At 53.2% G+C, this 42,742-nt stretch carries 38 protein-coding genes and 2 pseudogenes; 33 read left to right on the top strand and 7 right to left on the bottom strand.

Annotated elements, in window-relative coordinates; all coding sequences use genetic code 11:
• Nucleotides 1–1,123: pseudogene (locus tag FD23_RS01440) on the bottom strand (IS110 family RNA-guided transposase); the annotation flags it as partial.
• Nucleotides 1,124–1,436: 313 nt separating this feature from the next.
• Between FD23_RS01440 and FD23_RS01435 the strand changes: the two are divergent.
• Complete coding sequence (locus tag FD23_RS01435) at nucleotides 1,437–2,297, top strand: competence protein CoiA (RefSeq protein ID WP_052933582.1); 861 nt, start codon at nucleotides 1,437–1,439, stop codon at nucleotides 2,295–2,297.
• 12 nt (nucleotides 2,298–2,309) lie between these two features.
• Here the strand turns inward: FD23_RS01435 and FD23_RS01430 are convergent, their stop codons facing one another.
• Nucleotides 2,310–2,960, bottom strand: coding sequence for a DsbA family protein (locus FD23_RS01430; RefSeq protein ID WP_025895194.1), 651 nt, complete (start codon nucleotides 2,958–2,960; stop codon nucleotides 2,310–2,312).
• Nucleotides 2,961–3,040: 80 nt separating this feature from the next.
• A complete protein-coding gene (locus FD23_RS01425) occupies nucleotides 3,041–3,643 on the bottom strand; it encodes a CYTH domain-containing protein (RefSeq protein WP_003614090.1) in 603 nt (200 codons plus the stop codon).
• Between the two features lie 103 nt (nucleotides 3,644–3,746).
• Between FD23_RS01425 and yjbM the strand changes: the two genes are divergently transcribed.
• The 3 genes from yjbM to FD23_RS01410 are packed head-to-tail and all read left to right on the top strand — an operon-like array spanning nucleotide 3,747 to nucleotide 6,081.
• Nucleotides 3,747–4,379 carry a GTP diphosphokinase gene (gene yjbM, locus FD23_RS01420; protein WP_002877053.1) on the top strand — a complete coding sequence of 211 codons (633 nt, stop codon included), beginning with the start codon at nucleotides 3,747–3,749 and terminating at the stop codon, nucleotides 4,377–4,379.
• The gene (locus tag FD23_RS01415) at nucleotides 4,376–5,173 is read left to right on the top strand and encodes an NAD kinase (protein ID WP_025895198.1); all 798 of its coding nucleotides are present in this window, start codon (nucleotides 4,376–4,378) and stop codon (nucleotides 5,171–5,173) included. The genes yjbM and FD23_RS01415 overlap by 4 nt, the downstream gene beginning before the upstream one ends.
• Before the next feature lie 14 nt (nucleotides 5,174–5,187).
• Complete coding sequence (locus tag FD23_RS01410; protein WP_044880473.1) at nucleotides 5,188–6,081, top strand: RluA family pseudouridine synthase; 894 nt, start codon at nucleotides 5,188–5,190, stop codon at nucleotides 6,079–6,081.
• 85 nt (nucleotides 6,082–6,166) lie between these two features.
• Here the strand turns inward: FD23_RS01410 and FD23_RS01405 are convergent, their stop codons facing one another.
• The 3 genes from FD23_RS01405 to FD23_RS01395 form a co-directional block, all read right to left on the bottom strand.
• Nucleotides 6,167–6,355, bottom strand: a complete 189-nt coding sequence (locus FD23_RS01405; protein WP_052933583.1) for a hypothetical protein — start codon at nucleotides 6,353–6,355, stop codon at nucleotides 6,167–6,169.
• Between the two features lie 71 nt (nucleotides 6,356–6,426).
• On the bottom strand, nucleotides 6,427–7,254 hold the full coding sequence (locus FD23_RS01400) for an undecaprenyl-diphosphate phosphatase (protein ID WP_002877045.1): 828 nt from the start codon (nucleotides 7,252–7,254) through the stop codon (nucleotides 6,427–6,429).
• A 23-nt stretch (nucleotides 7,255–7,277) separates the two neighbouring features.
• Nucleotides 7,278–8,288 carry a lactonase family protein gene (locus tag FD23_RS01395; RefSeq protein WP_025895205.1) on the bottom strand — a complete coding sequence of 337 codons (1,011 nt, stop codon included), beginning with the start codon at nucleotides 8,286–8,288 and terminating at the stop codon, nucleotides 7,278–7,280.
• A 164-nt stretch (nucleotides 8,289–8,452) separates the two neighbouring features.
• On the opposite strand from FD23_RS01395, the gene FD23_RS01390 reads away from it, so the two are divergent.
• From FD23_RS01390 to FD23_RS01330, 13 genes and pseudogenes are all read left to right on the top strand, one after another.
• Entirely contained in the window at nucleotides 8,453–8,833 is a 381-nt protein-coding gene (locus tag FD23_RS01390; protein ID WP_025895207.1) for a PTS glucitol/sorbitol transporter subunit IIA, read from the top strand.
• Between the two features lie 9 nt (nucleotides 8,834–8,842).
• Nucleotides 8,843–10,024 (top strand): AI-2E family transporter, encoded by a 1,182-nt coding sequence (locus FD23_RS01385; protein ID WP_052933584.1) that lies wholly within the window; start codon nucleotides 8,843–8,845, stop codon nucleotides 10,022–10,024.
• On the top strand, nucleotides 10,025–10,582 hold the full coding sequence (locus FD23_RS01380) for a tRNA (cytidine(34)-2'-O)-methyltransferase (RefSeq protein ID WP_025895209.1): 558 nt from the start codon (nucleotides 10,025–10,027) through the stop codon (nucleotides 10,580–10,582).
• 30 nt (nucleotides 10,583–10,612) lie between these two features.
• Complete coding sequence (locus FD23_RS01375) at nucleotides 10,613–11,008, top strand: DUF1149 family protein (protein ID WP_002877037.1); 396 nt, start codon at nucleotides 10,613–10,615, stop codon at nucleotides 11,006–11,008.
• Between the two features lie 19 nt (nucleotides 11,009–11,027).
• Nucleotides 11,028–13,394, top strand: coding sequence for an FtsK/SpoIIIE family DNA translocase (locus FD23_RS01370; RefSeq protein ID WP_052933585.1), 2,367 nt, complete (start codon nucleotides 11,028–11,030; stop codon nucleotides 13,392–13,394).
• A 5-nt stretch (nucleotides 13,395–13,399) separates the two neighbouring features.
• A pseudogene (locus tag FD23_RS10940) lies at nucleotides 13,400–14,623 on the top strand (M16 family metallopeptidase).
• A complete protein-coding gene (locus FD23_RS01360) occupies nucleotides 14,620–15,873 on the top strand; it encodes a M16 family metallopeptidase (protein WP_052933586.1) in 1,254 nt (417 codons plus the stop codon). Before FD23_RS10940 ends, FD23_RS01360 begins: the two are co-directional and overlap by 4 nt.
• Nucleotides 15,870–16,598, top strand: coding sequence for an elongation factor P 5-aminopentanone reductase (ymfI, locus tag FD23_RS01355; protein ID WP_003617244.1), 729 nt, complete (start codon nucleotides 15,870–15,872; stop codon nucleotides 16,596–16,598). Before FD23_RS01360 ends, ymfI begins: the two co-directional genes overlap by 4 nt.
• A gap of 82 nt (nucleotides 16,599–16,680) precedes the next feature.
• Nucleotides 16,681–17,838: a helix-turn-helix domain-containing protein gene (locus FD23_RS01350; protein WP_025895215.1), complete on the top strand. Its 1,158-nt coding sequence runs from the start codon at nucleotides 16,681–16,683 to the stop codon at nucleotides 17,836–17,838.
• Between the two features lie 44 nt (nucleotides 17,839–17,882).
• Nucleotides 17,883–18,446 (top strand): CDP-diacylglycerol--glycerol-3-phosphate 3-phosphatidyltransferase, encoded by a 564-nt coding sequence (gene pgsA / locus FD23_RS01345; protein ID WP_025895217.1) that lies wholly within the window; start codon nucleotides 17,883–17,885, stop codon nucleotides 18,444–18,446.
• 208 nt (nucleotides 18,447–18,654) lie between these two features.
• Entirely contained in the window at nucleotides 18,655–19,764 is a 1,110-nt protein-coding gene (gene recA, locus FD23_RS01340; RefSeq protein ID WP_025895219.1) for a recombinase RecA, read from the top strand.
• A gap of 148 nt (nucleotides 19,765–19,912) precedes the next feature.
• Nucleotides 19,913–21,556 carry a ribonuclease Y gene (gene rny, locus FD23_RS01335; RefSeq protein ID WP_052933587.1) on the top strand — a complete coding sequence of 548 codons (1,644 nt, stop codon included), beginning with the start codon at nucleotides 19,913–19,915 and terminating at the stop codon, nucleotides 21,554–21,556.
• A gap of 103 nt (nucleotides 21,557–21,659) precedes the next feature.
• Nucleotides 21,660–22,859 carry a glycosyltransferase family 4 protein gene (locus FD23_RS01330; RefSeq protein ID WP_052933588.1) on the top strand — a complete coding sequence of 400 codons (1,200 nt, stop codon included), beginning with the start codon at nucleotides 21,660–21,662 and terminating at the stop codon, nucleotides 22,857–22,859.
• Nucleotides 22,860–22,911: 52 nt separating this feature from the next.
• On the opposite strand, the gene FD23_RS01325 is transcribed toward FD23_RS01330, so the two are convergent.
• Nucleotides 22,912–23,571 (bottom strand): YigZ family protein, encoded by a 660-nt coding sequence (locus tag FD23_RS01325; RefSeq protein WP_025895221.1) that lies wholly within the window; start codon nucleotides 23,569–23,571, stop codon nucleotides 22,912–22,914.
• A 44-nt stretch (nucleotides 23,572–23,615) separates the two neighbouring features.
• Between FD23_RS01325 and FD23_RS01320 the strand changes: the two genes are divergently transcribed.
• From FD23_RS01320 to rapZ, 16 genes are all read left to right on the top strand, one after another.
• Entirely contained in the window at nucleotides 23,616–24,893 is a 1,278-nt protein-coding gene (locus tag FD23_RS01320; protein WP_025895223.1) for a DEAD/DEAH box helicase, read from the top strand.
• On the top strand, nucleotides 24,890–25,576 hold the full coding sequence (locus FD23_RS01315) for a ComFC family protein (protein ID WP_003617260.1): 687 nt from the start codon (nucleotides 24,890–24,892) through the stop codon (nucleotides 25,574–25,576). The genes FD23_RS01320 and FD23_RS01315 overlap by 4 nt, the downstream gene beginning before the upstream one ends.
• Nucleotides 25,577–25,655: 79 nt before the next feature.
• Entirely contained in the window at nucleotides 25,656–26,213 is a 558-nt protein-coding gene (gene hpf, locus FD23_RS01310) for a ribosome hibernation-promoting factor, HPF/YfiA family (RefSeq protein ID WP_002879957.1), read from the top strand.
• Between the two features lie 159 nt (nucleotides 26,214–26,372).
• Nucleotides 26,373–28,775, top strand: coding sequence for a preprotein translocase subunit SecA (gene secA, locus FD23_RS01305; protein WP_025895231.1), 2,403 nt, complete (start codon nucleotides 26,373–26,375; stop codon nucleotides 28,773–28,775).
• A gap of 87 nt (nucleotides 28,776–28,862) precedes the next feature.
• Nucleotides 28,863–29,979 (top strand): peptide chain release factor 2 gene (gene prfB / locus FD23_RS01300; protein WP_120490266.1). Its coding sequence is split into 2 segments (ribosomal slippage): nucleotides 28,863–28,934 and nucleotides 28,936–29,979, totalling 1,116 coding nucleotides; the frame shifts between segments, so codons are not numbered across the junction.
• A 10-nt stretch (nucleotides 29,980–29,989) separates the two neighbouring features.
• Nucleotides 29,990–30,292 (top strand): hypothetical protein, encoded by a 303-nt coding sequence (locus FD23_RS01295; protein ID WP_025895233.1) that lies wholly within the window; start codon nucleotides 29,990–29,992, stop codon nucleotides 30,290–30,292.
• Entirely contained in the window at nucleotides 30,267–31,226 is a 960-nt protein-coding gene (hprK, locus tag FD23_RS01290) for an HPr(Ser) kinase/phosphatase (protein WP_025895236.1), read from the top strand. Before FD23_RS01295 ends, hprK begins: the two co-directional genes overlap by 26 nt.
• A complete protein-coding gene (gene lgt, locus FD23_RS01285) occupies nucleotides 31,226–32,059 on the top strand; it encodes a prolipoprotein diacylglyceryl transferase (protein WP_003617271.1) in 834 nt (277 codons plus the stop codon). Before hprK ends, lgt begins: the two co-directional genes overlap by 1 nt.
• Before the next feature lie 5 nt (nucleotides 32,060–32,064).
• Nucleotides 32,065–33,081: an NAD(P)H-dependent glycerol-3-phosphate dehydrogenase gene (locus FD23_RS01280; RefSeq protein WP_002879963.1), complete on the top strand. Its 1,017-nt coding sequence runs from the start codon at nucleotides 32,065–32,067 to the stop codon at nucleotides 33,079–33,081.
• 71 nt (nucleotides 33,082–33,152) lie between these two features.
• A complete protein-coding gene (gene trxB, locus FD23_RS01275; protein ID WP_025895239.1) occupies nucleotides 33,153–34,085 on the top strand; it encodes a thioredoxin-disulfide reductase in 933 nt (310 codons plus the stop codon).
• Nucleotides 34,086–34,206: 121 nt separating this feature from the next.
• Nucleotides 34,207–36,249 (top strand): excinuclease ABC subunit UvrB, encoded by a 2,043-nt coding sequence (gene uvrB / locus FD23_RS01270; protein WP_052933589.1) that lies wholly within the window; start codon nucleotides 34,207–34,209, stop codon nucleotides 36,247–36,249.
• Nucleotides 36,239–39,097: an excinuclease ABC subunit UvrA gene (uvrA, locus tag FD23_RS01265; RefSeq protein WP_025895241.1), complete on the top strand. Its 2,859-nt coding sequence runs from the start codon at nucleotides 36,239–36,241 to the stop codon at nucleotides 39,095–39,097. The genes uvrB and uvrA overlap by 11 nt, the downstream gene beginning before the upstream one ends.
• A gap of 96 nt (nucleotides 39,098–39,193) precedes the next feature.
• Entirely contained in the window at nucleotides 39,194–39,736 is a 543-nt protein-coding gene (locus FD23_RS01260) for an HdeD family acid-resistance protein (protein ID WP_025895243.1), read from the top strand.
• 214 nt (nucleotides 39,737–39,950) lie between these two features.
• Nucleotides 39,951–40,646, top strand: coding sequence for a M55 family metallopeptidase (locus tag FD23_RS01255; protein WP_230844800.1), 696 nt, complete (start codon nucleotides 39,951–39,953; stop codon nucleotides 40,644–40,646).
• Nucleotides 40,647–40,654: 8 nt separating this feature from the next.
• Nucleotides 40,655–41,692 (top strand): DmpA family aminopeptidase, encoded by a 1,038-nt coding sequence (locus FD23_RS01250; RefSeq protein WP_052933590.1) that lies wholly within the window; start codon nucleotides 40,655–40,657, stop codon nucleotides 41,690–41,692.
• A 101-nt stretch (nucleotides 41,693–41,793) separates the two neighbouring features.
• Nucleotides 41,794–42,672 carry an RNase adapter RapZ gene (gene rapZ, locus FD23_RS01245; RefSeq protein WP_002879973.1) on the top strand — a complete coding sequence of 293 codons (879 nt, stop codon included), beginning with the start codon at nucleotides 41,794–41,796 and terminating at the stop codon, nucleotides 42,670–42,672.
• The last annotated feature ends 70 nt before the right edge of the window (nucleotides 42,673–42,742 follow it).

Raw genomic sequence — 42,742 nt, 5'->3', positions numbered from 1 at the left:
ATAGCGGCCTTCTTGTGACTTGCAGTCTCAGAAGACCGTTTTCGTTTCTCGTAATAATCCGCAATATGACAAGGGTTTCCCACTTTCTTAGCAGACTGAATTTGGCTTATGGCCAAGTACAGCACCTTTCTGCCAATAGCCGTCCCACGCTTTGAAATTGACAGGTGGGCCGTGAGATTGCCAGATTCATAAACTTGAGGATCAACACCAACGAAGGCATTTAATTGGCTAGGGTTGTTAAAACGTCTGATATCCCCGAGCTCACTAATAATTCTCAAGGCAGTATTTTCGGCGATGCCAGGAATGCTTTTAAGGATCTCTAGATCCGGCTTGGGAGCGAGCTTGGTCATCTCCTGTAAAGCTGTCTGGCACGCCTCTTCAGCGCTCAGAATATTGTTAATGGGCCATTTCAAGGCCACGAATATGAGCACTGCTCTTTTTGAAAGCTGGGCATGCGAGCTTGGCCAGCCGGATAAGCCTCTGCGCCAGATCATTGGCACGTTTTTCACCAATACCAGATAAGCTCTTTAAGAAGTCGATGATATCGGCTTCTTTTGTTTCTAGTACGATATCAGGGTGCGGGAATCTGAGAACAATACTCCAGTAGTTTTTTCCTCTCGGATTAGCCATTAGGTGCTCAATCTCTGGGAAAGTGAGCTGAATGGCTTTGTGCAGTCTATTCCTGTTGGTTATCAGATCGTGCGAAGCCTGCTCATAGATACGGTTGTTGGCCATCAATTCTTGATATTTCTTCGCTTTGAACATAGGCTAGCCGTTGCGGGTGCTCAGACTGCAGCTTGGCAAGGTACATTGCATCAAGCTTATCGGTCTTGTTCTGGTGCAGGTCATCCTTTGTCTTTCTTTTGGCTTCTAGCGGATTCATCATGACATAGCGCAATTCGTGCATGTCCAAGAATGCCTGGAGTCTTCTGGAATAGACGCCAGTTGCTTCAAAGATAATCTGTGGGTTAGTAACCTGCTTAAGGTCACCTAGCAGCTGATTGAAGCCTACCATATCGTTGGAGATGGCATAGTCATTAACTTTTTGGCCATTGACCATAATGCATACGTTAGACTTTCGGCTGCTAACATCAATACCGAAAACAGTTTTCAATAAATCCATAAGAATAAACCTCCGCTTTACTTGGAGATGAGCTACCTCCACCTAATCCAATCAGATCTAATTTTCTCAACAGGACTTTAACAGCCAACATACTTAGACGAGATTCACAATTGAATGGTGAAGCTGCCCGTTTTACTTACGACATCGTGTGTCCAAAGAGCTCACGGCATTGGCTTCATCTCCACTTTACATAGTAAAAGAAAAAGTGTTGAACGACTACTCCGTCGAGTAATCATCCAACACTAGGTTAGTATGTTTTGCCTATTTTAAAAAAATCTCCCCTTTTTGGCGTACTAGTTAATGGGGGATTATTTTGTACGCAGCTTTGTTAAATAAAGAACTGGTCCTGGCCGTCAGTGAGGCCGGCAAGGTCCGGGAGAACCCGGCCTATCTCAACCAGGAAGTCTACCGCTGCCCGCGCTGCCGGAAACCGGTCATCCTGGTTTTATCGCAGAAGGCAGAGCCTTTTTTCAAGCACTACCAGGCTTACCGGGGGCTAGGAGAACAAGAGGAGCACCGGCAGGGGAAAATGCTCCTCAAAGCCGCTTTGACCGCGGCGGGGCTAAATGCGAAAGCTGAAGTGCCGCTGGCTGACGGTGCCTTGCGGGCTGACATTTTGGCCACACCGCTCTTGGCCTTTGAAGTCCAGTGCGCGCCCTTAAGCAAGGGGGAGTTTGCCCACCGGCATGCCCTTTACCAGGCGATTGGGATTAAGGATGTCTGGTTGGTCGGCCGCCGGCATTTTTTAGGGGAAAAGCTAAAGCAGACCCAGCTGATCTTTTTCCGGGAAAACCGGTGCTGGGGAAGCTATTATCTGGAAATCCACCAAGAGGCAGGCTTGATTAGATTGAAGTACCAAATAAGGCAGGCCCCTGTCAGCCAGACCTTGCTGTACCGGCAGGTGGACTTCGCCTTGGACGCAGAAGGAATTGCCGCTTTATGGCACTTTAGGCCCCTTTTGCCCCCGCCTTTGGCCGATGACTGGGTCAAGGAGCGGGACTATCTGGACCAGCAGCTGAAGGAAAAGAGCAAGCTGGGTCAGAAGCTGGGGGAATTGATGTACCTGGCCGGCTACACTGTCTTTACTTTGCCCAAGGAAGCTTTTTCCACTTGGCGCAGGCCGGGGGAGAAAAGCTGGCTCTTGAAATTTTTGCAGCAAAAAAACAGCCCCTAAAGGAGAGGCTGGCTATAAGAGATGAAGGTGGCTGACCGGATAATGATAATAAAGTGGAGCATTCTCCGTTAGCTGCATCAAGGGTTCAAGGCAGCTGTCCGCGCTGTTTTGGAAAATTTGCAGGAGGTCGTCGTCGCTTAATTCACCATCAAGCAAGAGACCGCTGTCATCGATCTGGTCGTCAAAAATCACGGTTGAAGGCAGGGCCGTGATTTGGAATTTCCTGGCCAGCTGCTGGTCCTGGGCAATGACGTCTTTAAGGCAGGCATCTTTCAAAGTAGATGAAATTTTCTTTGGCTTGATATTGAGGCTTTCCATCAATTCTTCAGCCAAGGCCGGGGAATAAGACCGCTGGCCGTCACTCAAACTTTCCTGCAACTTGAACAAAAAGCTCCTGGCCTTCTTCTTGCCATAAGCGATTTGCACGGCATAGTAAAAGCTCTGGGCGCTGACTGAGGCATTGTGATAATTGGCTAAATTGATGGAAGTGTTGAAGTTCCAGTTCCGCTTGACCATGTCGGCTTTCATGGCTTCCATGGTTACCAGGGGAATGTAATTGACGGAAATTTCAAGTTGCAGTTCTTCCGCCAATAGCCGGATGCGTTTTTCAAGCTGGTAGCAGGATAAACCTAAGGGATTGATAAACAGAAAAAGTTCGAACATGGTCGACCTCCAATTTTTGCTTCATCTGCTACTTTAACAAAGCTTTTACTTGAAAACAAAAGAAAAGCTTTCGCCTATTCTTACTTGGCATGCTGGCTGGCCCGGGCAATCTTGCTCTGGTTGTTGGCTGACTTGACCGGCAGGGCAAAGCGGGTCTTAATTTCTGCCAGGGCTTCCTTGATAGCAGCCGGGGAGTCATTTTCAATTTCCATTTCCCAGTCCTGGTAGCCGTCCGGGTAGCTAGTCTGGTCTAAAGTCAGCTCGCAGCCCTTTGGCCCGTCTAAAAGGATCCGCCGGGTCTTGCTCCAGGAAAAAAGGGTCAGCTGGCTGGCTTTGTCCGGGTAATGCTCTAAAAGGTACTGGCCAACATTGCCAGTCAGACTTGGCCGGCCCTTTTTTAAAAAGTCCTCGGCTTCAGGCAGGGTTAAATCATCATTGATTTCCAGGCTTTCATGGTAGGTCTCCTGCAGCTTCTTGACCGGAACCTTGATGGTTTCCTCGGCCCGGTCTTGGAAGCAGCGGATTCTGAGGGCACTGTGGTCTTCTTTTAGCTGCTTGTCCGGGGTGTCAAAATAGTGGTTGCTCTGTTTGAAGTCGCTCTTGACCGGGTAGGCAGCGACGATAGCCTCATAGCTGGCCTGGTCCAGGGCGACTTTGGCTTCAATTTCGCGGTTTTTGCTCATTTTTTAAGACTCCTTTGCTAGATAAAAATTAAAAAGGTTGCGTTGGTGCTTTCGCTAACATCTATGTTAAAATGAATTTGTTTAAGATGGAAGGAAAATGTCTGTGATTACTGATTGGGATACTTTTTTATGGCCATACAATGAAGCCGTAAATGAACTAAAAGCTAAATTCAGAGCTCTCCGGCAGAGTTTCTTGACCAAGGGAGAGCATTCGCCAATAGAATTCGTGGTTGGCCGGGTGAAAACGGTCGACTCCATTAAGGAGAAAATGCAGCGGCGGGTCATCAGCCCGGACGTGATCGAAACCGACATGCAGGACATTGCCGGTATCCGGATCATGTGCCAGTTTGTCGATGACATCTACCGGGTCGTTGACCTGCTCCATGCCCGCGATGACCTGGAAGTCGTCGAAGAGCGCGACTATATCCAAAATGCCAAGCCGTCCGGCTACCGGTCCTACCACATGGTGGTGGCCTACACGGTTTATCTGCCCGAGGGGGCCAAGCGCCTTTTGGCGGAAATCCAGATCCGTACTCTGGCCATGAACTTCTGGGCCACGGTTGAGCATACCTTGAACTACAAGTACCAGGGGGCCTACCCGGAAGATATTTCTGAGCGGCTCAAGCGGACGGCGGAAGCTGCCTACCAGCTGGATGAAGAGATGTCCTCTATCAGAAATGAGGTCAAGGAAGCGCAGAAGATCTTCACCAAGAACAAGGGCAAGGAAAAGTCATGAAAGTAGCTATCGTTCACAATGACCGCGTGACCACCCAGGTGGCGGTCCGGCACCTGCAGGTGCTGCTCGCTGAAAAAGGCATTTTGCAGGACCAGCAGCATCCCGACCTGGTAATTTCTGTCGGCGGTGACGGTACCTTGATCTCTGCCTTTCACAAGTATAAGCAGCAGCTGGACAAGATCTGCTTTGCCGGTATCCACACCGGCCACCTGGGCTTTTACACCGACTGGCGGAACTACGACATGGAGAAGCTGGTTGACGCCCTGGCCAGCCATCCCGTTGAAGAAAACGAGGTGGGCTACCCGCTTTTGGAGATGAAGGTAACCACCAGCTGCGGGGAGAAGCGCTTTTTGGCCTTAAATGAAGCCTCAATCAAGCGGATTTCCAAGACCATGGAAGCTGAGGTCTGGCTCGGGGGCGAGCGCTTTGAGAATTTCCGGGGCGACGGGCTCTGCGTGTCAACCCCGACCGGGTCAACGGCCTACAGCAAGTCCCTGGGCGGAGCGGTAATCCACCCCCGCCTCAAGACCCTGCAGCTGACCGAAATTGCCTCGATCAACAACCTGGTCTTCCGGACGGTGGGCTCGCCCATCGTTATTGCCCCGGATGAGTGGATCACCATCGTGCCGAAGATTTCCGACCGGGCGGTTGTGATCGTCGACGGGAAAAGGATCAGCTTGACCGACGTACAGAAAGTAGATTATAAAATTGCGGCGGAAGAGATTCGCTTTTACCAGTATGGCCACCACCATTTTTGGGAGCGGGTCAACGACGCCTTCATTGGTGACAGATAGTGCAAGTATACAAAATGATTGTTGCGAAAAATGACCCAGGCCAGCTGAGTCATTTTTTGCTGAAAAAAGGTTTTTCCCGGCGGGCAGTCAACAACTGCAAGAACCACGGCGGGATGATGCTGGTCAACCACCACCGCCGGAATGGCAGCTACCGGTTAAAAGAAGGGGACGTGGTCCACTTTTTGATGGGCCAAGAGCCGGTCAACCCCTGGCTCAAGGTCTCCCGCCTGCCCTTGGACATTATTGAAGAAACGGCTGACTATTTGGTGATCAACAAGCCGGCCGGCCTTTTGTCGATTCCTTCCGGCTTTCATGCGGAAGACGCGGTAATCAACCGGGTGCTGGCTTACTTTGAAAAGCAGGGGGTCAACCCGGCTTACGTCAAGCCCCACATCGTGACCCGGCTGGACCAGGACACTTCCGGCCTGGTTCTCTTGGGCAAGAACGCCATCGCCCATGACCGCTTCAGCAAGCTGGGCAAGGATGCTTTTATCAAAAAGTACCACGCTATCGTGCATGGTAACTTCGCCGAAGGAGATTTAAGCGGCCTGATCGACAAGCCCCTGGCCCGGGTGGGGGACACGGTCAAGCGGGAGGTCAATCCAAAGGGGCAAAGGGCCTTGACTGAATACCGGGTCCTTGACCAGGTCCCGGGGGCCAGTTTAGTTGAACTCCGCCTGTTGACCGGTCGGACCCACCAGATCCGGATCCACATGGCTTCTATCGGCCATGTCCTTTACGGAGACGACCTATACGGGGCCAGGGATGCTTTTGCCCGCCAGGCCTTGAACTGCTTCTACCTGTCCTTCACCAACCCCTTCAGCGGGGAAGAGCGGGAGATTGAGATTCCCGACCCAGGCGACATGCAGGGCTTGTGGCGGCAGCTGAAGCAAGAAGCAGGGAAATAAATTAGCAGAAAAATAACAAAACAATAAAGTCAAAAAAGGAGACAGGCCGGCCTGTCTCCTTTTCTTATTCATCTGTTATCTATTTTTACGTGTTTGAGATTACTGCCCAAGCCAGGCCCCCGAGGGCACAGATGGCTAGCAGCGGCAAAACTACTGAGCTGATCAAGGCAAAGGCCAGGCCGACCCCGATCAAAAAGATCAGAACCCGCCAGAGGGCCACGCCCATCTTCCAGCAGAGCCATAAAATAAAAAGTAAGCAAAGCAAACTTAACATGTTTATTCACCGTCCTCTAGCTTGCTATCCTTAAGCGATAATCATAGCATATTTTCGCGTGAATACGAGGATTACGCAAATACCAGACCGCAGATGATGACGATGATCCCCAAAACAATCCGGTACCAGCCGAATGGCTTGAAGTCGTGGGTCTGCACGTACTTTAGCAGGAACTTGATTGACAGGTAGGCCACGATGAAGGAAACGACCATACCAACCAAGAGGATAGCCAGCTGGTTGCCGACAAAGACGTGGCCGGCCTTGAAGAACTTGAACAGCTTCAAAAGCGACGCCCCGAACATGGTCGGGATAGCCAGGAAGAAGGAGAACTCAGTTGCCACGTAGCGGCTTGACCCGATCAGCATGGCCCCCAGAATAGTTGCCCCAGACCGGGAAGTCCCCGGGATCATGGACAAAACCTGGAAGCAGCCGATCAAAAGGGCGGTCTTATAGCTCATCTTGTTTAAATCAGTCAAGCTCGGCTGCCGCTTGGCGTAGTAGTTTTCCAAGACGATGAAGAGGATACCATAGATGATCAAGGTGGCGGAAATTACCTGCCAGGAGGTCATGTTTTCTTCCAGCCAGTCATTCAGCGGCAGGCCGATGATGATTGACGGCAGGACAGCCGCGATGACCTTGAACCAGATCTGCCAGGTCTGACCTTTTTCCCGCTTGCTCTTTGACGGGGCAAAAGGATTCAGCTTGTTAAAGTAGATCACGATGACGCTCAATATGGCCCCCAGCTGGATGACAACCATGAACATGTTGATGAAGCTGGTTGGCTGGTCTAACTTGATGATGTAGTCGGCCAGGTAGAGGTGGCCAGTTGAGGAGATCGGCAGAAATTCCGTAACCCCTTCGATGATGCCGAGAATGATGGCTTTGAAAATGTCTAGCATGTTACTAAAAAAATACTCCTAATTTAATCAGTGAATAAAACTCTGGTGCCTTCTGGAACCGCGATGTCCTTTTCCAGCGGGGTCAAGGTCCCGTCGCTTTGCCGCTGGTAGAGGGTAGCGTTGTTGCTGTTTTGGTTGGCGGCAACGACGTACTTTTCTTCCGCGTCCCAGTTGAAGTCTCGCGGGAATTCGCCAAAAGTTGACACCCGCTGGACCAGCTTCAGGGCCTGGTCCGTCAAAACGGCAAAGACGGCGATGGAATCGTGGCCGCGGTTGGACACGTAGAGGAACTTGCCGTCACTTGACAGGCGGATGGCCGCTGCCCCGTTGTGCTGGTCCCAGCTTTCCGGAATGGTTGAGTAGGTGGCCAGGGACCGGAACATCCAGTTTTCTTCGTCAAACTTGACCGCGTTGACCTGGCTGGAAAGTTCACCGGCCACGTAGAAGTACTTGCCGTCCGGTGAGAAGGCCAGGTGGCGGCTGCCGAAGCCGTCTTCGTTTTGGTAGCTGGCCAGGTGGGTCAGCTTTTGCCCGTCAAAGCCGTAGAAGTCGACTCTGTCTTGGCCCAGGTCGCAGGAAACCAGGTGCCCGCCCGGAGTTTCATCAAAGTAGTGCGGGTGAGCGCCGGATTGTTCAGGCCGCGGCCCTAAAGCCTTGTTTTCGTGCTTGACCTGGTCAAGCAGGGTCAGCTGCCCCTGGTCATCATAGCTGATGACGGCCAGGACCCCAGTGTGGTAGTTGGCCGTGTAGAGCAGCTTTTTTTCCTTGTTGATGCCGATGTAGGCCGGAGAAGCCCCCTCGTGCAGCAGCTGGCTGACCAGCTTGCCGTTTGCAAAGGCCGCGATGCCCCCCTGGCCGTTTTCATTCTTAATGGTAAAAATGAACTGGCCGTCTTTTTGGAAATATGTTGGCCCGCCGACTTCAACGACGTTTCTTCTTTGTTCCAGATGGGCCTGGTCACCGGAGCCGATAAAGTCAAACTGGTAAATGCCGGCTGACTCGTGCTTGGTGTAGCCGCCAATTAAAATATGCAATTTAAACCTCCTTATTTACTCCACAATAACTCTAGTTTAAATATTAAGCTTATCTTTAGCAAATGTCGATAAGAGATAGTCGTCCGTAAAGAATAATTAACAATTCTTTTCTTCTTAGCTTTAAGTTCCCGGTGAGTATGTTAGAATTTAACCAGGTGATAAAAATGAAATGGATATCTACAATTAAAGCAATCGGACCAAACGCGATCAGTGAAAAAGACCGCGTCGTAATTTTGTTTGGCCAGATGGCCAAAGATGAACTGCAGGACGTTTCCGTCATCCAGGCCTTTGATGATGAACAGGCTGCCCAGGCAGTCGTTCTTAAGAAGGGCGATACGGTGACCATTGACGGGACGACCTTTTTGATCAACTATGTTGGCCCTATGGCGGTCAGCAACTTGCGGACCTTGCATCACGCCAGCCTCTTTTTCACTGACAAAGTGCCAAAGAAGCCGATGTCCAACGCCCTCTACCTGGACTTGCCAGAAGACCAGGAAATGCCGAAGTTCAGAGTCGACGACAAAATCGTTTACGAACACCTGTAGGCTGGATTAATGAAGAAAAGAGACACGAGCCTCTTTACGGACTGGGTGCTTAACAACCGCTTCAGCGTCGGCTTGATCAATGTGCTCTTGGTCCTGGTGATCGTGCTGGTCTTTAACAAGATTTCCTTTATCTTGAATCCGGTCAACACCTTCATCAGCGCCATCCTGCCGCCCCTTTTGGTGGCCATGGTCCAGTACTATCTGATGGAGCCGGTGGTTGATAAGCTGGAAGAGAAGTTCAAGGTGCCGCGGACGGTCACCATCATGGTGATTTTTGCTATAGTCACGGTCTTCTTGATCTGGGCCATCAATTCCCTGATTCCGGTCGTCCAGAGCCAGATTGACTCCTTAGTCAAGAACTGGCCCACGATCTGGAAGAATTCGACCAACGCGGTTGATGAGCTCCTGCACAGTCCGAAATTCAGCGGCCTGCGCGATTCTCTGCAAAAGCAGATGACTTCTTTGCAGAAGAATTTCAGCAAGAGCATGGAGTCAGCCGTCTCCAGCGCCCTGGGGAATTTAACCAGCGCGGTCACCGTAGCGACAGCCGTCTTCACGACCCTGGCCACAGCTCCGTTTTTGCTCTTCTTTATGCTGAAAGACGGGCACAAACTGCGGCCTTTTCTGGTCAAGTTCGCTCCCCAGCGCTGGGAGCAGGCGACCAGCAAGTTGCTGCATGAAGTCAACCAGGCTGTGTCTTCTTACGTGATCGGCCAGGTTTCCGTGGCTATCTGCGTGGGGATCATGTTATTCATTGGCTATACGATTATCGGCGAGCCTTACGGGGCAGCCCTGGCGATCTGTTCTGGCTTTTTGAACCTGATCCCTTACTTTGGGACCTTCATCGGTTTGATTCCGGCCTTAATCATCGCTTTAGTGACTGATTTGTCGATGGTAGCCAAGGTCTTAGTGGTTTTCTTTATTGAGCAGATCATTGAAACCCGGGTCATCAGCCCGCTGGTTGTCGGCAACCGCTTGAAGATGCACCCGGCGACGACGATTATCGTCATGCTGGGAGCTGGCTCAGTCTGGGGCCTGTGGGGCGTGATTGGCGGGATTCCGATCTACGCGGTGATGAAAATCCTTTTGACCCATGTCTACCGGTACTACCGGAAGGTTTCCCACCTTTATGACGACAGTTTCCAGGATGAAGCAGACCAGGCTGGACGAGAAGAAAAGGAAAGGAAATAAATGACCAACCATATTGTTTTGTTTGAGCCGGAAATTCCCGACAACACGGGCAACATTGCCAGAACCTGCGCGGGAACCAACACGGTGCTGGACTTGATCGAGCCCTTGGGCTTCCACCTGGACGACAAGCATCTCAAGCGGGCCGTTTTAGACTACGGCGGTGAAGTTGAAATCCGCCGCCATGACGACCTGCGGGCATTTCTGGCTACTTTGCCGGACAATGCCGAGATGTACTTGATCTCCAAGTTCTCCAGCAAGGCTTATACTGACGTCGACTACACGGACGAAAGCAAGGACTACTACTTTGTTTTTGGCCGGGAAACGACCGGTTTGCCGGAAACCTTCATGCGGCAATACGTGGACCGCAATCTCCGCATTCCCATGTCCGACAAGATCCGGGCCTTCAACCTGTCCAATTCGGCAGCGATTGTAATTTTTGAAGCCTTGCGCCAGCAAGGCTTTCCCCACATGGAAAAGTCCCACCACTATGAAAATGACAAGCTCAAGGACGACTACAATCGTCCTGGCCGCTACCAGCGGAACCTGCCCAAGCATTAGTGGCTAAAAAGAAATTTATGAGGTAAAATTATGGAATTTAACAAGCAGACCCCAATCATCGTTCGTGCCTTTCACTATGACCTGCTCGATGAGCCAGAAGAAAAGAATGAAGTCAACGTAGCCATCCGCCAGGTTGTCGCTACGGGCGAAGACGGCGTTGAAGATGCCGGCGAGGCAGGTGGCTACTACGAAGTAGCCGTTGTCTACGACGTTACGCCAGACGAAGACAACATCATCGAAATCAGCGGGGTCAACACCCAAGTCGTTCAGCTTCTGGGCTACCACGGCGACGGCCAGGACCTGGACCAGGAAACCTACCGTTTGCTCAGCCGGCCGCTGGTTGAATACATCGAAACCTTGACTTACGAAGTTAGCCAGGTTGCCTTGGATGAACCGATCAACTTGGACTTTGAACCTAATTTCTAAGGATTGAGCAGGTGAAGAAATGCCTCGAAAGAAAAGGCAGGCTAATCGTAAAAACAAAAATAAAAAGAAAACAGAAGAATCTTTGAGCTGGGTGGTTACCGGGATCGTCTCGATCCTGGTAGCCATTTTGGCGTTATTACGCTTTGGCTGGTTGGGCAAGGAACTGGCCAATCTTTTGCGGCTCTTGATTGGGGACAGCTATCTTTTAGGCGGAGCCTTCCTGGCCATTTTGGGCCTGGTCATGCTGATTTACGGGCAGCCGCCCCGCTTTGGCTTTAAGCGGACAAGCGGCTTGACTTTGGCTTACCTGGGCCTTTTGTACATTTTGGCCAGCCGCTTTTTCAATGGCAGAAGCGTCCACAGCGAATTTTTGCCCGCCTTCAAGAACGTGATCTTTGAAGAACTGGCCCGGGCCAATGTCACCGTCAGCGTCGGCGGGGGCTGGATTGGGAGCTTCCTGTACGGGATCTTCTACCAGCTTTTAGGCCAGATTGGCGGCCTGTGCCTGGCTGTTTTGAACATAATCAGCGGGATCTTGATGTTCTTTGACGTCAAATTCCGCTCCCTGGTCGCTGCTTTTCAAAAAATCAGCCGCTCCTTTATCCAGCAAAGCAAGGATGGAGCCGGCCAGCTAAAGGAAAAGTACTCTGAATACAGGGAGCAGCAAAAAAAAGATCCCAACAACCGGGAGAAGCTGACCGACTCTTGGCGGGATAGCGAAGAAGTCAAGCCGGAGAAAAAAACAAGGCAAGAGAAGGCAGAGAAGCAGGCAGCCAAGCCTTCCCTGCCGGAAATCCAGGTGGCAGAGCAGCACCCTGACCCGCCGGTCACTCATTCACTGGAACTGGATGACCCGCCCAAGCCTCGCAGCCAGGCTGAAGATGACCAGAAGATGATTTTGGCCGACCAGCAGGTTGACCATGGTCTGGACAAGAGCACGGTCAGCCATGATGACAACTACCAGTTCCCGCCCCTGTCTCTGTTAAAGGCCGTCCAGGCCAGTGACCAGTCCAGCGACAAGGATAAAATCAAGCAGAACACGGCTATTTTGGAGGAAACCTTCAAGAGCTTCGGGGTGGAAGTCAATGTTAAAAAGGCTATCTTAGGCCCGACCATCACCCGCTACGAAGTCCAGCCAGCCGTTGGGGTCAAGGTCTCCCGGATTGTCAACCTGGCCGATGACTTAGCCCTGGCCCTGGCGGCCAAGGACATCAGAATTGAAGCCCCGATTCCGGGCAAGCCTTATATCGGGATTGAAGTGCCTAACCAGAAGGCCCAGTCCGTGGCTTTTAAAGATGCCATGGAGCACCAGGACCAAAAGGCCAAGGACCATCCTTTGATGGTGCCTTTGGGCAAGGACGTGACCGGGCAGATCATCAGCGCTGACTTGACCAAGATGCCCCACCTGCTGGTGGCCGGGTCAACCGGGTCCGGTAAGTCCGTGGCCATCAACACGATCTTGACCAGCATCTTGATGAAGGCCCGGCCGGATGAAGTCAAGCTGGTTTTGATCGACCCGAAGATGGTCGAATTGTCAGTCTACAGCGGGGTTCCGCATTTGATGATCCCCGTTGTCACTGATTCCCGCCTGGCTTCCAAGGCCCTGAAAAAAGTCGTCGACGAAATGGAGCGGCGCTACAAGCTTTTTGCTGCCGGCAGCGTCCGCAATATGGGCGAATACAACCGCAAGGTGGCTGAGAATAATAAGGATACCAGCCGGCCGGTAATGGAGCCTTTGCCTTATATTCTGGTCGTTGTTGACGAATTGAGCGACTTGATGATGGTCGGCGGCCACGACGTGGAAAACTCCATCGTCCGCCTGGGCCAGATGGCCCGGGCCGCCGGCATCCACATGATCTTGGCTACCCAAAGGCCGAGCGTGGACGTCATCACCGGTTTGATCAAGGCCAATGTGCCGTCAAGAATTTCCTTTGCCGTTTCCAGCGGGGTTGACTCCCGGACTATTTTGGACCAGGTCGGCGCTGAAAAGCTGATGGGCAGGGGGGACATGCTCTACCTGCCGATCGGGGCCTCCAAGCCTGACCGGATTCAAGGGGCCTACATCGATGTCGATGAGGTCGAAGCCGTCGTTGATTGGGTCAAGGGCCAGCAAAGCGCTGAATACGACGAGAAAATGATTCCCCAGGCCGGGGATGATGACGAAAGCAGCGATGACGACGTTGACGACGAGTACTACCCGCAGGCAGTGGACCTGGTCCGCCGCCAGCAGTCAGCCAGCACTTCCATGCTGCAGCGGCGGTTCAGAATCGGCTACAACCGGGCTGCCCGCCTGATTGACGAGCTGGAGGAGCACGGGGTAGTCGGCCCGCCGGAAGGCTCCAAGCCGCGCAAGGTGCTTTTGCCGCCTGAAGGACAAGAAGAATAAAAATAATGAACGAAGAAAATATCAGTATTCAAAGCAATCAAAAATTTACCAGCGGCAACCTGGGCCTGTTCGTCCGCCTGCCGCTGACCAAGCACAACATGTCTATGGCCAGCCTGCTCTGCCGCATGCAGATGAACGAAAGCGAACTCTTTCCGGATCCCGGCCTCCAGCAGGTCGAATTGCAACAGCGCTACTCCTTCCAGTTTGAAGCAGTCGTGCAGCTTTTTGGCAAGGAAATGGTCATTTCTTACCTGGCCAATTTCGTTGAGCCCCAGGAAATCCTGGACCCGGACTACAACTACCGGCAGATAGCAGAAACTTTTGCTGGCCTGTCCACCCGGCCCTTGATTACGCCCAGCTCTGTCCAGCTGGCCCAAAGACAGCTGGAAGAAGAATACCAGGAGCTCATGGCTGAGCCGAGCAACGCGGCTTTAAGCGCCTTTTTCAACAACTGGTACGCGGACCAGCCAGATTACGCGGCCAGCTTCATCGGCTCGATTGAAGATATTACGAAAGCGACCAGCCAAGAAGTCCGCCGCTTTGCCGATGCCATCAAGACCCAGGCCAGCTGCGTATTTGGCCATGTCTATGATGCCCGCCAGGTTAAGCGCCTTTTGCAAAAGAAGCTGCAAGAAGAAGGCTGGCCGGGCCTGGCCTTGGACTTTGGCAGCCGGGACTTATTGATTTCGGCCCCGGACTTGCGGATTGAGAAAACAGACGAGTAGGGCAAGCAGCAGGCCCAGCTTTTCCTGGGCTATGCCTACAAGGGCCAGCCCAGCCTGAAGGATTTGGCCACGGGGACGGTCTTGCGCCAATACTTGACCGGAGACCAGTCCTCCCGGCTCTTCAGCAAGGTTAGGGAGGAAAACGGGGCGGCTTACGCGGTGGAAAGCAACTGGTATGCTGACAATGCCCTCTTCTTGGTCAACGCCGGCCTGGATCCGGACAAGTTGGACTTAGCCCGGCAGATCATCGGCAAGGAGATGCAGATGGTGGCTGACGGCCGGATCGATCCGGGCCTGCTCAAGCAGAGCCGGCAGGCGCTGGCCAACCGCCACTTGCTCAACCAGGACCATGCCAGCTGGCTTTTAGCCAAAGACCTCCGCTACAAGCTCCATGCCGACTACGAGGACTTTGATATGATGGCCGCGGTCAGCCGGGTGACCAGCGGCCGGCTGGCTGACTTTGTCCAAAAGCTGTATCTGAATGAAAGCTATGTATTAAAATGATCAAACCAGAAATTATCAGAAAAGATTTCCCTTCCGGCTTCAAGGCCCAGGTGATCCGGCGCAAGGGTTTTAACCAGCGCTTTTTCGGCATTATCGTCGATTTCGGCAGCGCTGATCCCCAGCCCGTGCCCGGACTGGCCCACTTTTTGGAGCACAAGCTTTTTGCCGCGGAAGAAGGCGACTTGTCCCTGGAATTTGAAAAAATGGGGGCCAGCGTCAATGCCTTTACCTCTTTCAATGAAACCATGTATTACGCCAGCGGGGTCAAGAATGTTGGCCCCATGATCGACCTGCTCTTCAAGCTGGTTGGCCAGCCCTACTTTACCGATGAGAATGTGGCCAAGGAAATCCCCATCATCCAGCAGGAATTAGCCATGTACCAGGATGAGCCTGACTGGATCCTGGGCGACCGGCTCCTGCGGGGCATCTATGGTGACTGCAATTTGGCCATCGACGTGGCCGGGACCAAGGAATCGATTGCCAGCGTGACTAAGGAAAAGCTCCAGGCTGCTTATGATGAAAACTACGTGGCCGCTCGCATGTCTTTTGTTGCCTGCGGGGACTTTACCGACAACCAGGTCAAGAACATTCTTAGACAGGCCATGAAATTGTCAGACCAATACCTGCGCCCGGGCAAGCCGCAAAAAGAAGCGGACTTGGTGCCCTTTTTGCCGAGCGGGCAGGACTGGAACCTGATCGGCGGGGAAGTGCCCCTGTTTATGGCGGCTATCCCTTTGCCAAACTTTAAGAAAGTTTTAGCAAGTCGGGATATGAGTCAAATTTTGCTGGAAATCATGCTAGAATCAAAGCTAGGTGCCGCCAGCCACTGGTTTGCCAGCGCCAGACAAGCCGGCCTGGTCAGCCAGCCACTCCAGATCAGCGTGACTTATACCCGGCAGGGGGCCTACGCGGCCTTGCTGGGGATGAGCCCGGAAGCAGAAGAGCTGCTGGACCAGATCAAGGCAGAACTGGCGCCAGACAAGCTTTTTTCCAAAAAGCAGAAAATGGAAATGCGCCAGCTCTTTGAGATTCACAAAAGAAGCTGGCTGGCCCAAACCGTGCGCAGCCTGGACAATTTGTCGGGTTTTGCCGTGGAGATGGCTGAAGAAAGCCTGGGTGAGGAAGACTTGTTTGCCAATGTTGAGCAGATGCAGGCCATGAATTTTGCCGACTACCGGGCCTACTGCCAGGAGCTTTTCAAGGGCGCCAGCATCAACACGGCCCGCCTGCTTGAGGAGGATGACCAATGAAGAGAGCACTGATTTTCGGGGCAACCGGCGGCATTGGCCAGGCCATTGCGGCCCGCCTGGCTGAGTCTGGCTGGTCCATGTACCTGCACTGCAACCGCAATTGGGAAGAGGCCAGCGATTTGGCCAGGACTCTGGCGGAAAAGCATTCCTTGCAGGATTTCATGCCGATCAAGCTGAACTTTTTAGCAGGCGACGACCAGCTCAAGAATTTTGCCAGCAGTCTTTTGCCCGTCAACGCGGTCGTTTTTGCCCAAGGGATCACCAACTATGACTTCCTGGGCAGCCAGAGTTCCCAGGTCATTGACCAGATCATCAAGGTCAATTTGGAGAACCCGATCAAGCTGACCAAGCTTTTGGAAAGCCAGCTTTTAAAGCAAGAGCACAGCCGGATCGTCTACCTGGGCTCAGTTTACGGGGGCCAGGGTAGCGCCATGGAAGCAGTCTACAGTGCGACTAAAGGCGGGATCAGCCGCTTTGCGCAGGCCTATGCCCGGGAAGTTGCCGCCAGCCGCTTCACGGTTAATGTCGTTGCCCCAGGGGCGGTCAACACGGCCATGAATGCCATGTTTTCCCCGGAAACCTTAAAAGAGCTGGCAGAAGAAATTCCGGCCGGCCACCTGGCCAAGCCCAAGGAAATTGCCTACTGGGTTGACTGTCTGCTTAACCCTGAGAGCGACTACCTGACCGGGCAAACGATTTATGTCAGTGGCGGCTGGCTGGAATAGGGCGACACATCCGCGGCTATTGTGCTATAATTTATAAACGAATTTTAAAGTGATTATTTTAAAGTGATTGAAGAGGTTAATAATGTCAGGCATTGGAGAACAACTACGTAAGGCAAGAGAGGCCAAGGGCCTTTCTATTTCCGATATTGAGAAGGCTACGAAGATCCAGAGCCGCTACCTGGAAGCAATTGAAAACAACGATTTCGACAAGCTGCCGGGCGACTTTTACGTCCGGGCTTTCATCCGCCAGTACGCGCAAATCGTCGGCTTGGACGGCAAGGAATTGCTGAGCCAGTACCAAGGCGAAGTTGCAAATGAAGTCACGAGCGAAGTCAGCCAGCCGGCAGCAAGCAGTCCAGCTCAAGAAGTTCATGAGGAAGCTCATGAAGAAGAAGCAGCTCCAGTAGAGCCGGCAGAAAATAAGCCGGCCAGAATCAGTGCCAGCCGGCCAGCCAAGCGGGAAGCTGCCGAGAAAGCTCCTAAGGACGCCAAGTGGCGCAAGCTTGTTCCCCGCTTGGCCCTGGGCTGCGGGATCGCCCTTTTGCTTTTGATCGGGGGGATGGTCTTTGCCAACATGAAGAAGACCGGGTCAAGCAGCCAGAAGGAAAATGCTGGCTCCAGCGTCACGATTACTTCCAAGAAGTCTTCTAGCAAGAAGAGCTCATCAGCTTCTTCTTCATCCAAGAAAAAGAAGACCAGCTCAATCAAGGTTGCTTCACTTGGCGGCTCAAGCTACCGGGTAACTGGCATCAAGTCCAGCACGCCATTGGTAGTCCGGTCAAGCAAGCAAAGCATCTACTACTACGTTTCCGTTGACAACGTGATCACCAACCAGGGGACCCTGCAAAGCGGTGAAAAGCACACGGAAACTGTCAAGAAAGGGCAAACCTTGATCGTTTACCTGGGGACTGATACTGGCGTGACTGTAACTGTTGGCGGCAAGAAGATTCCGTTCACTCCAATCAACGGCACGACCCGTTTGACTATCTACCTGGGTGACAGCTCTGCTTCAGCAAGCAGTTCCGCGGCAAGCCGCACGACTGGCACCAACACTAACACCAATACCAGTACGAGCTACAGCAGCCGGGCAAGTTCCAGCGTGCAAAGCTCAGCTTCCAGCCGGCCAGCTGCTTCCAGCTCCAGGGTTCAATCAAGCTCACAAGCTTCATCCAGCGCTGCCCCAAGCAGCCAGTCATCAGCTGCTCCATCATCATCTGCCGCTTCCAGCAGCAAGCAATAAGAGAAGAATGATCATTAATTCTTAAAAGTGAGGAATTTAAAGCAATGAATTTACCAAATAAACTGACTGTTTTCCGAATCTTTTTGATTCCTGTCTTCATGATCCTGCTGATTGCCCAATGGCCAGTCGGCTCATTCACCCTGGCAGGGACTGAAATTCTGTGGAGCCGGGTGGTGGCCATGATCGTCTTTGCCGTTGCTTCCGCAACCGACTGGTTTGACGGTCACATCGCTCGCTCCCGGGGACTGGTAACCAACTTTGGTAAGTTTGCTGACCCGCTGGCGGACAAGATGCTGACCATGACGGCCTTCATCTTCATGGTTGCATTGAATCTGGCTCCAGCCTGGGTTGTAGCCATTATCGTCTGCCGGGAACTGGCTGTGACCGGCCTGCGCCTGATCGTGGTCGAAAACAACGGCAAGGTCATGGCGGCTGCCATGCCTGGCAAGATCAAGACCACCTGCCAGATGCTGTCAATCATCTTCCTGCTCTTTGGCGACATCTTCCACCTGGGCACCATACTGCTCTACTTGGCTCTGATCTTCACGATCTACTCCGGCTACGACTACTTCCATTCTTCATGGGATGTCTTCAAGGGTTCAATGTAAGCATTTAGAAAATCACTATTCTTTAAAAATGAGTATCAGCAAGGTACTCATTTTTTTTATTTTTTAAGTCGGATTGGGGAAAAAAGGGCTTTTTTCTTGTACTAGTAAGTGGAGAGGAAATAAGTTGAACGTTAGTTCGGATTTTTCTTGCTTTTTACCAGGCCTTCAAAGTATAATGTTTATTAGTAAGTTTCCAGGAGGGAAAAAATTGGCTAAAGATGAAAAACAAGCGGCTCTTGAAGCGGCTTTAAAGAAAATTGAAAAGAACTTCGGTAAAGGCGCGGTCATGCGGATGGGCGAGAAGGTCGACACCCAGATCTCTACTGTTCCGTCAGGCTCACTGGCCCTGGACGCGGCCTTGGGCGTGGGCGGCTACCCGCGGGGCCGGATCGTGGAAATCTACGGGCCGGAATCTTCCGGTAAGACGACCGTTGCCCTGCACGCCGTAGCTGAAGTGCAGAAGCGGGGCGGCACGGCGGCCTACATCGACGCGGAAAACGCCATGGACCCGGCTTACGCTGAAGCCTTGGGCGTGGACATCGACCAATTGATCCTGTCTCAGCCAAACACTGGGGAAGAAGGACTGCAAATCGCGGACACCTTGATCTCCAGCGGGGCCATCGACATCGTCGTGGTCGACTCCGTTGCCGCCCTGGTGCCGCGGGCCGAAATCGAAGGTGAAATGGGTGACTCCCACGTCGGTCTCCAGGCCCGCCTGATGAGCCAGGCCTTGCGCAAGCTCTCCGGGACGATTGCCAAGACCAAGACCATCGCCATCTTCATCAACCAGATCCGGGAAAAGGTCGGCGTCATGTTTGGTAATCCCGAAACCACCCCAGGTGGTCGGGCGCTGAAGTTCTACTCAACCATCCGTCTGGAAGTCCGCCGGGCGGAACAGATCAAGCAGTCCACCAACGTTATCGGTAACCGGGTCAAGATCAAAGTGGTCAAGAACAAGGTTGCTCCGCCATTTAAGGTAGCTGAAGTCGACATCATGTACGGACAGGGGATCTCCCAGTCCGGCGAACTGCTGGACATGGCTGCTGACCAGGACATCGTCGACAAGGCCGGGGCCTGGTACTCCTACCACGGTGAAAAGATCGGCCAGGGCCGGGAAAACGCCAAGCAGTACCTGGAGGAACACCCGGACGTTTCCGAGGACATCCAGACCCAGGTCCGCAAGGCTTACGGAATCGATGCTGAATCTCTGGAAGAAAAGGAAAATCCGGAGAAGCTCAAGGAACAGCGGGCTAAAAAGGCAGCTCCTGGCGAAGAGAAGCCAGCAGAGCCGGCAAGTCCGGAAAAGACTGATAAATAGGCAGTTTTTGGCCAATAAAAAGATTGCCAGCAGAGGCCTGGCAATCTTTTTTGTTTCCGCAAATGCAGCTAAGGAATTGACTTGACCAAAAATGTAACATATGATTAGTAATGTGTGAATAATTCTAAATACAAAGGCGACGTAACTCATGATGAATAATACTATATTTCTTCTCGCAACAGTCGCTGTAATTTTTCTTATTTCACTTGTCGTGGGATGCCTGATTGGTTATGCCATCCGGAAGAATGCCTGGGAAACCAAGGCGGAAAACGCCCGGCAGAGCGCGGAGGCAATTTTGGCCAAGGCGAAAGCCGAAGTCGAAGCAGCCAAGGCTGATGTCCAGGCGCAGAAGCAGGCCGCTGAAGCCGTTAAGCGGGATGCTGAAACGGAGAAGAAGGCCAAGATCCTGGAAGCCCAGGAAGAAATCAGGGATTACCGGCAGAAGGTTGAAGACGAGCTGAACAGGCGCCGCGCAGAAGCGGCCCGCAAGGAAAACCGCCTTCAGCAGAAAGAAGATGCCCTGGATCACCGCAGCAGCCTGCTCGATGACCGGGAGAAACAACTCACACAAAGGAAAGACCAAATCAAAAAGCAGGAAGAAAAAGCCGCTGGTTTGCTGGAAGAAGCGCACGGGCTGGTCGAGAAGCAGAATGACAAGCTGCTGGAAATCTCCCACTTAGACGAAGAAGAGGCCAAGAAGATTGTCCTGGCCCAGGTCTCCGACCACCTGACCAAGGAGAAGGCGGAGCTGATTCGGGCTAACGAGGAAGAAATCAGTGCCAGAGCCGACCGCTTTGCCCACCAAATCATCGTGGATGCCATCCAGAGCAGCGCGGCGGATACGGTCGCGGAAACGACCGTGTCAGTCGTGGACCTGCCAAACGATGACATGAAGGGGCGGATCATCGGCCGCGAAGGCCGCAACATCCGCTCTTTTGAAGCCATGACTGGGGTAGACTTGATCATTGACGATACGCCAAAGACGGTCACCTTGAGCGGTTTTGACTCCATCAGACGGGAAGTTGCCAAGCGGGCCCTGCAGAAACTGATCAAGGACGGGCGGATTCATCCGGCCCGGATCGAAGAGATGGTTGACAAGGCGCGCAAGGAAGTCAACGACGATATTTACGAGGCTGGTGAAAGTGCCTTGATGGAACTGGGCATCCACCGGATGAACCCGGAACTGGTCAAGATCCTGGGCCGGCTGAAGTACCGGACTTCCTATGGCCAGAACGTGCTGGCGCACTCGATTGAAGTCGGGAAGCTGGCCGGGACCATGGCAGCTGAACTTGGTTTGGATGAAAAATTAGCGGTTCGCGCGGGATTATTACACGATATTGGCAAGGCAATCGACCATGATATCGAAGGCTCTCACGTAGAAATCGGTGTTGAATTGACCCGGAAATACCATGAACCGGACCTGGTGGTCAACGCGATCGCTGCCCACCACGGTGACGTGCCGAAGCTCTCCTTCATCGCTGACCTGGTCGTGGCGGCGGACACGATTTCCTCCGCCCGGCCTGGGGCAAGAAGCGAAAGCTTGGAGAACTACATCCGCCGTTTGACGGAACTGGAAGACATTGCTGGCAGCTATGACGGCGTCAAGCAGGCATATGCCATCCAGGCCGGCCGGGAAGTCCGCGTAATGGTTGAGCCAGGCAAGATCTCAGATGATGAGACCACGGTTTTGGCCCACGAAATCCGGGACAGGGTCGAGAAAGAACTCGATTACCCGGGCAATATCAAGATCACCGTAATACGGGAGAAACGTGCCGTGGCAGTTGCCAAATAAAGCAGAAAGTCCAGATTGAATTCTGGACTTTTTTGTTAGCATTTGGCAAATCGCCTTAAAGCCCGGTATAATTAACTCAACTAGACTCAGAAAGCAGAATTTCATGTTTAAGATTATCGTTGACCTTTTTTTACTGGTGATCATCCAAGTAGCGATCACGCCTTTCATCCGGCGCCTGGCCTTTGTCCTGGGGGCGGTGGACAATCCTAACGCCCGCCGGGTCAACAAGAAACCCATGCCGACTATCGGGGGACTGGGGATTTTCGTGACTTACAATATCGGGACCTTCATCTTGCTCAGAGAGCAGTTTCCGACCCACGAGCTCTTTGCCCTTTTGCTGGCGTCCAGCGTGATCGTCTTGATCGGGATGATCGATGATATTTTAGAACTAAAGCCCGGGCAAAAAATGGGCGGGATCTTCATCGCGGCCATGATTACCTACTTTTTGGCCGAAATCCGGATGACCGAGCTGAATATTCCTTTTACCGGCCAGACCATCAATTTGCCCTGGTATCTCAGCCTGCCGATTACCATCTTCTGGATCCTGGCCTTGACTAACGCGGTCAACTTGATTGACGGCTTAGACGGCCTGGCGGCCGGTGTGTCCTGTATCTCGCTTTTGACCATGGGGATTGTCGGCTACTTCTTCTTGCGTAACCAGGGTTTGTACGTGCCGATCGCCTGCCTTATGCTAGCGGCCTGCCTCCTGGGCTTTTTGCCTTACAACTTCAACCCGGCCAAGATCTTTTTAGGGGACACCGGGGCCCTCTACCTGGGCTTCATGATCTCGGTTTTAGCCTTAAAGGGCTTGAAGAACGTGACCTTTATTTCTTTGCTGGTACCGGTAATCATCTTGGGCGTGCCGATCTCTGATACGGTCTATGCCATGATCCGCCGCAAGCTGAACAAGAAGCCGATTTCCCAAGCGGACAAGCACCACCTCCACCACCAGCTGATGAACTTGGGCCTGACCCAAAGGCAGACGGTACTGCTGATTTACGCCCTGTCCTTGATCTTCTCCTTCGTGTCCATGCTTTTCCTCTTGTCGCCGATCTGGGCCATGGCCCTCTTGCTGGTCGGCCTCTTGATCGCCGTTGAGCTCTTCGTGGAATCGATCGGCCTTTTAGGGGAAAAATACAAGCCTCTCAGCCACTTGATTAACCGCCTGGTTTTACATAGCACTCACACTAAGGAGCCGGACGTTGAAGTCTGGCATCAGGGCGAGGCCAAGCCCCGGAAGTGGCAGGAGCGGTCCAAGGGGGGGCACAAGCCTGCTGAGAAAAATAGCGGTAAAAAACAATAAAGCTGAACAGACAAAAGAAAATGACCAAGCAGAAATGCTTGGTCATTTTTGGTTAGAATCTTTTTTCTCCGCTTTTAACGGGAATTTCGTTATAGCGCTGGTCCCCCTTGATCAGGTTGGGTTCACCGTTTAAGAGCTCGGTTAGATCGCTGATAAAGGGGTCAATCTGGTCCAGGTCCAGGTAGATGGAAATGGTGATGTTTACGCCATATTCAGTGCCGGCAACGAAGACCTTTTTTTCCTTAAGGAAGTGGTCGACCTTGTCATAGCGGTTGTAGGGGATCGTAAAAATCAATTCCTGCTGCTTAACCCGCTTGACGATGCCGATGGCTTCAGCTGCCTCGCTGACGCTGGAAGAGTATGCCCGGATGAGGCCGCCAGCCCCTAACTTGATTCCGCCGAAATACCGGGTCACGACGACGGCGACATTCTTCAGGCCCATTAATTGCAGGGTCTTTAATTCCGGCACCCCGGCCGTACCGGCTGGTTCGCCGTTGTCGCTGCTTTTGACCCGGTCGTCATTAATGCCCAAGGTGTAGGCATAGGTGTTGTGGGTGGCGTCATGGTACTTTTTGCTGGTCGCGGCAATAAAGTCCCGGGCCTCTTCCTCATCCTGGACCCGGGCAAGAGTCGCGATGAAGCGGCTCTTCTTGATGACCAGCTCATGCTGGCCGTTTTCTTTGATTGTTAAAAAATCTGCTTCTTTTGACAAAAAATCATCCCTTTTTGGTGTATTAGTTAGTGGAGGCAAAAAAAATGACAGAAGAAAAAGAATCTCTGACCGGCCGCCAATGGCTGGTTGACAAAGTGGATAATAGCATAAAAGAGGGGCAGACGACAATTCCCGCCATCGAAAATGGCATCTGCCAGCGCTGCGGCAGCTCATGCTGGGCCCGCCTGCCGTCGGGCTTTTTGTATTGCCGTGCTTGCGTGGGCCTGGGCCGGCTGGATGAGGGCAAGCTTTTGGTCCGCCAGACGGCTGGCAGTCATTACCCGGCCAGAGCGGGGATGACCTGGACAGGGCAGCTGCAAGAGCGGCAGGAGGGTGTGAGCCGCTTTTTATTGGAGAAATTTGCCGCTAAAGAGGACTGCCTGGTTGAGGCCGTGACCGGGGCGGGTAAGACGGAGATGATTTTCCCCTTATTGGCTGAGGCTTTCAGCCGCGGCTGCCGGGTAGCCATTGCCACGCCCAGAATCGACGTGGTCAATGAGCTTTACCCCCGCCTAGTAGCAGCCTTCGGGGAGGTGGAGATCGGCAAGTACCATGGCCGGGAGGAAAAGGAAGCGGCCAATGAGCAGCTGGTTATCTGTACGACCCACCAGCTGCTGAAGTACTACCAGGCCTTTGACCTTTTGATCATCGATGAGATCGACTCCTTTCCATATGCCGGCAATCCCCAGTTGCATTTTGCCGCAGGCAATGCTGTTAAAAAAACGGGCAGCCGGGTCTTTTTGACGGCCACCCCGCCTGAGGACCTGCTAAAAGCGGCCAGGCAGGGGAAACTGGCCATCGTTAGGCTCAACCGCCGCTTTCACGGCTATACCTTGCCTGTGCCCCGGCTGGACCTGTACGTCAAGCCTTTTTTGACCAAGGGCCGCCTGCATCCGAAATTAGCCCGGCGGATCAAAATGGCGGCTAAAAGCGGCCACCCCCTCCTGGTCTTTTTGCCCAGAATTGCCCAGATGCCCCAGTATTTTGCCGCTGTCAAAAGGCTCCTGCCCGACTTGCGCCTGGCAACTGTCTATGCCCAGGACCCGGACCGGCTGGAGAAGGTGGAAAAATTCCGCAAAGGCGACCTGGACCTGCTTTTGACGACCACAATCTTGGAGCGGGGGGTGACCTTTAAGCATGTCTGGGTGATCATCGTGGCCGCTGATGATGAGATTTATTCCGCTGCCAGCCTGGTCCAGATTGCCGGCCGGGTGGGCAGAGACAAGCAGGATCCGGACGGGCTGGTGCTTTTTGGCTACCGGCGCTACAGCCGGCAGATCAGAAGCGCGGTCAAGCAGATCAAGGAGATGAACCGGGTATGAGTCTTTGCCTTTTTTGCGACCAGCCTTTTACCGGAGATTTGGACATGAGGCGCCTGCTTTTACCGGGCAAAAGCAAGACTTCCTGCCTGTGTCCATCCTGCCGCCAGCAGTTTGCGCAGATCGGCCCCGCCTTTTGCCCCCAGTGCGGCCGCCAGCAGGATAGCGGGGAAATTTGCCAGGACTGCCAGAAGTGGCGGCGGATCTACCAGGGGAATTTTTTGCACAACCAGGCCGTCTACTGCTACAACCAGGCCTTTCATGACCTGATGGTCCGCTACAAGCGCTACGGGGACTACCTGCTCTGCCAAGTTTTGCAGGAATTGGCCGCCCCTGCTGTTCAAAAATTAGCGGCCGACTACTACGTCCCGGTCCCGACTTCCCCTGAGCACCGGAAAAAGCGGGGCTATGACACGGTCTGGGAAATTTTTACCCCTCTTTTGCCCTTAACGCCTCTTTTAGCCAAGAAGGCTGGAGCTGGGGCCCAGGGGGAAAAGGGAAAAAAAGCCAGGATGCAGGCCAAGCAAAATTTCTTTTTAAATCCGGAATTTAGGGGTACAATAACAGGTAAGATCATCCTTTTGGATGACATTTACACCACAGGCCGAACACTTTACCATGCGCGCGACGCGATTGAAACGGCTTTTCCTAAATGCCAGGTCGAAAGTTTTTCAATTAGTCGCTAAATATTTTTACAAAGCGCTTTCAAGTTTGGTATAATATGAGTGTAAAGAAACCGTGCAAGCGTGAAAGGAGATAATTATTATGTTAAAGTACAATGTTCGTGGCGAAAATATTGAAGTCACTGAAGCTTTGAGAGATTATGTTGAAAAGCGCTTGACCAAGTTGGAAAAGTACTTTGATCTGAGCCAGGACGTAATCGCTCATGTAAATCTGAAGGTATACCGTGACCACTCAGCTAAGGTTGAAGTAACCATTCCGCTTCCATACCTGGTTTTGAGAGCTGAAGAAACTACGGATGACATGTACCGCAGCATTGACTTTGTTTCCGAAAAGCTTGAACGCCAAATCAGAAAGTACAAGACCCGCGTCAACCGCAAGAGCCGTGAAAAGGGCGTTGAAGAATTCTTCATCCCTGAAGAAGCTCCGGTTGAAGAGGAGAAGGAAGAAAAGGCTCCAATGTTCAAGATTGTCCGCAACAAGCGGGTTAGCTTGAAGCCAATGGACCCAGAAGAAGCCATCTTGCAAATGGACATGCTGGAACACGACTTCTTCGTCTTCCAAGACGCTGAAACCAACGGCACCAGCGTGGTTTATCGCCGCAACGACGGCAGCTACGGCTTGATTGAAACTAACGAATAGTTTCGCCGCTTATCCAACTGAATACTAAGGCTGCAAGCCAGGCAGGGCACGATAATTATTGTGCCCTGCTTATTTTTGTAGATTATTTTAATTTTTGGCATTTACATGTTAAAATTATTCTGTGATTTTAGACTAAATATCAGAACTAAGGACGATTAGATGGCAAACATTTTAAAGAAGTTATACAACGCTGATAAAAGAGAACTTAAACGTTTGGAAAAAATTGCTGACCAAGTAGAGTCATACGCTGACCAAATGGCCGCTCTCTCTGACGAAGAATTGCAGGCCAAGACGCCGGAATTCCGGAGCCGGATTGAAAAGGGCGAAAGCTTAGACGACCTGCTGCCGGAAGCCTTTGCCGTATCCCGGGAAGCTTCCAAGCGGGTTCTGGGCCTGTACCCATTCCACGTGCAGATCCTTGGCGGGATTGCCCTGCACCGGGGCAACATTGCCGAAATGATGACCGGGGAAGGTAAGACCTTGACGGCCACCATGCCGGTTTACCTCAACGCTTTGTCTGGCAAGGGCGTGCACGTTGTTACTGTCAACGAATACCTGTCCAGACGTGACGAAACTGAAATGGGCCAGCTCTACCGCTGGCTGGGCTTGACGGTCGGCTTGAACGTCAGCACCATGTCTCCGGAAGAAAAGCGGGAAGCTTACGCCTGCGACGTAACTTACTCAACCAACTCTGAACTGGGCTTTGACTACCTTCGGGACAACATGGTTGTCTACAAGGAACAAATGGTGCAGCGGCCGCTTAACTACGCCATCATTGACGAAGTTGACTCCATCTTGATCGACGAAGCGCGGACGCCTTTGATCATTTCCGGTGAAGCTGAGCAAGCCAACGCTGACTACATCCGGGCTGACCGCTTTGTCAAGAAGCTGGTGGAAGACAAGAGCGACAATGACGCCGATGACGATGAAGACCACGGCGATTACAAGATCGACTGGCCAACCAAGACTATTTCCTTGACCAGAACCGGGATCCAGAAGGCCTGCGACCACTTTGGCCTCAAGAACCTTTACGACGTTGAAAACCAGAAGCTGGTTCACCACATCGACCAAGCCTTGCGGGCCAACTACATCATGCTCAAGGACATCGACTACGTTGTCCAAGACGGTGAAGTCCTGATCGTTGACTCCTTTACCGGCCGTGTTATGGAAGGCCGCCGCTACTCAGACGGCCTGCACCAGGCCATCGAAGCCAAGGAAGGGGTCAAGATCCAGGAAGAATCCCAGACCCAGGCCACGATTACTTACCAGAACTACTTCAGAATGTACCAGAAGCTGTCCGGGATGACCGGTACGGCCAAGACTGAAGAAGAAGAATTCCGTGAAATCTACAACATGGAAGTCATCACCATCCCGACCAACCGGCCAGTCATCAGACAAGACATGCCAGACCTGCTCTACCCGACCCTGGACTCCAAGTACAAGGCCGTGGTTGACGAAATCAAGGAGCGGCACGCCAAGGGCCAGCCAATCCTGGTCGGCACGGTGTCCATTGAATCTTCTGAACGCTTGAGCCACATGCTGGACAAGGAACACATCCCGCACGCTGTCTTGAACGCCAAGAACCACGCCAAGGAAGCAGCCATCATCATGAATGCCGGCCAAAGAGGGGCAGTTACGATTGCCACCAACATGGCCGGGCGTGGGACTGACATCAAGCTGGGGCCTGGCGTCAAGGAACTGGGCGGTTTGGCTGTAATCGGGACTGAAAGACACGAATCTCGCCGTATCGACAACCAGCTGCGGGGCCGGTCCGGCCGACAGGGTGACCCGGGTTACACCCGCTTCTACCTGTCCTTGGAAGACGACTTGCTGAAGCGCTTCGGGGGCGACCGGGTCAAGGACTTCCTTGACCGCCTGTCCGCCAATGACGACGACAAGGTTATCGAAAGCCGCCTGATCACCCGCCAGGTTGAATCAGCCCAGAAGCGGGTTGAAGGGAACAACTACGACATCCGGAAGCAGACCCTGCAATACGACGACGTTATGCGGATCCAGCGTGAAATCATCTACAAGGAACGGATGCAGGTTATCGATGAGCAGCAGTCCTTGAAGAGTGTCTTAATGCCGATGATCCACCGGACTATCGACCACCAAGTGGATATGTTCACCCAAGGCGACCGGTCGACTTGGCGCCTGGACTCCTTGCGCGACTTTATCGTTTCCAGCCTGGCCAGTGAAGAATACGTTAATTCAGAAATCGACTTCAAGACCTTCACGCCAGATGCCCTTAAGCAGCAGCTTTACCAGCTGGTTGAAGACAACTACCAGGAAAAGGAAGCTGCCCTGGCTGATCCGGAACAAATGCTGGAATTTGAAAAGGTGGTTATCCTCCGCGTGGTTGACGAACACTGGACCAACCACATTGACGCCATGGACCAATTGCGGCAGTCAATCGGCCTGCGGGGCTACGGCCAGCTGAACCCGCTGGTTGAATACCAGGACTCCGGCTACAACATGTTTGAAGAAATGATCAGCGACATCGAGTTTGACGTGACTCGCCTCTTCATGAAGGCTCAGATCAGAAACAACTTGAGTCGGTAATAAATCAGCAAAGAGGGGGCGGGAGCCTCCTCTTTTGGTTATAATTGTAGTAAACAAAAAGAGTATTTTTAGCAAAGGAAAAAGACAATGGAAATCAATGAAATTCAAAATGCTTTAGACGAGTTGCGGACCCGGCTTAACCACTTCAGGGGGTCTCTTTGACTTCGATAATATCAGCGAAAGCATTGAAATCAACGAAGCCAAGATGGCGGAACCGGGCTTTTGGGACAATCAGGAAAAGGCCCAGAAATTGATCAGTGAGACCAACCTGCTCAAGGAAAAGCGGGACTCCTTCCTGGCTCTGGAAAAAGACCTGACCGATGAAGAAACGGCCCTGGAATTGCTGCGCCTGGAAGCAGACGCGGACCTGCAAAAGGACACCGAAGACCAGCTGGCCAAGCTGCAGGAAGAGTTCCACCAGTATGAATTGAACCTGCTCTTGTCGGGCGAGTATGATGACCATAACGCCTTGATGGAAATCCACCCGGGGGCCGGCGGCACTGAAGCCATGGACTGGGGGAACATGCTGCTCCGGATGTACCAGCGCTATTGCGACTCCCGTGGCCTTAAGTTTGAAGTCAACAACTTTGAACCAGGTGATGAAGCCGGCTTAAAGAGCGTCAGCGTCCGGATTTCCGGCAAGAATGCCTACGGGCTGCTGAAGTCTGAACACGGCGTTCACCGCCTGGTCCGGATTTCGCCTTTTGACTCAGCCAAAAGACGGCACACTTCTTTTGCCTCAGTTGAAGTTATCCCTGAAGTTGATGACTCCATTGAAATCGACATTGACCCTAAGGACCTCAGAATTGACGTCTACCGGTCATCCGGGGCGGGCGGCCAGCACATTAACAAGACTTCTAGTGCCGTCCGGATTACCCACATCCCAACCGGGATCGTGACGACTTCCCAGGCCCAGCGGTCCCAGTTCCAGAACCGGGACACGGCCATGAATGAAATGCGGGCCAAGCTTTTCCACCTGGAAGAAGAGAAGAAGCGCAAGGAAAAGGCGGCCTTGAAGGGTGAGCAATTGGACATTGCCTGGGGCTCGCAGATCCGGTCTTACGTCTTCCACCCATACAGCATGGTCAAAGACCACCGGACCGGCTATGAAACCGCCGATGTGGGCGGGGTGATGGACGGGAAGCTGGATCCCTTCATCTACGCCTACCTACAGTGGCGTTTGAGCCAGGAAAATCCAGAATAAGAGGAAAAATATGTCATTTACCACGATAGTACTGCTGGTTTTGGCGGCGGTAGTCGCCCTGGCCCTGCTCTCGGTTTTCTTCAAGACCTTGATTGCCTTGCTGCCGGTGGGCCTGGTCGTAATTTTGCTATTATGGCTCTACTATCGCTTTTACTGGCGGAAGAAATACAAGCTGCCCAGCTGGCCGGAGCCCGACAGGTTCAAGCCAGGCCAGACAGATCCGGAGCGGCCGCGGAAACAGGCGCAAGATGTGACAGTGCGAGATGTTGATGATAGTGAGGTACATGATGACGAACACGGTAAAACTAACTGAGCTCATTAATGACAATTCCAACCTGCGGGTTCTGCAGGGACAGGAATGCGTGTCTGGCAAGAAGATTACGGTTTCCGACGTTTACCGGCCGGGACTGGAATTGAGCGGCTACTTTGACTTTTACCCGGCTGACCGGGTCCAGCTTCTGGGCAGAACGGAAATTTCCTACGCTGCCCGGCTGGACCACGACCTGCGCCGGAAAGTTTTTGAAAAAATCTGCCAGAAAGAAACTCCCTGCCTGCTGGTTTCCCGCAACCTGCCGGTGCCGGTTGAACTTAAAGAAGCGGCAGAAGCAGCCGGGACCCCGATCTTGATTTCCAATGACGCCACGACCTACTTGATGAGCATGATCACCCAGTACCTGGCCGTCAAGCTGGCGGAAAGAAGCAGCGTTCACGGGGTCCTGGTCGAAGTTTTCGGGATGGGGGTCCTCTTGACCGGGGAATCCGGGGTCGGCAAGTCCGAAACCGCCCTGGCCCTGGTGCAGCACGGTCACCGCTTGATCGCTGACGACCGGGTGGATGTCTACCAAAGAGACCACGAGACCGTGGTCGGGGAAGCTCCCCGTATTTTGAAGCACTTGATGGAAATCCGGGGGATCGGGATCATTGACGTCCTCAAGCTCTTCGGGATTGGGGCCATCAAGGAGGAAACCGAGATCTCCCTGGTTATCAACTTGACCAACTGGGACTCCAAGGCCAACTATGACCGCCTGGGCTTTCAGGAAAACACCCGGATTATCTGCGGGATCGCGGTTCCCCAGGTCACTATTCCGGTCAAGGTCGGCCGGAACATGGAAAACATCGTGGAAGTGGCCGTCATGAACTTCAGAGCCAAGGCCATGGGCTTTGACGCGGCCAAGACTTTTGATGAAAACCTGACCAGCCTGATCGCGGAAAACAGCGAGGAAGAAAAAGGGGGTAAAGCAGACTAATGACTTTAGCACTGAATCCAATCGCCTTCAGTATCGGGGACATTCACGTCCGCTGGTACGGAATCATCATCGCCTGCGGGATCCTGCTGGCTACCTTCATGTCGATCAGAGAAGGGCAAAGGCGGCAGATCATGAGCGATGACTTCATCGACTTGCTCTTGTGGGGCGTGCCGATCGGCTTTATCGGGGCTCGGATCTACTATGTCATTTTTGAATGGGGCTACTTCTCCCAGCACCCGGATGAAATTATCGCCATCTGGAACGGGGGGATTGCCATTTACGGGGGCTTGATCGCCGGGGCGATCGTCCTTTTGGTCTTCTGCTACCGGCGCTTCTTGTCGCCATTTCTAGTCCTGGACATCGTGGCGCCGGGCGTGATGGCGGCCCAGGTCCTGGGCCGGTGGGGCAATTTTATGAACCAGGAGGCCCACGGGGCCAAGTGCAGCCTGCAGTATCTGCAAAACCTCCACTTGCCCCAGTTCATCATCGACCAGATGTACATTAATGGCAGCTACTACAAGCCAACTTTTTTGTATGAATCTTTCTTTAACCTGATCGGTCTGATCATCATCCTCTCCCTGCGCCACAAGAAGCATCTTTTTAGGCAGGGGGAAGTCTTCATGCTTTACCTGGCCTGGTACTCCGTGGTCCGCTTTTTCGTGGAAGGGATGCGGACGGACAGCCTCTATATCTTTGGCGTCATCCGGGTTTCCCAGGCCCTCAGCCTCCTGCTTTTAATCGCTGTGGTTATTTTATTTGTCTACCGGCGTGTCAAAGTCAAGCCAAAGTGGTATCTTGAAGGAAGCGGTTTAAAATATCCATACGAGAGGTAGAAAAAATGGCAAAAATTTCCGTTTTAGGCGCCGGTTCCTGGGGGTCAGTCCTGGCCTCCATGCTAGCTGACAACGGCCACGAGGTGGCCCTTTACGCCCACCGGCAAGTTATTGCTGATGAGATCAACCAAGATCACACTAACCTGCACTACATGAAGGACTGGACCTTGAACCCCAGCGTTTGGGCCAGTACCGACATGGGGCAGGTTCTGAAAGACTGTGACGTTATCCTGTTCGCCGTGCCGACCAGCGCGATCCGGTCAGTGGCTAAAGCGGTCCGGCAGGTCTTGGACGAAAATGGCCGCCAGCCTTACCTGGTTTCGGCCACCAAGGGGATTGAACCGGGGACTAAAAAGCTGGTTTTGCAGATTTTTAAAGACGAAATCTACCCGGACGGATTTGACAAGATGATCGTACTGTCCGGTCCCAGCCACGCGGAAAATACCGCCCAAAAGGACCTGACGGCCATTACCCTGGCTTCAACCAGTCTGGACAACGCGGCCAAGATGCAGAAGATTTTTTCAAATGACTATGTCCGCTTCTACACCAGCAACGACCCAATCGGGGTCCAGGTCGGCGGGGCTGTTAAAAACGTCATCGCCATCGCGGCTGGGATCCTGGCGGGCCTGGGCTACGGGGACAATGCCAAGGCAGCCTTGATGACCCGGGGCCTGGCGGAAATCACCCGCCTGGGCGTGGCCTTTGGCGGCCAGCCTTGGACCTTCAGTGGCCTGTCCGGGATCGGCGACTTAATCGTTACTTGTACCTCAGTCAACTCCCGGAACTGGCGCTGCGGCTACCAGCTGGGCCAGGGCAAGCCCCTGGACGAAGTCTTGGCCAACATGGGCCAGGTTGTTGAAGGGGCCACGACCGTCAAGGCCGTGTACGAAATCTGCGACAAGTATTCTTTGGACATGCCGATTTCAGCTTCCATCTACAAGGTCCTCTATGAGGAGGCCAAGATCGACGATGAGATCAAGCTGATGATGAGCCGGCAGATGGGACCGGAAATCAGAATTTAAAAGAGGCTTGCAATCTTTTGAAAATCCTGTATGATATTACTTATAAAAAGTAAGTGGCAAGGAGGCTGTTTATGACCAAAGAAGTTGACGTAGTAATCATTGGTGCCGGTCCAGCCGGCATGACGGCAGCAGTTTACGCGGCCCGGGCCAACCTGAAGACGGTCCTCTTAGACCGGGGGATTTACGGGGGGCAGATGAACAACACTGCCGACATCGACAATTACCCGGGCTTTGTGGAAGTTCAGGGGCCGGAACTGGGCGAAAAGATGTACCAGACCGTGCAAAACGCCGGGGCCAGCTATGAATATGGCGACGTCCAGGCCGTCAAGCTGGAAGGCGACTACAAGCGGGTGATTACGGACAGCGAGGAATACCTGGCTCCAGCCGTGATCATCGCTACTGGATCAGAGCACAAGCGCTTGAACGTGCCGGGAGAGGAAACTTATTCCGGCCATGGTGTTTCTTACTGCGCCGTCTGCGATGCAGCTTTCTTCAGAGATGAAGACGTGACGGTGATCGGCGGGGGCGACTCGGCCATCCAGGAAGGGCTTTACCTGGCTCAGTCAGCCAAGTCAGTCACGGTCGTTCACAGAAGAGACCAGCTGCGGGCCAAGCCTGAACTGCAGGAGAAGGCCTTCAAGCACCCGAAGATCAAGTTTGTCTGGAACGCCCTGACTGAAGAAATCGTCGGCGAAGACGGCAAGGTCAGCGGGATCCGTTACAAGGACAAGGTCAGCGGGGAAGAAAAGGAATTTGCCACCAAGGGCGTCTTCATTTACGTTGGCGTTTTGCCAGTGACTAAGGCCCTGGATGGCCTGGACATCCTGGACGAAAACGGCTGGATTCCTACTGACGAATTGATGCGGACCCGGCAGGAAGGGATCTTCGCGGCCGGCGACGTGCGGCCAAAGGATTTGCGCCAGGTAACGACCGCCGTGGGCGAAGGCAGCGTGGCCGGGCAAGAAGCTTACAACTACCTGCAAGCCAAGGGCTTTTTGAAATAGATATTAAAAGCAGCGGACAAGTGGTCTGCTGCTTTTTTTCTTTGAGCAAAATATTGTTAGAATCTATGTTCGGGTAGTAAAATAGATTACGACTGATTATTGCAAGTTTAAGGGGGAAAAAGTGATTAAACGGCAAGACAATAACAAATTTGAACTCGTCTCACCATATAAGCCGGCCGGTGACCAGCAGCAGGCCATCGACCAGCTGACGGCCGGTTTTCAAGCCGGCGATAAAGAGCAGATCCTCAAGGGGGCAACGGGGACGGGGAAGACCTATACCATGGCCAATGTAATTGCCAAAATGAACAAGCCGACCCTGGTCATTACCCACAACAAGACCCTGGTTGGCCAGCTCTACAATGAATTTAAGGAATTTTTCCCGAACAACGCCGTGGAATACTTCGTTTCTTACTATGACTACTACCAGCCGGAAGCCTACGTGCCCCAGTCAGACACTTACATTGAAAAAGACGCCTCGATCAACGACGAAATCGACCAGCTGCGGCACGCCGCCACCAGCGCCTTGATGTCCAGAAATGACGTCATCGTGGTGGCTTCCGTTTCCTGTATATACGGTTTGGGTGACCCAAGAGAATACGCGGCCAGTGTGTTAAACGTCTATACTGGCCAGGAATACGAAAGAAACACCCTGCTCAGAGACTTGGTCAACATCCAGTATGACAGAAACGACATCGACTTCCAGCGGGGCCGCTTCCGGGTCCGGGGCGACGTCGTGGAAGTTTTCCCGGCCGGCTATTCTGACCGGGCCTACCGGATTGAATTTTTTGGCGACGAAATCGACCGGATTGTCGAAGTTGACCCCTTGACCGGGGAAGTGCACGGGGTCAGAGACAGCATCTCCCTTTTCCCGGCCACCCACTTCATGACCAACGATGATCAGCTGACCGGGGCTATCGACCGGATCAAGGCTGAGATGGACGACCAGGTCAAGAAGTTTGAAAAAGAAGGTAAGCTGCTGGAGGCAGAAAGAATCAAGCAGCGGACCACCTACGACTTGGAAATGCTGAGAGAAGTCGGCTACACCAACGGGATTGAAAACTACTCCCGGCAGATGGAAAACCGCAAAGCCGGTGAGCCGCCATACACCCTTTTGGACTTCTTCCCCAAGGATTCCCTGATTTTAATCGACGAATCCCACGCCACCATGCCGGAAATCCGGGCCATGTATAACGGGGACAGAAACAGAAAGCAGACCTTGATTGACTATGGCTTCCGCCTGCCGTCAGCCTTGGACAACCGGCCCCTAAAGCTGGAAGAATTTGAGCAGCATGTCAACCAGATCATGTATGTGTCAGCCACCCCGGGTGACTATGAATTAAACCAGACTAGCCGGATCGTGGAACAGGTCATCCGGCCGACCGGCCTTTTGGACCCGAAGGTCGAGGTCCGGCCAATTGAAGGGCAGATCGATGACCTGGTTGCTGAAATCAACCTGCGGATTGAAAGAAAGGAACGGGTTTTTGTCACTACTTTGACCAAAAAGATGGCTGAAGACTTGACCGACTACTTGAAAGACCTGGGCATCAAGGTCCGCTACCTGCACTCGGACATTAAAACCCTGGAAAGAATGCAGATCATCCGCGACCTCCGCTTGGGCAAGTTTGACGTTTTGATCGGGATCAACCTGCTTAGGGAAGGGATCGACGTACCGGAAGTTTCCCTGGTGGCCATTCTGGACGCGGACAAGGAAGGCTTCCTGCGGGCCTACCGGCCGCTGATCCAGACCATGGGCCGGGCGGCCCGGAACGCCAACGGTGAAGTTATCATGTATGCTGACCGGATCACCGATTCCATGAAGCTGGCGATTGATGAAACGAACCGCCGCCGGGCCATCCAGATGAAGTACAATGAAGAGCATGGGATCGTGCCAAAGACCATCATCAAGCCGGTCCGGGACATGATCTCCGTAGTCAAGGCCGACAAGGAAGCCGAAAAGTCAGACTCCTTCGCCGACCTCAACCTCGACGAGCTGACGGCCAAGCAGAAGAAGCAGATGATCGCCAACTTGAAAGAGCAGATGCAAGACGCGGCCAAGCGCTTGGACTTTGAAAGCGCGGCTAACCTCCGCGACGCGATTATCGAATTGGAAGGCTCTGTAAGAAAACCGATTAAGAAGAAAGGCAAGGACTTCAATGGCAGATAGAAAGATTGTCATCCGCGGTGCCCGTGAGCACAATTTAAAAGATATCGACGTAACCATTCCTAAAGACCAGCTGGTCGTTATTACTGGCTTATCGGGTTCTGGCAAGAGCTCACTGGCTTTTGACACCCTATATGCTGAAGGCCGGCGCCGCTACGTCGAATCTCTGTCCAGCTATGCCCGCCAGTTTTTAGGGCAAATGGACAAGGCCGACGTCGACTCAATCGACGGCCTTAACCCGGCCATTTCCATCGACCAGAAGACGACCTCCCACAACCCCCGCTCAACAGTCGGCACGGTTACTGAAATCAACGACTACCTCCGCCTGCTCTGGGCCAGGGTCGGCCACCCTTACTGCCCAAACGACGGCACCTTGATCCAGCGGCAGTCGGTTGACCAGATGGTGACCCGGATCCTGGATTTGCCGGAAAGAAGCAAGATCCAGCTTTTGTCCCCGGTTATCCGGGGCAAGCGGGGCGAGCACAAGGAGGTTTTCGCCCGAATCCGCCGGGCCGGCTATGTCCGGGTGATCGTTGACGGCGAGCTGCACGACGCCAGTGAGGAATTTGCTTTAGAGAAAAACAAGCGCCATGATATCGAAATCGTGGTTGACCGCCTGGTCATCAAAGACGGGATCCGGTCCCGCCTCTTTGACTCGGCTGAAGCAGCCCTGCGCCTGTCTGAGGGCTACATGGACGTTGACGTGATCGGGGGCGAGAAGCTCAGTTTTTCTGAATACTACGCCTGTCCTCTTTGCGGCTTTACAGTCGGGGAAATGGAGCCCCGCCTTTTCTCCTTCAACGCGCCTTTCGGGGCCTGCCCGGCCTGCGATGGCCTGGGGATGATGCTGGCGGTTGACCCGGACTTAGTGATCCCGGACAAGGACAAGAGCTTGGCTGAAGGGGCCCTGGCTCCTTGGGCAGGGTCAAAGTACTACATGGGGATGCTGGAGCAGGCCTGCGCGGCTTTGAAGATCCCGATGGACAAGCCTTTTAAAAAGCTGACCAAGCGGCAAAGAGACATTATCTTAAATGGGTCAGACAAGGAAATCCACTTCCATCTGGAAGGGGACTTCGGGGTCAACGACACCAAGCAGCCCTTTGAAGGGGTGATCAACAATGTCGACCGCCGCTACGCCAAGCCAATGTCCAAGTTCATGCAGGAAGTCATGGGCAAGTACATGACTGAATTGCCTTGTGAGGTCTGCGGCGGCAAGCGGCTTAATGAGAAGGCACTGGCCGTTAAGGTCAATGGCAAGAACCTGGCTGAAGCCAGTGACTTGTCAATCAAGGATGGCCTGGCCTTTTTCAAGGCAGTTGACTTAAGTGAGCAGGAAGCTGCTATCGCCAAGCCGATCCTAAAAGAAGTCTGCGACCGCTTGAATTTCCTGGTCAGCGTCGGCCTGGACTACCTGACCCTGTCCAGATCAGCCGGTACTTTATCCGGAGGGGAAGCCCAGCGGATCCGCCTGGCCACTCAGATCGGGTCCAACCTGTCCGGGGTTATGTATGTCTTGGATGAACCGTCTATCGGCCTGCACCAGCGGGACAACGACCGCTTGATCGCTTCTTTGAAGCGGATGCGGGACCTGGGCAACTCCTTGATTGTTGTTGAACACGACGATGAAACTATGCGGGCTGCTGACTACTTGATCGACATGGGGCCAGGGGCCGGCAGCCAGGGCGGGGAGGTTATGGCGGCCGGAACGCCGGAAGAAGTCATGGCCAATCCGAAGTCTTTGACTGGCCAGTACCTGCGGGGAGAAAAGTTCATCCCGGTACCATTGAAGCGGCGGAAGGGCAGCGGCAAGAAGCTGAAGCTGACCGGGGCGGCGGAGAACAACCTGAAGAATATCAGCGTCGAATTCCCTTTGAGTGAATTTGTGGTCGTGACCGGGGTTTCCGGGTCCGGCAAGTCCACCCTGGTCAACCAGATTTTAAAGCGGGTCCTGGCCCAGAAGCTCAACCACAATTCCGCCAAGCCGGGCAAGTATGACAAGCTGACCGGCTGGAAGAATATTGAAAAAGTGATCGACATCGACCAAAGCCCGATCGGCCGGACCCCGCGGAGCAACCCGGCGACCTACACCAGCGTCTTTGACGATATCCGGACCCTTTTTGCCCAGACCAATGAAGCCAAGATGCGGGGCTACACCAAGGCCCGCTTCTCCTTCAACGTCAAGGGCGGGCGCTGCGAAACCTGCCACGGGGACGGGATCCTCAAGATCGAAATGAACTTCCTGCCGGACGTCTACGTTCCTTGTGAAGTCTGCCATGGCCAGCGCTATAATTCTGAAACTTTGGAAGTGACTTACCGGGAAAAGAATATCGCCCAGGTCCTGGACATGACGATCAGTGAAGCTTGTGACTTCTTCGTTAATATTCCCAAGATCCACCGCAAGCTGCAGACCATCGTCGACGTTGGTCTGGGCTATGTCAAACTGGGCCAGCCAGCCACCACTTTGTCCGGCGGGGAAGCCCAGCGGATGAAACTGGCCAGCGAACTGCAGAAGTTATCGACTGGGAAAAACTTCTACATCCTGGATGAACCAACTACTGGCCTGCACACCGACGACATCAAGCGCCTTTTGGAAGTCCTCCAGCGCCTGGTGGACCAGGGCAACACGGTTTTGGTGATCGAACACAACTTGGACGTGATCAAGACGGCTGACTGGCTGATCGACCTGGGCCCTAACGGGGGCGAGCGGGGCGGCCAGGTGGTCTGCACGGGGACGCCGGAAGAGGTGGCAGACTGCCCAGAGTCCTGGACTGGCAAGTATCTCAAGCCAGTTTTGGGCCGGGACAAAGCTTTGACTGAAAGCAGTCTTGCAAATAAAGAAAAAGAATCTTAATCACGCCTTAAACCTTTTTTAGCAAAGTATTGTAAAATGAAAGTTGAAGCCAAATAATTGTCAGAATTTTTACTTCAGTGTGAAGGGGTGATTTTTATGTTTGATTCTGGCTACAACGAAAAACGCGGCTTTGACTGGGGCGTCTTCATCGCTGGGGTCATCTCCGTCGTTTTAAGCATTTTTCTCTTTGCCAACCCTGGCAAGGGCTTGCGGGGCCTGGTCATCGTTCTGGCCGTCTTGTTGATCATGCAGGGGAGCGCTTGGATTTCCATGTATGCCGGCTTTCACGGTATCTTTGGCCCGTCTTGGACGACCCTTTTATCGGGGATCTTTGACATTTTGATCGGGATCTTCTTCCTGTGGGATAACAAGGTCGGGGCATACACGATCGCGATCTTGGTGGCTATCTGGTTCATCGTCGACTCGGTGATCGGGATCGTCTTTGCCTGGCACCTGCGTTTCTTTGAGACCGGCTGGTATTTCTTCTTCAACCTGCTCTTGAACATCCTGAGCCTGGTTGTCGGGGTTATGCTTCTGTTCAGACCGATTATCGCGGTGATGAGCACGGTCTACTTGATCGCGATCTACCTGATGATCTTCGGGATAAATGAGATTGCTTTGGCCTTTATGCACCGTTAAGCATTTTAAACTGCCGATACTTAACAGATTGTTTAAGTGTTGGCAGTTTTTTTGATGGTAATAAAAAGTGTAAGGAAAAAGTAAAAGCAGGGAGGCAAGGGAAAATGGAGAAAAAGATTTATATTTCCTGCGACATGGAGGGCTGCGCCGGCGTTACTAGAGACCCATTATGGCCACAAGGGCTATGACCTGTCTTTAAAAGAAATGACCTGGAATGACCCGGGAAACCGTGGCCGCGGTCAAGGCCTGCCAGCAGGCCGGCTACCAGGTGACCGTCAAAGACGGGCATGAGGACGGGATCAATCTGGATCCGGCCCTGTTGCCGGCGGGCACGGAACTGATCCAGGGCTGGGACTCTTCACCAGAAGAAATGATGGCGGGAATTTCATCCGACTATGCCGGGGCAATCCATATCGGCAGCCACTCTCCGGCCGGCTCCAGCGAAACGCCCTTGGACCATACAGTGGAACATGTCTGGTATTCCTGGGTCAAGCTGAACGGGGAATTGGCCTCGGAATTTACCTTCAACAGCCTCTGCGCGGCCCAGTACGGGGTACCCTCACTTTTCCTGGCCGGGGATGCCGGAATTTGCCGGCGGGCTGAGGACTTTTGCCCGGGCATCATGACCTGCGCCACTAAAAAAGGAGTGGGCATCGCGACTGTCAATAAGAGCCCCCAGGAAGTCGCAGCGGGCATCGCGACCGGGATCAAGGAAGCCTTGGCGGGGCCCGGTGGTCTGCCGCTTTTAGCTGACGAATACCTGCTGGAATTCTGCTTTTCTTCAGCAGGCCGGGCCAGAGCCGCTTCTTTTTACCCGGGAGCTGAGCGAGCAGGCGAGCGGATCGTTTCCTACCGGGCCAAGAGCATTATGGAACTCTTGACGGTGAAAATGTTCATGACGGAAATCTGAGGTGGAAGATGGGCTTAAAAGGAGAACTGTTTTTGCCCCGGGCTTATCAAACCGGAGAGAAAAACGACATAACCGATGTTCCGGGGATCAAGGTGTGCCAGGTGACCCTGCGAAAGGGCGGGGTTAATACCGGCGTCACGGCAATCTTGCTCGGGAGTGATATTTTTAAGCAAAAAATGCTGGCCAGCGGCCAGGTCATCAACGGCTTCGGCAAAACTACCGGCCTGGTTCAGATCAATGAGCTGGGTACTTTGGAGATCATGACCAACACCCTGGCCGTGGGGACCTGCTGGACGGCCTTGACCCGCTACATGCTGGACCGGAACCCGGAGATCGGACTCACAACCGGGACGGTTAACCCGGTCGTAATGGAGTGTAACGACGGGGATTTGAATGATATTAGGTCCCTGCCGGTTAAAGAGAGCGATGCTCTGACGGCTTTAGCTTTAGCTGAGGGTAATCCGCCCCTGCTGGAAGGTAATGTCGGTGCCGGAACCGGTATGCGCTGTTTAGGCTTTAAGGGCGGCATCGGGTCAGCTTCACGGCTTTTGGAACAATATCACGTAGCCAGCCTGGTCTGCGCCAATTTCGGGGCTTTTGGCAAGTTGCGGGCTGGCAGCCGCCTTTTGGGCCAGGAACTAAAAGATGCCGTTTTGGCTCTGGCGAAAGCAGAAAATAACCAGCTTTATGCCCGCTATCAAAAAGGCCGGGGGTCAATCGTGATGGTGATCGCCACCGACCTGCCTCTCTCCAGCCGGCAACTAGGCCGCCTGGCCCGCCGGAGCGCGGTTGGCTTAGCCAGAACCGGGTCGTATATCGGCGATGGTTCTGGCGACATTGCCCTGGCTTTTTCCACGGCGCAAAGGGTCAGCCATTTCGCTAAAGAAGCGGAAAGCTTTAGCTTTTTGCCGGACAGCCAGCTGGACCCGGTCTTTGAAGCCGGGGCGGAGACAATCGAAGAAGCGGTCTTGAGTGCCTTGGTCCACGCTGAGACCTTGACCGGTTTTCAAGGGAGAAGGGTCTACGGCTTAGGGGATTTTTTATAAAAATAGTGGAGAATAGGAATGCAGCTAGGGCAAAATAATTGCCAAGACGCGGCACGCCCGGTATGATAGAGTTTAACGTTTTATGGGAGCAATACGGAATCATGCATGAAAAACACAAGAAACAGCTGTTGATTTTGACGGGGATGAGCGGGGCCGGCAAGACGGTTGCCGCCCACTCATTAGAAGATGTCGGCTACTTCGTGGTTGACAACCTGCCCCCGGAATTGCTGGGCAATTTCTGGGACTTGATGAACACTTCGGAAGACTTTGAAAAAGTTGCCGTGGTGATCGACCTCAGGGTCAAGTCCTTCTACAAGGACCTAATCGACGAAATCAACTCCCTGGAAGACAGCGGCCAGACCCAGGCCACGATTGTCTTTTTGGAAGCTTCTGACGACACCTTGGTGGCCCGCTACAAGGAAACCCGCCGCCTGCCGCCTTTAGCGGAAAACGGCCGCCTTTTAGACGGGATCCGGGATGAACGCCGCATTTTGACTCCGGTCAGAAACCGGTCCAACTACATTTTGGATACCTCCAAGATGACGACGAAGGAACTGAAGCAGAAGCTGCAGAGCAAATTCGGGGAACTCCACAAGCCAAAATTCGGGATTGAGGTCATGTCCTTCGGCTTCAAATATGGAATGCCAATTGATGCTGACATCGTCATGGATGTCCGCTTTCTGCCTAATCCCTTCTACATTCCGGAACTGCGTCCCTTCACGGGGCTGGACAAGCGGGTCTTCAACTATGTCATGGACAAGGATGAAACCAAGGTCTTTTATGGCAAGCTGCTGGACCTCTTGTTGACAGCAATTCCCGGCTACATTGACGAAGGCAAGGAAAAACTGACGATCGCCATCGGCTGCACGGGCGGTCAGCACCGCAGCGTTTCGATCGCCCAGCAGCTGGCGCGCGACTTGTCTGAAAAATATCCGGTTGACATTACCCACCGGGAAATCAGCCGTTATCTCAGAAAGTAGGAATTCAGCATGTCTTTTGGCGAAAACAAGATCATCCGCATCATCAAGCGCCGCCGGCCCCGGGTGGTCG

It is taken from the genome of Lactobacillus delbrueckii subsp. delbrueckii DSM 20074 = JCM 1012 (assembly GCF_001433875.1).
Lineage (GTDB): Bacteria > Bacillota > Bacilli > Lactobacillales > Lactobacillaceae > Lactobacillus > Lactobacillus delbrueckii.
Note: the sequence above shows the minus strand (reverse complement) of the source record. Positions and strands in the feature narration are given on the sequence as shown.

What these genes read in the sequence shown, in the direction of transcription:
- FD23_RS01390 (WP_025895207.1), top strand. Translation starts at nt 8,453, where the DNA reads ATGAAATGGATATCTACAATTAAAGCAATCGGACCAAACGCGATCAGT.
- FD23_RS01425 (WP_003614090.1), bottom strand. Translation starts at nt 3,643, where the DNA reads ATGAGCAAAAACCGCGAAATTGAAGCCAAAGTCGCCCTGGACCAGGCC.
- secA (WP_025895231.1), top strand. Translation starts at nt 26,373, where the DNA reads ATGGCAAACATTTTAAAGAAGTTATACAACGCTGATAAAAGAGAACTT.
- FD23_RS01380 (WP_025895209.1), top strand. Translation starts at nt 10,025, where the DNA reads ATGACCAACCATATTGTTTTGTTTGAGCCGGAAATTCCCGACAACACG.
- FD23_RS01405 (WP_052933583.1), bottom strand. Translation starts at nt 6,355, where the DNA reads ATGTTAAGTTTGCTTTGCTTACTTTTTATTTTATGGCTCTGCTGGAAG.
- FD23_RS01255 (WP_230844800.1), top strand. Translation starts at nt 39,951, where the DNA reads ATGACCCGGGAAACCGTGGCCGCGGTCAAGGCCTGCCAGCAGGCCGGC.
- trxB (WP_025895239.1), top strand. Translation starts at nt 33,153, where the DNA reads ATGACCAAAGAAGTTGACGTAGTAATCATTGGTGCCGGTCCAGCCGGC.
- FD23_RS01385 (WP_052933584.1), top strand. Translation starts at nt 8,843, where the DNA reads ATGAAGAAAAGAGACACGAGCCTCTTTACGGACTGGGTGCTTAACAAC.
- FD23_RS01250 (WP_052933590.1), top strand. Translation starts at nt 40,655, where the DNA reads ATGGGCTTAAAAGGAGAACTGTTTTTGCCCCGGGCTTATCAAACCGGA.
- FD23_RS01415 (WP_025895198.1), top strand. Translation starts at nt 4,376, where the DNA reads ATGAAAGTAGCTATCGTTCACAATGACCGCGTGACCACCCAGGTGGCG.
- FD23_RS01330 (WP_052933588.1), top strand. Translation starts at nt 21,660, where the DNA reads ATGTTTAAGATTATCGTTGACCTTTTTTTACTGGTGATCATCCAAGTA.
- FD23_RS01280 (WP_002879963.1), top strand. Translation starts at nt 32,065, where the DNA reads ATGGCAAAAATTTCCGTTTTAGGCGCCGGTTCCTGGGGGTCAGTCCTG.
- FD23_RS01370 (WP_052933585.1), top strand. Translation starts at nt 11,028, where the DNA reads ATGCCTCGAAAGAAAAGGCAGGCTAATCGTAAAAACAAAAATAAAAAG.
- ymfI (WP_003617244.1), top strand. Translation starts at nt 15,870, where the DNA reads ATGAAGAGAGCACTGATTTTCGGGGCAACCGGCGGCATTGGCCAGGCC.
- rny (WP_052933587.1), top strand. Translation starts at nt 19,913, where the DNA reads ATGATGAATAATACTATATTTCTTCTCGCAACAGTCGCTGTAATTTTT.
- hpf (WP_002879957.1), top strand. Translation starts at nt 25,656, where the DNA reads ATGTTAAAGTACAATGTTCGTGGCGAAAATATTGAAGTCACTGAAGCT.
- FD23_RS01260 (WP_025895243.1), top strand. Translation starts at nt 39,194, where the DNA reads ATGTTTGATTCTGGCTACAACGAAAAACGCGGCTTTGACTGGGGCGTC.
- FD23_RS01410 (WP_044880473.1), top strand. Translation starts at nt 5,188, where the DNA reads ATGATTGTTGCGAAAAATGACCCAGGCCAGCTGAGTCATTTTTTGCTG.
- FD23_RS01315 (WP_003617260.1), top strand. Translation starts at nt 24,890, where the DNA reads ATGAGTCTTTGCCTTTTTTGCGACCAGCCTTTTACCGGAGATTTGGAC.
- lgt (WP_003617271.1), top strand. Translation starts at nt 31,226, where the DNA reads ATGACTTTAGCACTGAATCCAATCGCCTTCAGTATCGGGGACATTCAC.
- FD23_RS01350 (WP_025895215.1), top strand. Translation starts at nt 16,681, where the DNA reads ATGTCAGGCATTGGAGAACAACTACGTAAGGCAAGAGAGGCCAAGGGC.
- pgsA (WP_025895217.1), top strand. Translation starts at nt 17,883, where the DNA reads ATGAATTTACCAAATAAACTGACTGTTTTCCGAATCTTTTTGATTCCT.
- FD23_RS01360 (WP_052933586.1), top strand. Translation starts at nt 14,620, where the DNA reads ATGATCAAACCAGAAATTATCAGAAAAGATTTCCCTTCCGGCTTCAAG.
- FD23_RS01375 (WP_002877037.1), top strand. Translation starts at nt 10,613, where the DNA reads ATGGAATTTAACAAGCAGACCCCAATCATCGTTCGTGCCTTTCACTAT.
- FD23_RS01320 (WP_025895223.1), top strand. Translation starts at nt 23,616, where the DNA reads ATGACAGAAGAAAAAGAATCTCTGACCGGCCGCCAATGGCTGGTTGAC.
- rapZ (WP_002879973.1), top strand. Translation starts at nt 41,794, where the DNA reads ATGCATGAAAAACACAAGAAACAGCTGTTGATTTTGACGGGGATGAGC.
- hprK (WP_025895236.1), top strand. Translation starts at nt 30,267, where the DNA reads ATGACGAACACGGTAAAACTAACTGAGCTCATTAATGACAATTCCAAC.
- uvrA (WP_025895241.1), top strand. Translation starts at nt 36,239, where the DNA reads ATGGCAGATAGAAAGATTGTCATCCGCGGTGCCCGTGAGCACAATTTA.
- FD23_RS01430 (WP_025895194.1), bottom strand. Translation starts at nt 2,960, where the DNA reads ATGTTCGAACTTTTTCTGTTTATCAATCCCTTAGGTTTATCCTGCTAC.
- FD23_RS01295 (WP_025895233.1), top strand. Translation starts at nt 29,990, where the DNA reads ATGTCATTTACCACGATAGTACTGCTGGTTTTGGCGGCGGTAGTCGCC.
- FD23_RS01400 (WP_002877045.1), bottom strand. Translation starts at nt 7,254, where the DNA reads ATGCTAGACATTTTCAAAGCCATCATTCTCGGCATCATCGAAGGGGTT.